Below are 51,902 nucleotides of genomic sequence, written 5' to 3' on the forward strand. Positions count from 1 at the left end.
GAACACCGCCAGGACCGCTTCCCGGTCCATCACAGTGTTCGCAAGCATGTTCGAATTCTATCGCGATCGACCGACCCCCGAACTGGTTATCCACAACCTGCACTTCATCCACAGGTCCAGCTACACAACGCAATTGGCGTTTGCGGCGTCGGTATAATGGCGGCGTTAACTAGCGGCGTCGACGGCCTCGAGGTCGCAGGCCTTTCACGTCTGGCAGCTGGGGCACCAGTACGTCACGCGATCGCCGCCGCTGTCTGACTCGATGAGCGTGCCGCACCGCCGGCACGGTGCGCCTGCGCGGCCGTACACCCACAGTTGGCGGCCGTTCCTGGTGTCGCCGGTCGTGGTCCGATTCCACCGAGACCGGTTGAGCCACAGCATGTCCCGTGCCCGCTGCACCACTCGGAGCGGGTCGTTCAGAGCGCTGACGGGGGTGGTGGGGCGACGGCCGAACACGAAGCAGAGCTCGTTGCAATAGACATTGCCCACGCCTGCCATCACCCGCTGATCGAGCAAGGTCTGAGCGAGTGCGCGGTCGGGGTCGGCCGTGAGATTGGTGGCCGCGATGCGCGGGTCCCAGTCGGTGCCCAGCAGGTCGGGGCCGAGGTGTGCGACGGCGTCCATGTCGCGGTCGCGGTCCAGCACTTCGAGAAGGCCGAGGTCGATTCCGGTGGCCCGGTTGTCGTTTGTTTCCAGCACAATTCGAATACGATGCGGTGCCCCGCTCCCGGTCCAGCCGATCCGCCAGCTGCCTTCCATCTTGAGATGTGAGTGGATGCTGGCAGTGCCGACCCGGATGAACAGATGCTTCCCCCGGCTGACGACTTCGTCGACGACGTCACCGCTCAGATCGACCGCGGCATACTGTGGCACACGGATATCGCAGCGGGTCAACGTCTTTCCGGCCAGCGCGTTGCGCAGTACCGCGGCGGTGTGAAAAACGGTGTCGCCTTCGGGCATCTCCTTATTGAACAGCTCTCCACACGCGGCATCAACATTCCGCGAGTTGATGGTTCCGCGAGTTGATGGGTGCGCGAGTGATGGGTGCGCGAGTGATGGGTGCGCGAGTTGATGGGTATGTGACGGAAATGATCCGACCCGTGCACCATCGGCGGATCGCCGTCGATTGTATTGATGTGTTCTATCGGGAAGCGGGCCGCCCGAGGCGCCCGTGGTGTTGTTGCCGCACGGCTATCCGTGTTCGTCCTATGCGTATCGCAACCTCATGGCGACGGTGGCCCACCGATGGTGGTTGGTAGCACCCGACATGCCTGGATTCGGTTACAGCGCAACCCCTTCGCCTGACGAGTTCGCTTACACTGGAAACGCACCTCGGTGAGGTCGTCCCACTCGTCGAGGATTTCCTCACCTCAGTCGAAGGCCTCGCGGGGTCCGGCTGAAACCGGCACCGGTCAGCGCGTCTTGCACGACGCTGCGTGCGTCGTCGGCGCCCGGGTCGAGCACAGCAGTCCCGTTGACCCGCTCCACAAGCAGTGACGGCACCCGGCCGGAGCCGACCAGATCGGCCAGGGCGGCCGCGGCCGCCCGTTGTGCATCGGCGTCGGAGCCGAAGCTGAGCAGCGACTTCCCGCCACGCTCCAGGAACCACACGAGCTGCCCGTCCACCAGCGCCACCAACGCGCCGGCCTTACGGCCGGGCCGATGACCGGATTCGCCGTCATCGGGCCAGCTCAGCGCGGCGCCATAGGGATTCGCGGGATCTGTGGCGGCGAGTACCACCGCGTGATACTCGGGCCGCTGCGGGTCGACACTGTCCAGATAAGACCGCAACCGGTCAACGGTCGACGCCGCGGCGAACTGCGCGCCACCGAGTGATTCGACGAAATATCCACGTTGACACCGTCCGGCGTCCTCGAATGCGCTGAGCACCTTGTAGAGGGTGGCGAAGCCGCCGGGCACGCCTTCGGCGTTGACCGCGCCCTTGGTGAGCACGCCATGTCGGCCGAGCAGCAGCTCGGCCTGGAAATGTGCGCGCACTGTCGAGTCGGGTTCTGGGCCGGGCAGTGCGGACCACCGCCCGGACACGGTCGGATCGGCGGCCCGGGCCTGCGGGCGGGCCACGCTGTAGCGGCTCAGCCGTGGCGGCCGTTGGCGCTGCCGGTGTGCGGGAGTGCCGGTGCGGCGCGGACCCGCCAGCACCGCGCGCACGGGAGCGAATGTGTCCCCGGTGACCCATCCGGCCCAGATGAGTTCCCACAGAGCGGTTTTGAGCTCATCTGCGGGCAGTCCGTCGGCGAGCTGGCGGAAGAAATAAGCTCCGCCGCCGCCCAAGGTTTCCATGATGGTGCGGTGGGTGTCGGTGAACTCGATCTCGGTGGGTGCGGCCAGCGTCAACGGCACGGTGTCGGCCTGATGGAACGCGATCCAGCCGTCACCACCACCGATCTGCCCGACGCCCGACCACGTGATCTCGCCGGAGGCCAGCAGCTCGTCGAGCATCGCAGGCTGGTAGTCGCGCACGCGCTGGCCGAACACCAGCGACTCCACGGCCGAAGCCGGTATGGGTACCCCGGCAAGCTGATCGATCACTGCGGCCAGCCCGTCGATACCGCTGCTGTGCGACGACCCGACATGCTGCCAGGACGGCAGGAACCGCGCGTAGGCCGCGGTGGACGCCGGTTCCACCTGGGCCCGCAGCGCCGCCAGCGACCGTCGGCGCAGGATCTTGAGCACCTCGGCGTCACACCACTGGTCGCCGGCCAGGTCCGCGACGAACTCGCCACGCACCATGCGGTGGTCCACCGCCATGCGGCCCAGCACATCAGCGGTGACCCGCAGGCCCAGCCCGAACCGCGCCGCCGCGTCGGCTGTGGTGAACGGCCCACGCGTGCGGGCGTAGCGACCGAGCAGATCGCCGAGCGGATCGGCGACCGATTCGGTGAACGCGGCGGGCACGCCGATCGGAACCGGCACCCCCACGCCGTCGCGCAGCAGGCCGATGTCTTCGACTGCCACCCACCACGTCTGACCGGCGAAGCTGACCGGCAGCGCCCGCTTGGCGGCGTGTAGACCGTCGAGCCAACCCCCGACGACCTCGGCCGTGCAGCGCTGGGCGATCTCTTCCTCCGTGAGCGGGCCGAGCAGCCGCAGCAGATCAGCCACGCCCTCGGCGTCGCGGGCGGCCCGCTCCGGGGTGAGGTGCTGCAGTTGGGCGGCGGTCGACGCGATCACTGCAGGGTCGAGCAGCTCCCGCAGCTCCACCCGACCCAGCAGCTCGGAGAGCAGGACCGTGTCCAGTGCCAGTGCCGCTGCCCGCCGTTCGGCCAGCGGGCTGTCGCCTTCGTACATGAATGCGCCGACGTAGCCGAACAACAACGACGCCGCGAACGGCGACGGCGTCGCGGTCTCCACATCGACCACGCGCAGCCGGCGCTGGGCGACCCTGCGCATCAGCTCGATCAACGCCGGCACATCGTAGACGTCCTGCAGGCATTCCCGGACTGCCTCGAGCACGATCGGGAAGTCCGGGTACTTGCGTGCGATGTCGAGCAATTGCGCGGCGCGCTGGCGCTGATGCCACAGCGGTGAGCGTTTCCCCGGGTGGCGCCGGGGCAGCAGCAGGGCTCGGGCGGCGCACTCCCGGAACCGGGAGGCGAACAGCGCCGAGCCGCCCACCTCGGCGGTGACGATCGATTCGATTTCGTCGGCTTCGAAGACGAAAAGGTCGGCCCCTGGCGGGTTTTCACCTCCGTCGGGCAATCGGACGATGATGCCGTCGTCCGATGCGGTGGGCTTCTCGTCGATGCCGTACCGCTCCCGCAGCCGTCGCCCGACCGCCAGTGCGAGCGGGCCGTGCACCCGCAGCCCGTACGGTGAATGCAGGATCACGCGCCAGTCGCCGAGTTCGTCGCGGAATCGCTCTACCAGCAGCGAGGTGTCGCTGGGAACGATACCGGTGGCCTCGCGCTGTTCACGCAACAGCTGGTGCAGATTGTCGGTTGCGTACCCGGCGAAACCCATTGCGAGGCAACGCTCATCGAACGTGGCGCGGTCCAGTGCGGCGAGTTCGCCGGTGAATGCACCGACTGCCGCTCCCAGTTCGGCGGGTCGGCCCACGCTGTCGCCGCGCCAGAACGGCAGCCGTGCGGGCTGTCCCGGCGCCGGGATGACCAGCACCCGGTCGTGGGTGATCTCGGTGATCCGCCAACTGGTGGCGCCCAACGAGATGACGTCGCCGGGCCGCGACTCGTAGACCATCTCCTCGTCGAGTTCGCCTACCCTGGACGGCTTTTCAGAGTCGGTGGCCAGGTACACGGTGAACAGCCCGCGGTCGGGGATGGCTCCGCCGGACGTCACCGCCAGCCGTTGCGCACCGGGGCGCGCGGTCAGTGTGCCGGTGTCGCGGTCGTAGACCAACCGCGGTCGCAGCTCAGCGAACTCGGTGGAGGGGTATTTGCCGGACAGCAGGTCCAACGTCGCCTCGAACGCGCTGCGCGGCAGCGTGGCGAACGGCGCGCTGCGACGCACCGCGTCGAACCAGCCCTCCACATCGAGCGGTTCGAGCGCCGACGCCGCCACGGTGTGCTGAGCGAGCACATCGAGCGGGTTGGCCGGCACCTTCATGGTCTCGATCTCGCCGGCCCGCATGCGCTGCACCGTCACCGCGCAGCCGATCAGGTCGGTGCGATGCTTGGGGAACAGCACGCCTTGGGAGATCTCGCCGACCTGGTGCCCGGCACGGCCGATGCGCTGCAGTCCGCTGGCCACCGAGGGGGGCGCCTCGACCTGGATGACCAGGTCCACGGCCCCCATGTCGATGCCGAGTTCCAGGCTCGAGGTGGCGACCACGGCACGCAGCCGGCCGCTCTTGAGGTCGTCTTCGACCTGGGCGCGCTGCTCCTTGCTGACCGACCCGTGGTGAGCCTTGGCCAAAAGCGCCGGTGCGCCGTTGGCCTGCCCGCTGGCCATCAGTTGGGCCGGGGCGCCGCCGCCCACTTGCGGGTTGCGGTCGAGGGTGAGCTCGATGCCGGCCCGCTCGGCGTGGATTTCGTTGAGCCGCGAGGTGAGTCGCTCGGCGAGGCGACGGGAATTGGCGAACACGATCGAGGACCGGTGCGCCTCGATGAGGTCGACGATGCGTTCCTCGACATCGGGCCAGATGCTGTTGTTGTCGAGATTGGCCATGTCGGGCACCGGGACCTGCACCGTCAGGTCGAATGTCTTGCTGGCCGGGGGAGCCACGACGGTGGTCGGTGCGGGCCCCGAGAGGAACCGGGCCACTTCCTCGGGCGGCCGAACCGTCGCCGACAGCCCGATCCGCTGCGCGGGCCTGTCCAGCAGCTGGTCGAGACGTTCCAGGGACAACGCCAGGTGTGCCCCGCGCTTGGTGGCCGCAACGGCGTGTACTTCGTCGACGATGACGGTCTGCACGGTGGCCAGCGTTTCCCGAGCGGCCGAGGTGAGCATCAGGAACAGCGACTCGGGCGTGGTGATCAGGATGTCGGGTGGTTTGGCGATCAGAGCGCGCCGCTGGTTGGGCGGGGTGTCTCCCGAGCGCAGGCCGACGCTGATGGAGGGCGCGGGGAGGCCCTGACGTTCGGCGACGCGGGTGATGCCGGTCAGCGGTGTGCGCAGGTTGCGCTCGACGTCGACGGCCAACGCCTTCAGCGGCGACACGTAGAGCACCCGCGTGCCCGTACCCGCGGCGCCCGCCTGCTGTTCGAAGGCCAACCGGTCGATCGCCCACAGAAACGCCGCCAACGTCTTGCCCGACCCCGTCGGCGCGATGACCAGGGTGTTGTCACCCTTGGCGATGGCCGCCCAGGCCTGCGCCTGCGCGGCCGTCGGCTCCGGGAACGCGGTCGCGAACCACTCCCGGGTCAGCGCGCTGAACCGGGCCAACGGATCGGGTGGAGCCATCCGTCCATACTGCCGCGTGGCACCGACAAGTGGCCGGAGCGTGATGCCGCTTCCGACGGCTAGCGACGCTCCGGAGCGGCGGCGCAGACGAGTTCGGAGGGCAGTCCGGGCACCCGGCGCACGGCGTCGAGTAGGGCGTGTGCGCACGTGTCGGCGACGAATCCGGCGTCGATCGACGGGTCGAGGAGGCGTTGGCGGCACATCTCGAACGTGAACGCCAGCCAGCCGTAGATGGTGGCCCGCAGGTCGCGCTCCAGCTTCGCGTCCAAGGGCTGAGACGCCGCCTCGGCGATGCGGCCCATGATCCGGTTGGCCTGCCGGTCATTGTCGATGTCGTCGATGCCCCGCAATACCGGATCGGCGCGTCCCATGCCCATGTAAGCGGCCCACGCTCCGTGCGGATGTTCCTCGTCGTACCGCAGATAGGCCATGACACCAGCGCGCAATTGGTCGAACAGGCTCTGGCCGGGTTCGGGCGGGGTGTCGGTGGCGGCGAACAGGCGCTCGCCCTCGGCGCGCACGACGGCGGCGAAGAACGCCCGTTTGTCGGGGAAGTAGTGATACATCAGCGCCCGCGACACGCCGGCGCGCTCGGCGATCTCGTCGATACGGACTTCGTCGTAGGGCCGCTGGCCGAACACCTCGGCTCCCAACGCCAACAGCTCACTGCGCCGATCGGCGGGGGAGAGACGTCGTCTCGCCTCGGCTCCCACCCGGCCAGCTTAACTTCACTTGCTACACCAGGGACACAAGGAAGGGGCCGGCGACGTCGCACAGCGACTGTTCACGCCGGCCCCCGGTGTGCGTGAGCGCAGGGCGCCCCACTCGGAGGCGGAGCGGGGGCGAGCGTTGGGTAGCCCACACATTCGCGGCGCGCCGTCGAGTCGGTTGCGCATTTCCCGAGTCGAATGTCAAGTCCGACAGACCCTTTCGGCGTAGAGCGGTGAGCACGCTGGGGCGAGCTTGCACGGTCTGTGCGGCGGGCAACTCCAGGTACGCCAGGGCTGAGAGTTCGTCGGTCATGAGGCGCATCCACTCGGCCTCCACAAACGCCGCCGCCTCATCGATCACGGCAGAAGGCTCGAACCCGACGGCTGTCGTCCCATTCATCTCGCACCCCCTCTCGCTCAGAAGCTCTGTGTCGCACAACGTGTTATGTGGTCACGGACTGCAACCCGACTGCGGTGCCGAGGTGGGCGCCGGTGCGCATCCCACGCGCCCACCCCGGCTCGATAACTGCCGCGCGGTCCACGTTGAACGGGCCACGATCAGTGGCGGTGCGTGCGCCTTGTGCGCGTCAGCCGCTGTCTTTTCGTCGCAATCGGTGTGGACGGCACGGCGTTACCGAAGATCTGTACTACTGCGGAACTGTCGATGTTTGATATCCGGGTATTGACGCATCACCTCCTCGCACTGACGTCGGGCATGGGATTGCAGGGCCACGGCCGGGGTCGGTGCCGGGCGACGGTGCCGCGGCCCTGGCGTTCTCAGGCGTTGATCGCCGTCTGTTGATCGTCGCGGCTGATCGCGATGCGTCGTGGCTTCGCCTTTTCGGCGACGGGAATGGTCAACCGCAGGACGCCGTCGCGGTAACCCGCCTCGATCTTGTCCACGTCGAGACTCTCGCCGAGGAACACTTGGCGGCTGAAGACGCCCCGCGGTCGCTCGGCGCTGAGCATCTCCCGGTTTTCATCAACATCGGGGCGCTCAGCGCGCACGGTCAGCACATCGCGTTCGACGTCGAGATGCAGCGAGTTCGCCTGTACCCCTGGTAGATCGAATTCGATGATGAACCGGTCGCCGTCTCGCCAGGCGTCCATCGGCATGATCGCGGGCCGGGCGGCGGTGCCCAATGCCTGCTGGGTCAGTCGATCCAGTTCGCGGAATGGATCTGTGCGCATCAACATCATGGTTCACCTCCCAGTGGTGGAAGATAATCTATGTAAGTCGATATAGCTTTGTGATACCACTCCAAGCATGTGTGCGCAAGGGTCTGCGGAGGAATTTTCTGGCGGCGCTCGTCAGATCTGGTGACAAGTCCACACATTTCGCGGCGTCACAGGCTTGGAAAACCTATAGCTGAGCGCATAGCCTTGTCGTATCGACGGTTCCGCCTTTGCTGGGAGGGACATCGGGTGAGGAGGTTTGGTGGTTGAGAACGCCAGACAGGGCGTGACCGGGGAGCACAGGGCGTCGCGGTCGGCGCGCGGCGTCTACGGCATCTCGGTTGCTGCCGAGCTGTCAGGGATCGGACCGCAGACACTGCGCCTGTACGAACGCTCCGGGCTGCTCAGCCCAGCACGCACCGCCGGGGGAACCCGCCGTTACAGCGACGACGACATCGAGCAGTTGCGGCGGATCACCGAGCTCGTCGAGCAGGGCGTCAACCTGGCAGGCATTGCCCAGATCCTGCACCTGCAGGACAAGAACAGCCAACTGAAGTCCGACAACAGCAAGCTTGAAGCGCGCAACGCGGCGCTCGAAGCAGAACAGCCATCTCGGCTGCAGCAGGACGAGACGGCGCACCACCGCAGGCGCCGCGGCCCCGGACGCAATTCCGATATCTCGAAGCACCCCGCCCGGTAGGCCGACGTCGCCGCAGGCGTCAACCGAATTGGCCTCGGCCGCACCGCGTTTCCCGGTGCTCCCGCTGTTCGGCCCTGATGCTGCGGGAGCCCGCCGCGGCGGCAGGCAGGGGCAGACATTGCCGCCGCGAGGGATGGGTGCTTAGCATGGAAACAGCTCCTCGACAGGCCCACACATGCAATGGTTCACCGCACCCGAATACTGGTTGGCCAGACAGGTGTTGCAGCGGGGGATCGCGGCGATCTACCTGATCGCGTTCGTCGCGGCCGCTCGGCAATTCCGTGCGCTCATCGGTGAGCGGGGCATGCTGCCGGTGCCCCGATACCTGGCCCGCACCCCGTTCCGCGCCGCGCCGAGCATCTTCCAACTCCATTACTCAGACCGGTTTTTCGCGCTGGCCTGCTGGGTAGGGGCGCTGTTGTCGGCAGCGCTTCTCGCCGGTGGCGGCGATCTGGCGCCGTTGTGGGCGGGCATGCTGGTGTGGTTGCTGATCTGGGTGCTCTATCTGTCGATCGTGAACGTCGGGCAGACGTGGTACTCGTTCGGCTGGGAGTCGCTCCTCCTCGAAGCCGGGTTTCTGGTGATGTTCCTGGGCAACGACGACATCGCACCTCCGGTGCTGGTGCTGTGGCTGGCGCGGTGGCTGGTGTTCCGGGTCGAGTTCGGTGCCGGCCTGATCAAGATTCGCGGTGACAGCTGCTGGCGCACACTGACCTGCCTGTACTACCACCATGAGACGCAACCCATTCCGGGTCCGCTCAGCTGGTACTTTCACCACCTGCCCAAACCGCTGCACCGCATCGAAGCCGCGGGCAACCATGTCGCGCAGCTGGTGGTGCCGTTCCTGCTTTTCGCGCCGCAGCCGGTGGCGGCGGCCGCCGGGGTCGTCGTGGTAGTGACCCAGTTATGGCTCGTGCTGTCCGGGAACTTCGCCTGGCTCAACTGGGTGACGATCGTTTTGGCGTGCAGTGCCATTCCCGATCGCTTCGTGGGGGTCGCATCGCCCTCGCTGCCCGATCCGCCGGTCTGGTTCGTCTGTGTAGTCGTCGCATTCACCGCGGCGGTGGTCGTCCTCAGTTACCGCCCGGTGCGCAATCTGCTGTCACACCGACAGCGAATGAACGCCTCCTTCAACCGATATCACTTGGTGAACACCTACGGGGCGTTCGGCGTCGTCGGCCGCACCCGCGACGAGGTGGTGATCGAAGGCACCGCTGACACCCGGCTCACCGAGCACACGGTGTGGCTGGAATACGAATTCAAGGGCAAGCCGGGCGATGTGCATCGCCGCCCACCACAGATCGCGCCGTACCATCTGCGCCTGGACTGGTTGATGTGGTTCGTCGCGATATCGCCGGCGTATGCCAGAGATTGGCTGCCCGCCTTCCTGCGGCTGCTGCTGGACAACGATGCCGAAACCGTTCGCCTGTTGCGGCGCAATCCGTTTCCCGATTCGGCACCGCAGTATGTGCGTGCCCGGCTCTACCGGTACCGCTTCAGTAGTTGGCACGAGTTGCGGCACGAGCACATCTGGTGGCATCGCACGCTGCTCGGTGAATACATCCCGCCTGTCGCGCGCCGCGCCCCACACGGCCAGACCACGGGCGGATGAGCGCGCGTCACAAGAGGCTCACGACCAGATCAGCAGGTCCTGTCCGGCGCTGTGGTAGACCACGCTGGTCGGTGGTGGGCCAGCGACATCGAAATACACCGTCCCCGTTGCCGAGCCGCCCTGACCCAGCGGGGACGGCGCCAACGCGGGCGGGCTGGGCGCCCCGTCCAGCGCAGGGTAGTCGTGCCCGTCGTCGGTGCGCGCGGAGAAGTTCGACACGACCGGGGTGGTCGCGCCATGAACCGCGGTCACCGTTGCGACCGCCTTCCACAGCTGGCCGGTCACCGGGACTGGCATCGGGTCGTCGCTCGGTGCAAGGTCGCCGACCCTCCACTGCGTGGCCACCGTCGCGTCGGTGGTGCACAGGGGTTGCTCACTGCCGAGCGTGCTCATGGTCGGGTAGGCGGACGCAGGGGCCGGGGTGAACACCCCCGCGACTGTCGTGGCCAGCGTTTCCGCTGCGGTCATGGCCGCCTTGCGTAGATCCATGAGGTTGCCTCCTCCTGCCGCTGTGGCGGCTCCCCGCTGTGGGTCGCGTGCTGCCACTTGCGCTACCCACTATCGGCGTCGGCTAACCTTCGGCGCCTACGTCTCGCGCAGTGTCCGCTGGTAGCGACGCATACCCGAGATCCACCGGTCGTAGTCACTGCCCTTGTGGCGGTACATGTCCAGCACTTCCGGGTGCGGTAGCACCAGGAACCGGTCGGCGCGAATGGCGTCCACGGTGGCGCCAGCCACCTGATCGGGCGTGATCACCGCACCGGACCGCACCACGGCTTCGGCGCTGGCGTGGGTGTCGGGATCGGATGCCGCGCGGACCGCGTTGAGCAGCGGGGTGTCCACCCCGAGCGGGCAGACACAGCTCACTCCGACGCCGTCGTCTCCGTAGGTGATGGCCAGCCATTCGGCGAACCCGACGGCCGCGTGCTTGGTGACGCTGTAGCCGGCGGCGCCGATCTGCGACAGCAGCCCGGCCGCCGAGGCCACGGAGACGAAGTAGCCCCTGCCGCGGGATACCCACTGGGGCACAACGATGTTCGCAGCCCGGATGTGCGCACGCAGATTGACGTCGAGGATGATGTCCCAATCCGCGTCGCCGCCAAGCCCTGGTGCACCCATGATTCCGGCGTTGGCGACGTAGATGTCGACCGGCCCGAACTCACTTTCGGCCAGGCTGACCAGGTTCTCGATGTCGGCGGTGGCCGCGGCGTCGGCTCGGGCCGCCCGCGCCGCACCGCCGGAACCGGTGATGAGCTCTGCGGTCTCGACGGCGCCCGGATGGTCGATGTCGGCGACCACCACGCGGGCACCTGCTGCGCTCAGCGCTTGTGCCAACGCCCGTCCGATGCCAGAGCCGGCGCCGGTGACTATCGCTACCCCGTCTTCGATGTGCATCCCATCTGCTTACCGGACTTTCTGCCGGAATGGGTTATCTGCCGGGATCTCGACCAGGTCACGCAGTGACCATCCGGCCAACACCACGACGATCACCTCGGAGACGAGGCTGATCAGCGCGTGCGGAGCCGGTTGCAGGCCGTACTCGACGAAACCGAACAGGCCCGTGGAGCGGGACAGCCCGAACGCACCGATAGCGCCGACCGCACCGACCAGGGCGGCCAGCCGCAGCCAGGCCGGTCCGCCCACCGCGATCAGGACCGCCAGCGCCCCGAAAACCGATGACAGGACGAGAAACCCGGGTCCGATGGCGGGAATGTGTTGGTACCCGTGCAAGTACAGATAGGCGTGGCTGGCCGCGCTGGCCAGCAGCGCGGCGGCGATCCCGAGGTTGACTGCAACTTTGGCGACGACATTATCCAATTTCATTGCAGCTTCTCCTCTTTGAGCGCCAGCGCGGTGTTGCCCTTGGTGTAGGTGACCTCTCGAATTCCCAGGGCGTCCTGCAGCTTGCCTGCGGGCAATGTCAGCGGTTTGGGTGCCGGGCCGTCGCCGGGATGCGGCAGCGGATACGCCGTGGTGGTCCCGCTGTAGAACGTCACGTTGCCCTCGGTCTTCGAGAACAGTTGGTGGACATGGCCGTTGAGACAGGTTACCGACGAGAACCGGCGCAGGTAGCTCAGCGCCTGGGTCGCGTCGTCGGTGCCCCAGCCCCACTCGGGGTACATCGCGAACAACGGGATGTGGCTGAACACCACGATCGGGGTATCAGCCGACAACGAGGCGACGTCCTTCTCGACGAACTCGAGCTGGTCGGGTCCGAGATGGCCGAGCTTCTTGAGGTTGAGCGTGTTGACCAGACCGATGACATGCACGCCCGCGACATCGAAGCTGTACCAGCCGTCGCCGCGAGTGCCCGCTCCGAACACCGACCGGTATTTCTGGCCGGCGTCGTCGACGGAGTCGTGCTCCCCGGGCACGGTGAAGACATGCGGCGTCTTGAGGCCCTGCATCATCTGTTTGACCTGATCGAACTGCGCAGGCGTGGCCAGATGCGTCAGGTCGCCGGTGTGGATGACGAAATCCGGTGTGTAGCCGAGCCCGTTGATCTGGTCGATGGCCCGGCCGAACGAGCCGGCGACGTCGGTGTTGGCACTGCCGGTGAACCCGATGTGGCTGTCGCTGACTTGAGCGAAGCGCAGCGTCGGCCGCGCGATGTTGGCCGTGGGCGCGGCGGCGGCATGTGAGAGCACCTCACCGCCGACGACGGCGAGCCCGACCGCGGCGCCGAACCAGGCGCCGTGCCGGATCAGCTGCCGTCGGGTCATGCCCTGCGGGTCCGTGTTCGTGTCCTGCTGGTTGTTCATGGCGTCACCACCACCGTGCCGTGCATGAACGGGTGGATGCCGCAGATGTAGTCATAATTGCCTGCGTTCGTGAAGGTGTATGTGTAGGTGCCATTGGCGTCCATGCCGGGGGAGTGGAATGAGCCATCGTTGGCGGCGATGGTGTGCGGCTCCTCGTCGTGGTTGGTCCACGTCACGCTGTCGCCGCGGTGCACCGTCAGGGTGGCCGGCACGAATGCGAAGTTGTTGATGCTCACCGCCGTACCCGACACCGGTGCTGCCGGCGTGTCTGCCGGTGTTCCCGCGGGTGCCGCGGGCGCCTGCGGATTCATCGGTGCCATGCCCTGCATCGGGGCCATCCCGACCGAGGTGCCCCCGTTGGGTCCGAAGTTCACCGTCGGCGGTGCCGACGGCTGGGGCGCCGATGGCGTATTCGAGCACGCCGCCAGTGCGGCCGCCGTCATCACCGCAGCGGCGACGACGGCGCTTGTTCGGGATCGTCGGAACATGACGGAACCTCCGGTTGGAAAGCGGTGCAGAACGGTCACCACGAGATAGCGGGCCGGGTTACACCGCGGGTGGCGCGGTTGTTTTCCGCTCGCAGAGACTGCGCCGGGTGGATGCTTGAGGGGTGTGGTGCGCGGTCGTGTGTAACCCGCCGTCCTACCTAGGTGTGCGGAGCTACCGCACGACGAAAGGCAGGAGGCCGGTGACGGCGCAGAAATCGGTGCAGGGGCACCTGGAGAAGCTCGATGTCGGCCCAACGTGACCGGCCCGAGCTGCGGCTGGTGCCGGAGGCGTGTTATCCGAGCTGGGAAGCGGTGTATGACGACAACGTGACGTGGGTGTACCGGATGCTGTACGCCCGGCTGGGCAGCCGGGCCGACGCCGAGGACCTCACCTCAGAAGTGTTCCTGGCCGCGTTGCGACCGTTGCGGTTGTCGGCGAGCGTTGCCGAAGTCCGGTCGTATCTGCGCGCCACTGCCAGGACCGTCCTGGCGGCGCATTGGCGGGCCACCATGGGCCGGGAGATCACCGTCATCGACGACATCCCTGCGCTGGAAGCGTCCCCGGACGACGAGACGGTCAGCACAGCGCCGCAACGCGTGGCCAGCGTCCTGGCCCAACTGCCCCCGCAGTATCGGAGGGTGCTGGAATTGCGGTTCCTGCAGGGGCGCTCGGTCCGGGAGTCGGCGAACGACATGGGGGTCAGTGTCGCCAATGCGAAAGTCTTGCAACACCGCGCGCTGCGGCTGGCAGCTCAGATCAACGAGGGAGGGACACCGTGACCAGGCGCGGGGTACGCAAATACGTCGACGATCTACTCGCGGGCCGTCGACCGGAATCCTTCCCTGCCGACGACTTCGAAGCCGCGCAGATCCGTACCGCGATCGAGTTGCGGGCCGCCCGGCCCGGGGCCGACGAGCCCCGGCCAGAGTTCGTGGGCGACCTCAAGAACCGTATCGCCCAACAGCTGTCCCGCGAGCAGGCGGATGAACAGGCGCCGGCTGGTCAGGGTCCGTCGGCCACGCGTCGCCAGGTCATCATCGGTACCGCCGCGGCGGCCACCGCTGCCGTCGCCGCCGTGTCCATCGACCACGTGGTGAGCGATAGGACTGCCCCGGCCGAGCCTCACGAGGCTGAGAGCTCCGAGCTCGTTCCCAACGACGGCGCTTGGCTGCCGGTGGCGAAAAGTGCAGAGCTGAACGAGGGGTCGGTTCTGCCGTTCGATCTGGGGACCGTGTCGGGATTCGTGCGCCGGGCCGCCGGGGGCCGCGTAGAGGCGGTGTCAGGGGTGTGCACGCACCAGGGATGCAAGTTGTGGTTCGACGACTCGGCCGACAGCCTGCGGTGCCCGTGCCACGTCACCTCGTTCTCGCCGGCCGGGCAGGTGCTCACCCACCAGCTGCCGATCGCTCCTAAACCGTTGCCGCACTTTGAAGTTCGTGAACACGACGGAATCATCGAAGTGCTTGCACCGCAACCGCCGGCCCAGCCTGCGTGAGAACGGTGTAACCGCCGCGCATATCGATCTGTTGAGGGACATAGGTAGGAGGTCCGGAGATGAACAGATCGATATGCGCAACGGCTGCAGCGGTATTCGCTGCCATCGAGCTGGCAGGCGCGGCCGCAGCCGCACCGACCGGAGGCATGAAAGCACCGGATGTGGTGCGGGACTTGACCGAAGCCGGCTACTCCGTGCAGGTCAACGGCGCCAACGGGGTACCGCTGTCGCAGTGCACGGTGACCGGGGTGCACGGCGTGCCCTCCGGTACCCAGGCCGCCGCGATGCAATTCACCACCGTCTACGTCGACGTGGAGTGCGAGCCCGAAGGCTGACCGCGCGTCAGCCGAAGTGCACGCCCTGAGCCAAGGGCAGTTCCGACGAGTAGTTGACGGTGTTGGTGGCGCGACGCATGTACGCCTTCCAGGCGTCCGACCCGGATTCCCGGCCGCCACCGGTCTGCTTCTCGCCTCCGAACGCGCCACCGATCTCGGCGCCCGACGTGCCGATGTTCACGTTGGCGATACCGCAGTCGGATCCGTCGGCGGCCAGGAAGCGCTCCGCCTCACGCACGTCTGTGGTGAAGATCGCCGATGAAAGGCCTTGCGGCACCTCATTGTTCAGGGCGATCGCATCGTCGAGCGAATCGTAGGTCAGCACGTAGAGGATCGGCGCGAACGTTTCGTTGTGCACCACGGCCGTCTGGGCGGGCATGCGCACCACTGCGGGCGCCACGTAGAACGCGGCTTCATGACCCATGTCGTGGCGCTCGCCACCGAACACCTCACCGCCGTCGGCGCGGGCCTGGTCCAGCGCACCCACCATGTCGCGGTAGGCGCGCGCGTGGATGAGTGGGCCCACGAGTGTGCCGTCGGCTCCCGGTGCACCGATCGGCAGACTCCGGTAGGCCGCGACGATCCGCGACACCAATTCGTCGGCGACGCTTCTGTGCGCGATCAGCCTGCGCAGGGTCGTGCAGCGCTGTCCGGCGGTGCCCGCGGCGGAGAAGACGATGGCGCGTACCGCCAGATCGAGATCGGCTGACGGCGTGACCACCGCCGCGTTGTTGCCACCGAGCTCCAGCAGCACCTTGCCGAACCGGGCCGCCACGCGCGGGCCGACCTCCTGGCCCATCCGCACCGAGCCGGTTGCGCTGAGCAGCGCCACCCGCGGGTCGTCGACGAGGCGTTCGCCGAGCTCGCGGCCGCCGAGCACCAGCCGGCTCACCGACGTCGGGGCCCCGACTTCGGCAGCGGCCCGTTCGATCAGGGCTTGGCAGGCGATGGCGGTCAGTGGGGTCAGCTCGGAAGGCTTCCACACGACGGTGTCGCCGCACACCAGCGCGACGGCGGTGTTCCATGCCCACACCGCGACGGGAAAGTTGAAGGCGGTGATGACGCCGACGACGCCGAGTGGGTGCCAGGTCTCCATGAGGCGGTGGCCCGGGCGCTCGGAGGCGATGGTGCGCCCGTAGAGCTGCCGGGACAGTCCGACGGCGAACTGGCAGATGTCGATCATCTCCTGCACTTCGCCGAGGGCTTCCGAGGTGATCTTGCCTGCTTCTATGGTGACCAGCGCCGCCAGTGCGGCTTTGTGCTCGACGAGCAGTTCGCCGAGCCGAGCCACGAGCGCGCCGCGGACCGGTGCGGGTGTGGTTCGCCACGTCGAAAAGGCCTGTGCAGCTTGAGCTATGGCTACGTCGACGTGTTCGGAGGTGTCCTCGGCGATGGTGAACAGTACATCCCCGGTGATCGGGGTACTGGCGGGCAAGCCGGCCGGATGGACTCCGGGCGGGCCCAACGTGACCGTTGCGCCGATGGATTCGAAGGCCTGACGCACCTGAAGACGCAGGTCGTCGGCGGTGGGCAATTGGGTGCGTTCGGTCGTGGTCATCGTGCGCCTTTCTGATCTGCCCGGAATTGGATCGGGGTCAAGGGGTTACAGTTCGGGCCATGGGCGAACCGGACGAACAACCTCTGGATGGGATCGACCGGATCCTGGTTCGTGAGCTCGTGGCCGACGGCCGGGCCACGCTGGCGCATCTGGCCTCGGTCGCCGGGCTGTCGGTGTCGGCGGTGCAGGCGCGGGTCCGCCGGCTGGAGGCCCGCGGTGTGGTGACCGGGTACTCGGTGCGGCTCAACCCCGAGGCGCTGGGCAACATGCTCTCAGCGTTCGTGGCCATCACCCCTCTCGATCCCTCTCAACCTGATGATGCGCCCGCCCGCTTGGAGAGCATCCCCGAAATCGAATCGTGCCACTCGGTCGCCGGTGAGGAGAGCTACATCCTGCAGGTGCGAGTCGCGTCAGCGCGGGCGCTGGAGGACTTGTTGCAGCGGATCAGGACGGCGGCCAACGTCCGCACCCGGAGTACCGTAATCCTGCAGACATTTTACACCGGCAGAAACTACATTCCGTAACTATTCCGGTTGTCAACCCGCTCAGACGTAAAAATCGCGCTAAAATGGCGCTATGACTGCCGTGTTGACATCGATCACGCCCGATCGTGTGCGCGAAGTGCTCGCTCGCAGCATCCTCACCGACGGCTACGACTTCGTGCTCGACCTTGACCGATCGGCGGGTTCGTATCTGGTGGACGCCACCACCGGCGAGCGTTACCTCGACATGTTCACGTTCTTCGCGTCGTCTGCGCTGGGGATGAACCATCCGGCTCTGGCCGGCGACGCGACGTTCCGCGCCGAGTTGCTGCAGGCTGCGTTGAACAAGCCGAGCAACTCCGACATCTACAGCATCCCGATGGCACGCTTCGTCGACACTTTCCGCCGGGTTCTCGGCGACCCGGCCCTGCCGCATCTGTTCTTCGTCGACGGTGGCGCGCTGGCCGTCGAGAACGCACTCAAGGTGGCGTTCGACTGGAAGAGCAGGCACAACGAGGCACGCGGTATCGATCCGGCATTGGGCGGCAAGGTGTTACACCTGCGCGGGGCTTTCCACGGGCGCAGTGGTTACACGTTGTCACTGACCAACACCGATCCGAACAAGGTCGCCCGCTTCCCGAAGTTCGACTGGCCGCGCATCGACGCGCCCTACCTCAGGCCGGGCGCAGACATGGACGAGCTGGAAGCCGAATCGTTGCGTCAAGCCAGGGCGGCGTTCGAGGCGGCTCCGCACGACATCGCCTGCTTCTTGGCCGAGCCGATTCAAGGCGAGGGCGGGGACCGGCACTTCCGACCGCAGTTCTTCGCCGCGATGCGAGAGCTGTGCGACGAGTTCGACGCCCTGCTGATATTCGACGAGGTGCAGACGGGGTGCGGGATCACCGGGACCGCTTGGGCCTACCAGCAATTGGGCGTGACGCCCGACGTCGTGGCGTTCGGTAAGAAGACGCAGGTGTGTGGCGTCATGGCGGGCGGCCGCGCACGTGAGGAGCGAATGAAGACCCGCGTGGACGAGGTGGCCGACAACGTGTTCGCCGTGAGTTCGCGGATCAACTCCACGTGGGGCGGCAACCTGGCCGACATGGTCCGCTCGCGGCGCATTCTTGAGGTCATCGAGGGCGACGGGCTGCTCGAGCGCGCCGCGTCGACCGGCCGGTATCTGCTGGGCCGGTTGCATGAGCTGGCACACGATTTCCCGCAGCTCGTGCTCGATCCTCGCGGGCGCGGGCTGATGTGCGCGTTCAGCCTCCCGACACCCGCAGACCGGGATGCGCTGATCGGTCGACTGTGGGACCGGCGCATCATCATGCTGCCCAGCGGCAGCCACAGTGTGCGGTTCCGGCCCGCGTTGACGGTGTCACGCAGCGACATCGACGCCGCTGTGGATGAAGTGCGCGCAGCGATCTCGTAGAGACGTCAGTTCGAGCAGAAGCCCGCGACCTGAGGACCGACCGGCTATTGCACGGTCGCCCGGCGGATCACCGATTTCAGTCTGGGAAGGTCGGCACCACCCACCAGTTCGCAGCCGTGTAGCTCGGCCAGTTTGCGTGCCGCCGGGGTGAAATCGTGATTGGTCACCACCATCGTCTTGGCGCAGTCCTGCATCGGTGCCCCCGCGACCACCTCCTGAACAGCACCCGCACCGACCGGGCGGGACTGCCGTTTGCATTGAACGGCAAGCCGATTGGGCCGGTGTCCGATGATCAGATCGACGCCCCAGTCTCCGCTGAGAGGCGTCATGATGACCGGCACACCGCAGGATCTGGCGACGCGCGCCACGTAGTCCTCGAACTCCAGTCCGCTCATCTCGGTGGTCGTGTCCTCGCGTTTGCCCGGAGTGCTCGCGCCTGCCACGGCGGCGATCACGAAGCGAGGCGCGACGGCGAGTGCGAGCGGCAGGCCCACTCCTGCCCCAATGCTCACGCCCGGGCTGACGCCGTACATATGGAGCGCGGCCGCGCACGCCAACCCTGCCGCCAGATAGAGCTTGAACCTCAGCCGCCTCACGCCACGGAACGCTAGTTGCGGGCACCGACAGATCGACGTCGTTCAGGTCGGCCGGTCAACGGGTAATTTCGTCGTATGGCGGATGACCCGGATCCGGTTGGCGTCGAGTCGCCCATCGAGCATGCGCTCGCAGGCGGCGAACCGCAGCGTGTCGGCTGGTTCCGTTTCTATTTCGCCGATGAACGCTGGGAGTGGTCGCCGCAGGTCGAGCGGATGCACGGTTACACACCTGGCACGGCACAGCCGACGACCGAGCTGGTGCTGTCGCACAAGCATCCCGAGGACTACGGGCAGGTGGCTGCAACGCTCGACCAGATCCGCCGGACCGGGGGCGCGTTCAGCACGCGGCACCGGATCGTCGATACCGAAGGCAACGTCCACTTCGTCGTCGTCGTGGGAGATCAATTGTTCGACGACGAGGGCTCTGTCGTCGGCACTCACGGCTTCTACGTCGACGTCACCAAGTCGATCGCGGCGGCGCAGGAACGGCTGGTCACCGAGACGGTGGCCGAGCTCGCCGAAGCCCGCGGCGCCATCGAGCAGGCCAAGGGCATGTTGATGGTGTTGTACCGGATCGACGCCGATGCCGCGTTCGAGCTGTTGAAATGGCGATCGCAGGAGACCAACACCAAGCTGCGCGTGTTGTCCGAACAGATCGCGTACGACTTTCTCCATCTCGACTACAGCGAGACGTTTCCCAACCGCATCATCTTCGACCGGCTTCTGCTCACCGCGCACCTACGGGTCGATCGCGAGGTTTAGCCCGGCACTTTTCCGGGAAGTAGCTTCGGCGACATGTGCGCGGGCATCGCGCGGACATCCGGGAGGCGATATGGCGATTTGCGCCACCTGCGGCAACGACTACGACAAGGCGTTCACCGTCAGCTGGAACGGCCTGACCGAGACGTTTGACAGCCTCGAATGCGCGGCCGTCCGGGTGGCGCCGGAGTGCGCGGCGTGCGGATGCCGAATCCTGGGCCACGGCGTCGAGGCGTCGGGAATCATGTACTGCTGCGCGCACTGTGCGCGGCAGTCGGGGCATCCGACAATGGTGGACCGGCAGAGCGCGATCGGCGACTGAGATGCTCAACGATTCGGCTCATTTCCCGCCGCGCGGTCTCCGTAACGACACCGACGCGCACGCCGCCGTGCGGTTCGGCCTTGCGGCAGCGGGCGCCGGGGCGGCGTTGCTGATCGCAGCGGCCGCATGGATCAGTACGTGTGCCGGCGCGACGGCCGGCGGTCTGGCATGTGGCGCACCTGAGCGTTCCGTGGTGGCTTTGGCCGCACCCGCAGTGCTGGTGGCCGCAGGCATGCGGGCGTTCGCGCGGGCTTACCAGTCGTCGCGACGCGGCGAGAATTGGCGCAGTTGGCAGTGCGCCGCCTTGACGTTGATGGCACTGACGTTGCTGGCGCTCACCCTGGCGCTGTCCATGCTGGCCAGGGCTGCGTGACTCGCGCATCACACGAAAAATGGCTTGCCCCAATGACGATGGCCCAGCCGTACCGGCTGGGCCATCGTCGCACTGCTCGCACAGCTAGGGCCGCTGGTGGGCCTGCTCACGCTCTTCGGCTGCCTTGGCGCCTGCGCGGGCGGACTCGGCCTGTGCCTCCTTCTTGGCGGCATCCTGCTGGGCATCGGCCTTGTCCTGCTGGGCCTTACCCTCGCGGACCATGTCGTCACGACCAGTTACTGTGCCGATCGCTTCCTTTGCCTTGCCCTTGGCGTCTTCGACGACACCCTTGACTGCTTCCTCGGGACCTGAATTCTTCTCGGTCATACTTACCTTTCCGCTACTGGAGTGGATTGGTCACTGCACGCGCCGTTGCGTGCACGGCCCGTATTCCCGGTTGCCCCCGCGATCAAACGTGCGCGGCTGCGGCGGTCACAGTGTTTATCACCCGGTCTATCTGGGTCATCGGCGTTTGCGGTGGGCTGCGCGCGGGTACCGGAGGGAGGGCCACGCGAAAGGAATGTGATGACAGCTTTTGCCCTCGACGGTGTGTATCCACCCCAGGAGGATTCCCAGCTGCTGATCGACGTGCTCGCCGGTGGCACTTCGCTCGAGGGGTGCAGCGTCGTTGATCTCGGCACAGGCAGCGGAGTGGTAGCGGTGGCGGCAGCCCAGCTGGGCGCGCGGTCGGTCACCGCATTCGACATCTGTCCGAACGCCGTACGCTGCGCCCGCGGGAATGCGTTGGCCGCGGGCGTGAATATCCATGTCCGGCTGGGCTCTTGGACTCAGGCCCTGGAATGCGAACCGTTCGATCTTGTCGTGTGCAATCCGCCCTACGTCCCGTCCGGAGCCGAGGCCGACACCGGTTCGATTCCGCCGTGGGCCGGCCCGATGGCCGCGTGGGATGGCGGAGAGGACGGCCGCCTGGTCTTGGATCCACTGTGCGCGACAGTGCCGCAGATGCTGAGCGACGACGGGTCCCTGCTGCTGGTCCAATCCGAGTTCTCGGACATCGGCAAGTCGGTGACGCTGCTGCGTGAAGCCGGTCTCAAAACGAAAATAGTTGCAGTGCAGTCTATTCCGTTTGGACCAGTGCTGTCGGCGCATGCGGCGGAGTTGGAAGCATCCGGCCGGCTCACCGCGGGCCGCCGCCACGAACTGTTGGCGGTCATCAGAGCGGACAAGCGATGAGCGAGTTACGGACAGTGCGGGTGGTCGCAGGCGGACCGATCTTGGTCGAGGGGCCGGTCAAGATCGAGACGCCTGACGGCCGCACCGTCGAGTCCTCCCGGTTCATGGTCGCGATCTGCGCGTGCCGACGGTCGAAGAACTATCCGCTGTGTGACACCAGCCACCGCAAGGCGCGACGCTCAGTCGAGCGGCCGAAGTAGCGAAGTGCTCCCGCACGTCCAGGTTTTCATCATCCAGTAGGCGAGGCGGTCCTCGACGACTTCCCAGGCGCGGATCCCGAACACCACGTCATCGGCCAGTTCCGGTTCACTGCACAGAAGGTTGTTGATCACGTCGGTGCGCACCACCTGCTCGTGGACAGCGTCGGCTTCCACATGCTCGCGGTAGAACTTGATGCATGCCTCGGGTGCCTTCATCCGCTTCAACGCGGACACCATTCGCTGTGAGCCCGGCGACGAAGTGATCTCTGTCGCCGCGAAATGTCCGACTGCCGCACCCCGCAACCGCCGGTGCAGGCCGAACAGTGACATGAGGTTCACCGCTGTCAAGGCCTCGGCAGGCACGGCGCCCAGATAGAACAGATAGCTGCTGTCCAAGTCCGCGGCCGCCATCAGATCGGCGAACAACTGTTGGTGCACTTGGCTTCCCGAACCGGCTCCGAACTCATCGAATTCGACGGCCACGAATGAGGCCTTTGCCTGCCCGCCCAGTCGCGGGATCAACCAGGCGTGCGGGTCACCCTCCTTGAGGTGGTACACCGACCGGTGCACGAAGTACTCGCGCATCTGCTGCCAGGTCCCGTGATCACGCAGATAGAAGCTGGGGCCGGTGCCGTCCGCCGGTTCGGTCGACAGTCGGTCCATCTCGGTCGCCGGCGTGGCGTCCGCCTCGATCATGCCGACCTCGCGGCGAATCGCCCCGAGGAAGGCGTGCTCCATACGCGAACGAAGATGCAGCAGACCGGCGTTCCACTCCCAGGCCGGGTCGACACCGGCGAAATCTCGATAGTGCAGTTCGTAGCACACGTAGAGCGCCAGTTGAAGATCCAGCCCCAATGGGTCGGAGTCGTGCAGCCGTGCTTCGACCGGTTGGAGGTGGGTATGCGGTGCGCACTCAGCGAGCAGTTCGATGACCGCGGCCGAAACGGGTCCGCGAGCGTCGGGCAGCTTGGGCTTTGCGCCAATGGGCAGTGTTGTCATATCGCCGGGTGTATTCCCTGCAGGGGTCGCGTCAAAACGTCGGTGGGATAGCCGAGCCCGCGACGGGGTATCACTGAGGTGCCAGACGCCGTCAGACCTGTCGGTCGTCCCGGAACCACGATCGACAGGCCTGACGCTCATTCGACTACTCCGATCACCGAAAGGCCTTGGGGTTCATGCTCGTCAGGCGTGGCGCAGTCCGTCCAGCTGCGGTCTGCCGCCCAGGTGCCCGACCGTGGCGGTCGCGGCGGCGGTGGCGAGACGGCCGGCCTGCACGGGATCCGCGTCACGGCGCAGCGCCGCGATCAGCCCCGCCATGAACGCGTCGCCCGCGCCGGTGCGGTCGACCACCGGTGCATCCGACAGCGGGAACAACCGGCTCCCGCCACGCCACACCAACAGGTCGCCGACGCCGGATATCGCGAGCGCGACGAGCACCGGGCCTTTGCGCAGGATCCGGTTCGCCAGCTCCGCGGCTGCGACGGGAGTCTTCACAGGTTCGCCTGCGAGCAGTTCGGCTTCGTCGGCGTCCGCGCGAAACACGTGGATGAGCTCGAACAGCTCGTCGGAATGGTCCGGGTCGACCGCCCCATCGGCGAGCACGAGGGCACCCGCTTGCCTGCCTTGGCGGGCGGCGCGCAGGGTCGACTCGATCGGCTGCTGCAGCTGCACAGAGACAGTGTCGGCGGCCAGCAGGCTCGCGTGGGCGCGGTCGACGTCGTCCGGGGTGAGCAGCGCGTGCTGCGGGACATGTTCGAGCAAGAGCCGATTGGCCGCGTCGTCGATGACGCTTACCAGGAGCGCGGTCGTGCCGCGCCGGACCACATGGGCGGTGTCGATGCCGTCGGTCGACGCCTGCTGTAATGCTGCGCTACCCGGTTCGTCGGCACCGGCGACACCGATCAGGCTGACCGGAACGCCGAGCTGAGCCAACCCCACGGCCTGGTTGGCACCTTTACCGCCGAGCGTCTCCCTGCGCTCACGGACGGGGTGGGCGCCGCCGGTGCCCGACAGTTCCGGTGTCTGCAGCACCACGTCACGGCCGATCTGGCCGACCACCACCACGCTCACCGCACTACCTCCTGCGTGCCCCTAGCGCTACCCGGCGGCCGAGAGGCACAAACCGCTGAAGTGCGGGGTTTGGATGTGGCGGATCCCGGGAAATCGCATCGTGAACGAACGGAGTTCGCGATGACGGCTGATGCGCTGGTACCACCGAAACTCGCGCCCCGCCGCCCATTCCCGGCGCGCCTCGGGCCACGGGGCAACCTCGTCTACAAGCTGATCACGACCACCGATCACAAGCTGATCGGCATCATGTACTGCGTCGCGTGCTTCGCCTTCTTCTTCATCGGCGGGCTCATGGCGCTGCTGATGCGGACGGAGCTCGCCGAGCCCGGTCTGCAGTTCCTGTCCAACGAGCAGTACAACCAGCTGTTCACCATGCACGGCACGGTGATGCTGCTGTTCTATGCGACGCCGATCGTGTTCGGCTTCGCCAACCTGGTGCTGCCCCTGCAGATCGGCGCCCCCGACGTGGCGTTCCCGCGCCTGAACGCATTGTCGTTCTGGTTGTTCGTGTTCGGCGCGCTGATCGCCATGGGCGGCTTCATCACCCCCGGCGGCGCAGCAGACTTCGGCTGGACCGCGTATTCACCGCTGACCGATGCCATCCACTCACCGGGCCCTGGCGGAGATCTGTGGATTCTCGGGCTGGCCGTGGGTGGCCTCGGCACCATTCTCGGTGGGGTCAACATGATCACCACGGTGGTGTGTATGCGGGCTCCCGGCATGACGATGTTCCGGATGCCGATTTTCACCTGGAACGTCTTCGCGACGTCCATCCTGGTGCTGTTGGCGTTCCCGATCCTGACCGCGGCGTTATTCGGGTTGGCGGCCGACCGGCACCTTGGCGCCCACGTCTACGACCCGGCCAACGGGGGACCGATCCTGTGGCAGCACCTGTTCTGGTTCTTCGGCCACCCCGAGGTCTACATCGTCGCGCTGCCGTTCTTCGGCATCGTCACCGAGATCATCCCGGTGTTCAGCCGTAAGCCGATTTTCGGCTACACCACTTTGGTGTACGCCACCATCTCGATCGCGGCGCTTTCCGTCGCGGTCTGGGCGCATCACATGTTCGCCACCGGAGCCGTCCTCCTGCCGTTCTTCTCGTTCATGACGTATCTGATCGCGGTCCCGACCGGCATCAAGTTCTTCAACTGGATCGGCACCATGTGGAAGGGACAGCTGACCTTCGAGACCCCGATGCTGTTCTCGGTCGGCTTCCTGATCACCTTCACCCTGGGCGGCCTGTCCGGTGTGCTGCTGGCCAGCCCGCCGCTGGACTTCCACGTCACCGACAGCTATTTCGTGGTGGCGCACTTCCACTATGTGCTGTTCGGCACCATCGTGTTTGCGACGTTTGCCGGGGTGTACTTCTGGTTCCCCAAGATGACCGGCCGGCTGCTCGACGAACGCCTGGGCAAGCTGCATTTCTGGCTGACCTTCATCGGGTTCCACACCACATTCCTGGTGCAGCACTGGCTCGGAAACCAGGGCATGCCGCGCCGTTACGCGGACTATCTGCCGTCCGACGGGTTCACCACGCTCAACGTGGTCTCGACCATCGGCGCGTTCATCCTGGGCGTCTCGATGCTGCCGTTCGTCTGGAACGTCTTCAAGAGCTGGCGCTACGGCGAACCGGTCACCGTCGACGATCCGTGGGGTTACGGCAACTCCCTGGAGTGGGCGACGAGTTGCCCACCGCCACGGCACAACTTCACCGAGCTGCCCCGCATCCGATCGGAGCGTCCCGCGTTCGAACTGCATTACCCGCACATGGTCAAGCGGATGCGCAGCGAATCTCACGTCGGGCGCGATCATCAGGCCGTATTAGAACAGGCAGACGTTTCCCGCTGACCCGTCCACCAGCGCATCGTTTCGGAACGACGCCAGGGGGGTAGCTCTATGCCAACGACCGACCCGAGAGGAGCAGTGATGGGGGACACCGCCAAGGACCCAGTGGATCACGCCCGAACCACCCGACCGCACGCCGGCGAGACGATGAAAGACACCAAGAACATGCCGGCGATCGGTCTTCTTTTCGTCGCTGTCGTGTCGTTCGTCGCGTGCCTGGCGGCCTTCGCCACCTCCCACAGCGATGTCGGCACGTGGTTGGCGGTGCTCACCGCCGTGCTGTTCGTGGCCTGCGCAGTGTGGTTCGGCGTCGAGCACCGGCGGGTGCGCCGCAATGAAGTTCAATGGCACGGAGATCACCGCGCCCACGATGGGGGATCCGCGGACCACTAGGGCCGTCAGTCTTCGCGGTCGACGCCGTCGAGTTCGGGGTCGAGATCCACTTCAACTCGTTGTTCCTGCCAGTCGCTCTCGTTGCTCTCCAAGGGCGGGCTGCAGTTCGGTTGGATCGCATCATCGTCGCCCGGCGGTGGCTTGACATCGCGGTGCTGCTCGGCGGCGTCCGCGACCGGCACTTCGTCATCCTCGGGTTGCATGGCAACGGGAGTACCCCGCGCCGCTTCGCGCCAAAACTCTTCGTGCGTTTAAGAGTGGGGTGCCAGGGTACTTCCGCCCCATGGATGCAGGCCTCCCGCGCACGGTGCTCGCCTGGCATGTGCACGGCTCATGGATGGAGTCGTTCGTCGCCGGGCGGCATCGCTATCTGATACCCGTCAACGAGGCGGGCGATGCGGACGGGAAGGGTCTACTCGGCCGCGATTGGCCACGCGCACAAGAAATGTCGACAGACGAGCTCAGGGATCAGGACATCGACCTGATCGTGCTGCAGCGGCCGCGCGAGATCGAGTTGGCTGCAGAGCTGCTGGGCCGGCGTCCCGGCATCGACATTCCCGCGGTCTACGTCGAGCACAACGCCCCGCGGCCGGATGCCGTGGACAGTCACCATGCGCTGGCCGAGCGCATGGACATCCCGCTGATCCACGTGACCGAATTCAACAGGCTCATGTGGGACAGCGGTATTGCCCCCACCAAGGTGATCACTCACGGCATCGCCGACCCCGGCAACCTCTACACGGGCGACGTGGCGGCAGCGGCGACCATGATCAACGAACCACTGCGCCGGTGGCGCACCGTGGGCGCCGACCTGCTGGCCGAGCTCAGCAGCCAGGTTCCGATCGACGTGTGGGGCATCGGATCCCACGAACTCAATCGCAAAGGCGCTCTCGCCGGGGTGCGGGGTAAAGGCGACGTACCGCACCCCCGCGTGTTGTACCAAATCGCCCGCCGGCGAGTGTATCTGCACACCGCACGATGGACGTCGCTGGGATTGTCCTTGATCGAGGCGATGTTCCTCGGCATGCCGATCGTTGCCGTCGGCTCGACGATGGCGCCCATGACGGTGCTCGCCGAGGCGGGCGTGGTGAGCGCGGACGTGAAGACACTCGCCTACGCACTGCAGGGATTCGTGGCTGATGCATCCGCGGCTGCGATCGCCGGCAAGGCGGCGCGCGCGTACGCGCTGGCGCACTTCGGCCTCGACCGGTTCCTCAAGGACTGGGACCGGGTGATCGCCGAATGCTGCCGATGAACTCCGGAAGGAATTGCGAATGAAGATTGCAATGGTCTCTGAGCATGGCAGCCCGCTGGCCGCACTCGGGGGCGTCGATGCAGCCGGCCAGAACGTCCATGTGGCAGCGCTTTCCGCCGCTTTGGCCCGCCGCGGCCATGAAGTCGTCGTCTATACCCGACGCGACGACCGGGGCCTTCCGGACCGGATGACCACCGCGGACGGATACACCGTCGTCCACGTCCCGGCCGGTCCTGCCGAACACATTCCGAAGGACGAACTGCTGCAATACATGGGGGAGTTCGCCCGGTTCCTCGACAGCGATTGGACAGCCCACCGTCCGGATGTGGTGCACGCGCACTTCTGGATGTCGGGAGTGGCCAGCCAGCTGGCCGCACGACACCTGAATCTCCCTGCGGTCCAAACCTTTCACGCGCTCGGTGTGGTCAAGCGCAGGCATCAGGGGACCGATGACACGAGCCCACCGGAGCGGCTCAAGCTGGAGAGCATGGTGGCGCGTTGTGCCACCTGGGTGGCCGCGACCTGCACCGACGAGGTGTTCGAACTCATGCGCCTTGGCCGGTCGCGCAGCCGGACGTCGGTGGTGCCGTGCGGCGTCGATCTGGACCTGTTCACACCGGAAGGCCCCAAGTCGCGCCGTGGCGCGGCGCACCGCATCGTCAGTGTCGGTCGGTTCGTGCCCCGCAAAGGTTTTGATCTCGCCATCCGCGCATTGGCCGGCATCCCCGACACGGAATTGGTGATCGTGGGTGGGCCCGACCGAGCCGCGCTCAGGCGCGATCCCGAGGCGCGCCGGTTGAAGGCGCTGGCCCGGGAACTCGGCGTGGACGACCGGGTCAAGCTGTGCGGATCGGTGGCCCGCGCGAACATGCCTGCTGTCCTGCGGTCGGCCGATATCGTCGCGTGCACACCGTGGTACGAGCCCTTCGGCATGGTGCCACTGGAGGCGATGGCGTGCGGGGTGCCCGTCGTGGCATCGGCGGTCGGCGGCATGCTCGACACGGTTGTGCACGATGTGACGGGTCGACTCGTTCCGCCGAAGCGGTCGGACCTCTTGGCTGACACGTTGAACAGTCTTCTGCGCGACGACTTCCTGCGGCGCAGCCTCGGAGCAGCGGGCCGGGACCGCGCTCGGTCACGGTATTCGTGGGACCGGATCGCAGCTGACACCTTGCGGGTTTACGACCGCGTCGGTCCTGCCGCGTACGTACCGCCGGTAGTATCCGCTGACGCCTCCGAGAGTGCTGTTCAATGATGGGATTTCGCACCGTCCAGCAGCGCGACCGCATGTTCGACCGCGGCAGGCAGCCGCCGGATTCTGACGGGGCCCCACTGACTTTCGGCCGATCCGACGGGTCGGCGACGGTCACTTCGTTGGTGCCCAAGAGTTAGCGCGACACCTTGCGGATCAGTCGTGCCGTGCCGCGCCCCAGGATGGCCTGTCGTTTGTCGGCGTCCCTGGTGCGCGCTGACCGCCGTACGCTCGTCGCGATCGTGAGGCCTTCCCGGTAGGCCTTCGGCACTCGCGGATCGATATAGGCGCTGCGCGCGACAGCTGGGGTGTTGCCGAGTTCTTCGGCGACCTCCCGTACCACCGCCGCCTCGACCCTCTTGATCACTTTGTCGTCGACTGGAGGATCCGCGTCGGCGAATGCCGCAGCCGCCAGCACCGTGCCGTGCCAGGTGCGCAGGTCCTTGACGGTGTATTCGTCGCCGACCATCTGCTTGAACCGAGCGTTGAGATCGTCGGCATGAATTGCGCTGAACCCGTCACCGTTTCGGTACGACAGCAGGCGGTGGTCGGATCCGGCGGCGCGTCGCAGACTGCGGACGGCGCGGACCGTGTCCGGGTCTTCGATATCGAGGACCCGACGCACACCGCTTTTCGCGGGATAGTCGAATTCGACCGAGCCGGAATGCACGGTGACGTGTTCGCCCATCAGCGTGGCGATGCCAAAGGAGTTGTTCTCTTCCGCGTATTGATCACCGCCGGCGCGGAAGTAGCCAAGATCCAGCAGCCGTAGGCCGACTGCGAGCACCCGCTGCCTCGACAGTCCCGGCCGCCGCAGGTCGGCGGCCACAGCGCCGCGCCAATCCGGTAGCAGCGCAGACATTTCCAACACGCGATCGAACTTCTCTTCGCTCCGGTCCTCATGCCACTGCGGGTGGTAGAGATACTGGCGGCGGCCTGCCGCGTCGGTCCCGACGGCCTGGATGTGACCGTCGGGACGCGGACAGATCCATACGTTCTTCCAGGCCGGCGGGATCACCAGCTCCTCAATACGTTGCAGCACTCTCGGCGAGGTCACCCGTTCGCCGTCGTCGGTGTGGTAGCTGAAACCACGACCGCGACGTACCCGGTGTAGACCTGGACCGCCGACTACGCTGCGGCGCAGGCGCATCGCGACCGACGCCGGCCTGGATGCGGACGATCACACAGCAAAGATGGAATCCGTTGCGACGCCCCTGTGGGAGAAGCCGCTGCGCAGCCTCGACAAGGCGGCTTTGACCGTTGGGGCGGCGGGTAATTGTCCATCGGGGTCGCAGATTCGGAGCACTCGCAACACTGCCGCGCTCGGTACGAGCGCCCAGCCCACACCCTCGCGGGCGCAGCGCATGTTCAGGTTGTGAAGCACGGGAACGGACGACACCGAGAAGAACTGTACGGATTGCAGGTCGAGGATGAGCCCTTTGCTGCGGCTGATGTGCCCCATCGCATACTCGGCGAATTGCCGCGAGTTGGCGGCATCCAGTTCACCGCGGACAGTCACCAGTGCCGTCGATGGCCGCACCCAGCCGGTGCTGAAGCCTGCCATCTGATCGCCACGGAGGTCGGACTGCTTACCCGCAAGAGGGGGCGCCACGTTAAGTATGGACACGTTGCCTCCATCAATCGAAAAATGTCGATTCATACATGGCACGCAAACGAGCTCTGGTTTTTCAAAGCAATGGGCGTAGGGGAGTCAATCAGCTCTACGCACCAACGCGCGTGTTCGGCTGTTAACTCAACCTGGTCATGACTCTACGTCGCGGCAGCGCTATGGACAATCGGCATAAGGGACTTCTCATGGTTGCTTGCGCAAATTGGAACGGTAAAACCCCAGGTGACCCCTAATTGACGGGGATGTTTCCAGAATTGTCACAGACAAGCGCGATGACGATTCTCAGGCGGGAATCATGTCGGTCACCCGGTCCCATGCCCGGTGTCGTTCGAGGGCTCCGACGAGCGCATCGGTGAACGCGTCGTCGAGGTCATCGCCGCTCGTACTCGACGTGATAACTCCGGCATCAGAGGCGTCTCCGGACCCGTTGACCGGTCGGGTTCTCACACCGGCCACCTGCAAGACGTCGATGCCTGCACCGAACGCGGCGATGGGCTTCAGGTGCTTGTACGCCTCGCGTACGAAATGAACCATCGCTCCGTCTTGTGCGAGCTGTTCGGCGGATTCCGCTCCGCCCGGTACCAGGACCGCGTCGTAGAGCGCCGACGAGGTTGTATTGATGCCCAGGTCCACCGCGAGTTCGTGGCCGGTGTCGCACCACAGCGTGCCGCCGCCGACCGTGCTGATGATGTCGACCGTAGCGCCGAGGTTGCGCAGCGCCGCGGCTGCGCGCTCGATCCCACGAACATCGACCCCACCTGCCGCAAGGACGGCGATGCGTCGCGTGTCGATCGTGTCGGGGACCGCATTGAGCTGCGACAAGGCGGGTGACGGTGCGTGACGGACATCGATGGATACTTCTGCCGGTGCGGTGAGGCCCAGCTTCGCGGCTACGCGTGTGGCGAGATCGTGGTCGATCAGATTGAGTTGTTCGACCACCCGCGGCCGTATGCCGGTCTCGGGCCCGACTTTGCCCAGTTCGAATGCGAACGCGGCGACAATGTGTTCGGCCTCGACGGGAGACATGCTGTCCCAGAACATGCGTGGTTGGCTGTAGTAGTCCTTGAAGCTCTCCGCGCGTTGGCGGATCTTGTGGCCGTCCACGCGTTCGGTGTAATGCCGGAAGACGTCCTCATCGGCAAGTGCGGGACAGCCGCCGCCGAGGGTGTTCTTGTAGTAGCTCGTCGCCCCCTGGGCGATCGTGTGCTGGCCGTAGCCATCGCGCTGGTTGTTGCGAACATCGGCAATGGGACGGTTTACGGGGAGGTGGGCGAAGTTCGGACCGCCCAACCGGATGAGCTGCGTATCGAGGTAGGAAAAGTTGCGGAACTGCAGCAGCGGATCGTTGGTGAAATCGATTCCGGGCACAAGGTTGGCCGTGTGGAACGCCACCTGTTCGGTCTCGGCGAAAAAGTTGTCCGGGTTGCGATCCAGCACCATCCGTCCCACCGGAAGCACCGGCACCCGTTCCTCCGGAACGAACTTGGTGGCATCGAGCAGGTCGAAGGGGAACTCGAATTCGTCGGACTCGGGGATTAGTTGGACCCCGAGCTCCCATTCCGGATAGTGGCCCGCCTCGATCGACTCCCACAGATCGCGTCGGTTGAAATCCGGGTCCTTGCCTGCGATCTGCTGGCATTCCTCCCAGATGAGCGAGTGCACGCCGAGCTGCGGCTTCCAGTGGAACTTGACGAAAACCCCTTGGCCGGAGGCGTTCACGAGACGGAACGTGTGCACGCCGAACCCCTGCATCATCCGGTAGCTACGCGGCAGCGCTCGGTCGGACATCAACCACATGATCGCGTGCAGTGTTTCCGGCTGCAGTGACACGAAGTCCCACAGGGTGTTGTGCGCCGACGCGGCTTGCGGGATCTCGTTGTTCGGCTCGGGTTTGACGGCGTGGACGAAGTCGGGGAACTTGATGCCGTCCTGGATGAAGAAGACGGGGAAATTGTTTCCCACAAGGTCGTAATTGCCCTGTTCGGTGTAGAACTTCGTGGCGAACCCGCGAACGTCACGGACGGTGTCGGCCGAGCCACGCGAGCCGGCCACGGTGGAGAACCGGACGAACACGGGCGTTCGCAGGCCTGGTGTGGTGAGGAATTTGGCCGCGGTGAACTCAGCCAGACCGTCGTCATATGACTCGAAATAGCCATACGCGCCAGCCCCTCTGGCGTGCACGACCCGTTCCGGAATGCGCTCGTGGTCGAAGTGGGTCACCTTCTCCCTGGCGTGGAAGTCCTCCAGCAGCGTTGGGCCACGTTCACCGGCGGTCAGGGCGTCATCGGTGTGGTCGATCCGCACGCCCTGCTGGGTGGTCAAATACCCCTTGCCATTGTCGACTCGGGCGTCGTCGAGTTGTTGTTGCTTCGGGTTTGGGGTGTTGTTCACGCGATTCCTCTCATGGTGGGACCTCCGCGCTGAGTACCCGAGGCGGACGAAGGCAAACCAGGTGGAATCGCGGTCAGAGAGAGGCGGCCCTCGCGTAATCGCGGGCGACCGCGTCCTCGACTGACGCGGGCGTCACTCGCTTGACGAAATCACCGAGGTACCGAAGTGCGCGCCGTCCTTCCGGAAGGATGTCGGCGGCCAGCGGGAAGTCGTGGATCTGGCCGTCCCACAGGTGCAGGTCGCACTGTGCGCCCGCATCGATCATCCGCCGATACATCAATTCTGCGTCGGACAACAGGAATTCATCTGTGCTGACGTGAATCGCCACGGGCGGCATGTTTTCCAGTTCCGCGTCGACCGGCGAGACGATCCGCCGGTTGAAACGGCCTCGAGCTTGCGCGGTGAGGTAGCGGGAGAACGCCGTCATGGCGCGGGCAGTGAACATCGAGCATCGTGACTGAGGCTGTGCCAGACGGTGCGCGGAATCGAGATCGGTCAAAGGCGAGATCGCCGCGACGCCCGCCGTTGGCGTGCGCCCCCGGCGCAGGAGTTCGAGCGCGGTCGCCAGCGCGAGATATCCGCCGGCAGAGTCTCCCGCCAGGACGATCTCGTGGTCGCGGTAGCCCCGGCGCAGGAGCCAGCGCAGTCCGTCCAGAGCGTCGGCGACGGCGGCCGACGGTCCGTACGACGGGAGCATCCGGTAGCCGACGTTGAGAACCTCCGCGTCCGCGGCACGCGACAACCGTGCCACCAGTGATCGGTGTGTGTTGAGGCCACAGGTCAGAAACGCGCCACCATGCAGGTACAGCACGGCGCGCCGGGCGGAAGTTCCCGGCGCACAAACCAACTCAGCGGGACATGTGGGCAGCTCGACGCGCCGTATCGACACGGCAGGCGGGTGGGGCGCCCAGCCTGCGATGCGATCGACGGAGTCGAGCGGCCAGTGCAGGTTCGGTTGCAGTGCCCACAGCCGTACGGCGTTCTTGACGAGAAGTCGGCAGCCGGCTGCCAGTGCCATCGACTGCGGGCTGCGGCCGCGATGGTGGTGGCGACTTCCCGAGTGCACGGCGCTCGATTTGCCCTGCGCTTTCCCCATGGCGTTCAACTCCTGTCCTCTGGATGGATACCCGCAGGTGAGGGGTTGAAACGCGAGTTCCGCCAATCATGTTCCGCACGTGATCATCTCGCCCAGGGGCAGTCGTCGTCGCTGATGTCCGCTGCTGAAGTCCGTACCTGCGACGGTGTTTCAGTCAACCGCGCCGTCAGCAGTCATATCGGTCGATTACCCAGCGGTCCCGCGGTTACTCCTACAGGCGGGCGGGTACTCGGCGAGCGGAGCTGGACACACGCGAGGGAGGCGGCATGACGACGAGCGTCGGCGACTACTTGATCGAACGACTGCGGGACTGGGGAGTCAAGCACGTCTTTGCCTATCCGGGTGACGGGATCAACGGGATCGTGGCGGCGTTCGGCCGGGCCAAGGACGCCCCGCAGTTCGTCCAGGCTCGGCACGAAGAGATGGCGGCGTTCGAGGCAACGGGCTACGCGAAGTTCACCGGCGACGTCGGCGTGTGCATGGCGACCTCGGGGCCCGGTGCGATCCACCTGCTCAACGGGCTCTACGACGCCAAGCTGGATCGGGTTCCCGTCGTTGCCATCGTCGGGCAGACCGCCCGCAGCGCCATGGGTGGTAGCTATCAGCAGGAAGTCGACCTGCAGAGTCTGTACAAAGACGTGGCCAGCGATTATCTGGTTGAGGTCAACGTCGCCAGTCAGCTGCCGAATGCCCTGGACCGGGCCATCCGTACAGCGCTGGCGCGGCGCGCACCCACCGCGCTCGTGATCCCGTCTGATCTGCAGGAGCAGCCGTACTCGGCGCCCGGTCATGAGTTCAAGCAGGTCCCGTCGAGCGACGCGATGTACGTCCGTCCCGTGGTGGATCCACAGAGCGACCAGATCCGCAGGGCCGCAGATATATTGAACGCTGGTTCGCGGGTTGCGATCCTGATCGGTCAGGGCGCGCGTTCGGCGGCGGCGCAGGTACGCAAGCTCGCGGAGCTCACCGGCGCGGGGGTGGCCAAGGCGCTGCTCGGCAAGGACGTGCTGTCCGATGACCTGCCCTACGTCACCGGATCGATCGGCTTGCTCGGCACCCGGCCCAGCTACGAGCTGATGCGCGAGTGCGACACGCTTCTGATCGTCGGCTCCAATTTCCCTTACAGCCAGTTCCTTCCAGATTTCGGACAGGCTAGAGCCATCCAGATCGACATCGACGGCGCCGCGATCGGCATGCGCTATCCCACCGAGGTGAACATCGTCGCCGATGCCGAAAGTGCGCTCAGGGCACTGCTTCCGCTGGTGGAACCGAAGAAGGACCGGTCGTGGCGCGAGGGCATCGAACGCGGGGTGGCCCGGTGGTGGGAAACCTTGGAGCGCCAAAGCATGCTCTCGGCCAAGCCGGTGAACCCCATGCGCATCGCCTGGGAACTCTCAGAGCGGCTGCCGGACAACGCCATCGTGACCGCCGACTCGGGCTCGTCGACCAACTGGTATGCCCGCTGCCTGAAGTTCCGGGACGGAATGCGGGGATCGTTGTCGGGGACGTTGGCGACGATGGGGCCGGGTGTGCCCTATGCGATCGGGGCGAAGTTCGCGCATCCGGACCGGCCGGTGATCGCCTTGGTCGGTGACGGTGCCATGCAGATGAACGGTATGGCCGAACTCCTCACGATCCTGCGGTACCGGTCGCAGTGGTCCGACCCGCGGCTGGTGGTCTGCGTGTTCCACAACAACGACCTCAACCAGGTCACCTGGGAGTTGCGCGCCATGGGTGGGTCTCCGAAATTCGTTGATTCACAATCTCTTCCCGATGTGTCGTATGCCGACATCGCGTGCACCATGGGTTTGAACGGTATCTCGGTGACAGAGGGGGACGCGGTCGGGAAAGCCTGGGACGAGGCGTTGTCGAGCGACGTGCCGACCGTGCTCGACATCCGCTGCGATCCCGAGGTGCCGCCGATCCCGCCGCATGCCACCTACGAGCAGATCAAGGACATGGTCTCCGCTGTGCTCAAGGGCGACCCCAACGGCTGGCACCTGGTGTACCAGGGCGCCAAAACCAAGGCCCAGGAGCTGATTCCACACTTGGGCGCAACGAGATGAACAGCAACGCACCTACAGAAGGGAAATTCGGTGCCGACCAAAACCAGCAGGACGAACAACCAGTTCGAGATCGACGTCACCGCCATCCGTGACGACGCCCGTAAACACATGGACGCCGGAGCGGTCACCAGTGGCAACACCATCGACGTCAAGAGACTGATCGATGTGCTCAACGAGGTCGTGGCCACGGAGGTGGTGTGCTACCTGCGCTACACCCAACATGCGATCGCAGCCACCGGTATCGATCGCGCACAGGTGGCCGCGGAGTTCACCGAGCATGCCGCTGAGGAACTGCAGCACGGAAAGTGGGCCGCAGAGCGGGTCAGCCAACTCGGCGGCGATCCGGACTTCGACCCGACCACCCTGGCCCAACGCAGTCACACCGAATACGTGACCGTCGAAGATGCCGACCTCAACCGGATGTTGCAGGAGAATCTGGTCGCGGAGCGGATCGTCATCACCAGCTATCAGGAGATCATCCGGTGGATCGGAGATGCCGACCCCACCACCCGACGCCTGATGGAGAGAATTCTGGAACAAGAAGAGGAGCACGCCGACGACCTCAACGATCTGCTGGGCAACTAGCGGACGAGGGCGGCGGCGCACGGTGAGATCATGGACGTCGATCACCCCGAGCAGGACCAGCGGTGGGACACCCGGCAGCGAGACGAGACGGAAACCGAACGGCTGGACCGTAATTGGGCCAGCCTGCTGCAGGAACTGAGGGTCACTCAGACCGGTGTGCAGCTGTTGACGGGGTTCTTGCTGACCCTGCCTTTCCAGCAACGATTCGGAGTGCTCGACGAGCGGATGCGGATTGTCTATCTGGCAACGGTGGGCGCGTCGGTCGCGGCCACGGTGCTGTTGATCGCGCCGGTCGGGATGCACCGGTTGTTGTTCCGGCGGCATCGGCTGGCGATTCTGGTGGCCGCGGCGCACCGGTGCGCGTATACGGGATTGATCCTGCTCGGGGTGGCGCTCGTGGGTGTCACGGTGATCGTCTTCGATTCGGTCGCAGGCACCACGGTCGCCGTGATCGCAGGCGCCGTCGCGTTGGTGATGTTCGCGTTGTTCTGGCTTGCGGTACCGCTTTTCATGAGGACGGGCGAAACGCAGCCGCCGACGCCGTGACTGCCGCTCGCACGGTCAGGCCGAGTCTTTCGGTCAGTACCAGAAATGCGACGGCGTAGTCGTTGTCCGCGGTCTCTTTGCGAATGCGATCCCAGTCCAACACCTCTCGAGTGGCCCGTACGGCCGGCAGCAGCGAGGTGAAATCGCAGTAGTGTTCCTCGAGCGCCCGCAGCTTCTGAATCATGACGGTGCTGGGCGGCAGCACCGGCATGCGCACCGCCAGCACGTCCCGGTACTCGGCAGCCTGCAGCATCGCCGAGTCGACGGCTGCTCCGTTGACGTGGTGCAGGACATCCACCACCACATCGCCTGTGCGGGCTTTGAACAGCCAATCCTCGGGTGGCTGTTCGATGATGAATCCCGCGGCGGCCAGCGTGAGCGCTGCGGATTGCGCGTCGGCTTCGGCGACCACGAAATCAACGTCATGGTCCGGTTCCGGGGCGCCGTACACCCACAACGCGTAGCTGCCCGCGAGCGCGAACGACGGGCTGTGGTCCCGCAACGCGGCCGCCGACGTCTTCATCGCCGTCCGCAGTCGCTCGCGCCGGCCGACTTGGTCGATCGCATCCATGAAGGCGTGATACCCAGGACCTCGGCACGTGAACCACGACCCCACAATGGGTACGCCCAGATCATGCGACTGGCTACGTTCAACATCCTGCACGGCCGGACCGTCGACGACGGTGTGCATATGGACCGACTGCGGTCGTGTGTGACCACACTGGAGCCCGATGTGCTGGCATTGCAAGAGGTGGACCGCGACCAGGAGCGGTCCGGACGGGCCGATCTCACCGCCGTGGCGGCCGAGGCGATGGGAGCCGCCGAACACCGCTTCGTGGCAGCCATCTCCGGCACACCCGGCGCGACGTGGATGGCCGCGACAGGGCGAGAACAGCCGGGTACTGCGGCATACGGCATCGCACTGTTGTCCCGGTACCCGGTGAGCAGTTGGCAGGTGCTGCGGCTGCCGCGTATTCCGATGCGGTTCCCGATGTACCTGCCGGGGCCCAGGCGCGTGCTCATGGTCCACGAGGAGCCGCGCACGGCCGTCGTCGCCCGGATCGAGACTCCGCTTGGTGCGATCACTGTCGCGTCGACCCACTTGTCCTTCGTCCCACTGTGGAACCGGCTCCAACTACGTCGTATCGTCCACGACCTCGCGGGCTTCCCGGGCCCACGGATCCTGGCCGGTGACCTCAACCTGCCGGCTCCTGCCGCGCACCGCTGGTCCGGCATGCGACCGTTGGCCCACGGCTCCACGTTCCCCGCTGCCGAGCCGACGCGCCAGCTCGACCACATCCTCACCGACGATCGACGTCTGTATGCCCGCGCGTCCGACACGCCTATGATGCCGATTTCGGATCATCGCGCGCTGGTGGCAGAGATCGCCCGCCGGTGAGTTCAGTGTTCGGCGCGTTGAGGAACTCGGCAAACGGGGTAACCGGCAGGTATGGCTGCCGATCACGAGCCCGGACACCTTGGCCTGCCCGAAGGCGTGCGCGCGTGCCTGTTCGACCTGGACGGTGTGCTGACCGAGACCGCGAGTATTCACGAGCGGGCGTGGAAATCGATGTTCGACGAATATCTGCGTCGGCATGGCGACGCCCGCGCGTTCAGTGAACACGATTACCTCCGGTACGTCGACGGCCGTACCCGCGAAGACGGCGTACGTGATTTTCTGGCCAGCCGGGGCATCGAACTGCCCGAAGGCAATCCGGACGACAGCGCCGACGCGGACACCGTGCACGGGTTGGCCGCGCGGAAGAACGCGCTGTTCCGGCAATTCCTGCACAGCGGCGGGGTCACCGCTTTCGAAGGCTCCCGGCGTTATCTGCAGGCTGTGCAGAAGGCCGGGCTCGGGATCGCGGTGGTGTCGTCGAGCATGAACACCCGCGAGGTGCTCGACATCACCGGGATGAGCACCTACGTCGCCTGCCGGGTAGATGGCATCACGGTGGGCGAGCAGCATCTGGCGGGCAAGCCGGCACCGGATTCCTATCTGTACGCGGCACGGCAACTCGGTGTGACACCGGCCCAGGCCGCGGTATTCGAGGACGCGGTGGCCGGTGTACAGGCAGGCCGGGCGGGAAACTTCGGGTGCGTGGTCGGAGTGGACCGGACCGGCTCAGCAGATGAATTGCGCAGCAACGGTGCCGATGTCGTCGTCAATGATCTGGCCGAGTTGCTGGTGGCGCCATGATCACCGACACCGCGTTTCCGGTCGAGCCCTGGCAGCTGCGGGAGACCCAACTCCAGTTGAATCTCATCGCGCAGACCGAATCGGTGTTCGCCCTGTCCAACGGGCACATCGGATTTCGCGGCAACCTCGACGAGGGCGAGCCGCACGGGATACCCGGCACCTATCTGAATTCGTTCTTCGAGCTGCGCCCGTTGCCGTATGCCGAAGCCGGCTACGGCTATCCGGAAGAAGGCCAGTCACTGATCAACGTGACCAACGGAAAGGTGCTGCGGCTGTTGGTCGACGATGAACCGTTCGACGTCCGTTATGGCGAACTGCTCGAGCACGAAAGAACCTTGGATTTCCGGGCGGGTACGTTGACGCGCCGGGCACGCTGGCGTTCGCCGGCAGGCACGCAGGTTCGCATGCAGTGGACCAGGCTAGTGTCCCTGCGGCACCGCAGCGTTGCCGCGATCGAGTTCTGCATCGATCCGGTCGATGAATTCGCCCGTATCACAGTACAATCCGAACTCGTCGCCAATGAGGACCAGCCGGTCACATCACCGGATCCGCGGGCTGCGGCAGTGCTCAGCCATCCCCTGAAGTCGGTCACCCACGAAGGCCGTGGCCAGCAGGCGCTGTTGATGCACCGCACCCGCTCAAGCGAATTGACCATAGCTGCGGCCATGGATCACGTCATCGAAGTACCCGGCAGGGTCGACGTCTCGACCGAGACCACCGCGGACCTGGCGCGCACTACGGTGATCTGCGGGCTGCGGGCGGGTCAACGGCTGCGCATCGTCAAGTTTCTCGCCTACGGCTGGTCCAGTCTGCGTTCGCGCCCGGCCCTGCACGACCAGGTCGCGGGTGCCATCGCAGGCGCTCGTTATTCCGGGTGGCAGGGTCTGCTCGACTCGCAACGGGCCCACCTCGACGACTTCTGGGACAGCGCCGACGTGGAGATCGACGGTAATCCGCGCTGTCAGCAAGCCGTGCGCTTCGGGCTCTTCCACGTGTTGCAGGCCGGGGCCCGCGCAGAGCGACGGGCGATACCCTCAAAAGGACTGACGGGCCCGGGGTATGACGGGCACGCGTTCTGGGACACCGAGGGTTTCGTGCTGCCGGTGCTGACGTATACCTGGCCGCAGGCGGCCGCCGACGCGCTGCGGTGGCGGGCCTCGACCCTCAACCGCGCCCGCGACCGCGCCAAGGAGCTGGACCTGGCGGGGGCGACCTTCCCGTGGCGGACCATCGGCGGCGAGGAATGCTCGGCATACTGGCCGGCCGGCACCGCGGCGTGGCATGTGAACGCCGACATCGCCATGGCTTTCGAGCGGTACCGGGTGGTCACCGGCGACGGATCGCTCGAATCGGAATGCGGGGTGTCCGTTCTGGTGGAGACGGCCCGGCTCTGGTACTCCCTCGGGCACTACGACCGCCACGGGGTATGGCATATCGACGGTGTCACCGGTCCCGACGAGTACACGGCCGTGGTGCGCGACAACCTCTTCACCAATCTGATGGCCGCGGAGAATCTGCGGATTGCCGCGGCCGCTTGCGAGCGCCATCCCGACCTGGCCGCGGCGCTGGAGGTGACCGCCGAAGAGATGGCGATGTGGCGGGAGGCCGCGGACACCGTCCATGTGCCCTACGACAAGGAGCTGGAGGTGCATCAACAGTGCGAAGGGTTTACGCGGCTGCGCGAATGGCAGTTCAGCGATGACACCACCTACCCGCTGCTGCTGAGCCAGCCCTATGTGCGGCTCTATCCGTCGCAGGTGATCAAGCAGGCCGACCTGGTGCTGGCCATGCATTGGTTGGGACACCGCTTCACCGACGAGCAGAAGGCGCGCAACGTCGACTACTACGAGCCCCGCACCACGCGTGACTCATCGTTGTCGGCGTGTACCCAGGCAGTGCTGTGTGCCGAAGTCGGGCATCTCGAACTCGCTCATGACTATGCCGCTGAGGCCGCACTGATAGACCTGCGCGACCTCGAGCACAACACGCGCGACGGCCTGCACATGGCGTCGCTCGCCGGTGCGTGGACCGCCCTGCTCGCGGGGTTCGGCGGTCTACGCGACGGGGAAGGGATTCTCGCGCTGGACCCACAGCTGCCCGATGACATCACGCGGTTGAGATTTCGCCTGCGCTGGCGCGATTGCCGGGTCACCGTCGACATCACCCATGAGACCGCGACGTACACCTTGCGCGGCGACACGAACAGTCGGCTGTGGCTTCGCCACGCCGATCGCGATGTCGAATTGACCACGGACTCACCGATTTCCGTGCCGCTGCGGCGGCGCACTCCGTTACTGGCGCGGCCACACCAGCCACCGGGACGCGAACCCGCCCGGTGGGACAGCCTGCCGAAGTGAACCCGCGGTTCCACAAACACAGGACATCCCCAGATTGAGATGTGGCCAGATGGGTAACTCTGTCTGAATCCGTGATGACCTGCGGGGGAACTTGAGATGTGGAGCTGACATGAACGTCCTGAATACCGCGGCAGACGTTGTGGCCCGCACGGCGGAGGCTACCGTTGCGGGTGCCGGGGCGCTGAGTGGCGCTGTCGTCAACGGCGTCGTCGGTGGCGTCCGGGGCGCTGCGTCCGGCGTCGTGGACGGTTTGGGTAAGGGCAGCCATTCGGTCCCGGCGGCCGCACTGACCATGGCGGCCGTCGGCGCCACCGGGCTCGTCGACTGGCCCGTCGTGCTCCTGGTCGGCGGAACCGCGCTCGCGGTCCGCCAGCTCCACGGGCACCCTGATGACGCACAGCGTGACGCGGGCCCTCGATCGGGCACGGAATCTGCCCCCCGGCCGACGGCCAGGCGCAGGCCTCGCACCGCAGCCACGACACGGAAAGCTAAAGCGCCAGCCGGAAAGTAAGGCCACCTGTGCATCTTCCGCGAACATTGCAGGGCGCGGCGCTGCTCCCTTTTCGCATGGCGAACGCAGGCATAGGCACCGCGATGTCGTTGACCGTGGCCGGTGCGGCGCTGCTCGAGCGGCCGGTCCGGGCCGGAGACGGGGTGCTCAGGTCCGTCACCGGCGCCGTGTCAGAAGTATTCGGCGCCAACGCCTCCCGCCGCTGCCGACAGGCCGGCGACCGGTGCTGGATCGAGGTTCGCGGGCTCAGTGAGACCGAACCCGGGGGTGATCTCGGCGCCGTGGTCACTCGGCTCCTTGAGCGCAGGCCCGGCGTACTGGCGGTGAAACTGAACTACCCGTTGTCCCGGGCCATCGTCCGGGTGGATCCAGATGCAGCTGTGCTGAGCGACCTCTGCGCTGCGGTGGCGACAGCGGAGCGTCAGGCCGGATCGCCTGATGCGCACCGGGTACCCGCCGATCTGCCCGGCGACGGCGCGGCCTACGCGGGTGCTCTCGCCGTGACCGCCCTCAACGCGTGTGGGCTCGCCGTGGCGTTGGCCGGGCGGGTGCTGCCCCTGCCACGGGTGCCCAGTGCACTCAATGCCGTGGTCAACGTGGTCGATTACCAGCCCCGCATCCGCCGCGCCCTGGAAGACAGGTTCGGTGCCACGGTCACAGACACCGGGCTCGGGCTGGCTACTGCCTTCAGTTATGCCCTCACCCAGGCGCCCGGGTCGCTCGCGGTCGATTTACTGGTAAAGGCGCTGCGGGCGGCCGAAATTCGTGCCGCGGCGCAAGGCTGGTCGCGGCGTGAGCCGCTGCTGGCCGACCGTGCCGAGTGCGTCGACGGCGTGCGACCGGCGCCTCGGCCGTGTCCGCGGCCACCAGGTCCGGTCGAGCGCTACAGCGACCGGGCGGCAGCCGCCCAAGTGTCCGGCGGCCTCGCGGCCGGAGTGATCGCCAGAGATCTCGGCGCCATGGCCACCGCAGCGGTCATCGCTGCGCCGAAAGCCGCCCGCAACTGTCGCGAGTCGTTCGCGGCTACTCTCGGCCGCGGGCTCACCGACCGCGGTGTGCTGACGCTGCGGTCCGCCGCGCTGCGCAGCCTCGACCGCATCGACGCCGTCGTGCTCGACCCGCGCGCACTGGAAACCGACGAACTGCGGATTGGCCGCATCCGCGATGTCGAGGAGGACGACCGCGGTGCGGTATGGCGTTGGGCTCAAGAAGAATTGGGCCGCGGTGCCCTCCGGCCCGGATGGCAGCCGGTACGTGGTGGTGCCACACCGGGGGCAGTCCTTGTGCGCCCGGCCCACCATCCGCTGGCCGGCGCGCTCATCGGCGAACTGCAGGGCGACGAGACGCTTGCGGTCTCCCTTGATGTCGAGAGCCTCGACGAGTTGCGCGCCGGGTTCGACGACCTCGCTGACTGCGCATCGTCTTTCGACGAGACACTGGCCGCGACAGTGACAGCACTGCAGCGCGACGGACGCACGGTCGCTGTGGTGTCGACATCCGCCGCGCAAGCTCTCGCCGACGCCGACGTGGCCATCGGTATCGCAAACGGGGAAGCAGGCGCATGGCATGCCGATCTGCTGTGCGACGACCTGGCAGGCGTCTGGCACATATTGCACGCGCTGCCCGCCGCGCGCCGGGCCAGTCATCGCGGCGTCGAGCTGGCCGTCGGCGGATCGCTGCTGGGCGCGCTGTTGATGATTCCCGGTGTGCGCGGGCGCGGGCCCGGCCCGGTGACCGCAGGCGCAGGTGCCGGAGCGTGGACCGGCCTGATGCTCGCGCGCAACGCGATGAAATGCGAAACTCCGTCTGCAGCACCGATATACGAGTGGCACGCGATGACGCCCCGGGAGGTGCGGGCACTGCTGCCCGCTCCGCCCGAGCCCCGTCGAAAACCGCACGCACGGATGAGCGGAGGCGCAGTGGCGCTGCTGCGCGGCACGCGCGCGGCGGCGGGCCCGGTGGCACGGGCGGTCAGCGACTTCGCCGACGCGGTCCGCGACGAGTTGTCCGACCCATTGACGCCGGTCCTCGCGGTCGGGGCCGCGGCCAGCGCGGTGCTCGGGTCGCCCGTCGACGCAGTCCTGGTCGGGTCGGTTCTCGGCGGCAATGCGGTGCTGGCCGCCGCCCAGCGCGTTCGTGCCGAACGGCTGCTCAGAAGGCTGATCACCGGGCAAGATCCGGTGGCGCGCAAGAGGTCTTCCGATGGGCGGGTACACAACGTCCGCAGCGTCGAGCTGCGTCCGGGAGATGCGATCTTGGTCGCAGCGGGCGAAGTGGTTCCCGCCGATGCCCGGCTCACCGACGCCGTCGACCTCGAGGTCGACGAGTCCGCGTTGACCGGTGAATCGCTGCCTGTGGTCAAACACGTGCATGAGACACCGGCCGCCCCGCTGGCCGAACGGGCATGCATGCTGCACGCCACCACGACCGTGGTCGCTGGATCCGCAGTCGCCATCGTCACCGCGGTGGGCGCCGACACCCAGGCGCACCGCGCGGTGCACGGCATTCGCACGCGGGCGCCCGATGTCGGGCTGCAGAGCCAGCTGCGCACTCTGACCAACAAAGCCTGGCCGTTCAGCCTCTTCGGCGGGGCGTTGGTCAGCGGGCTCGGATTGTTGCGGCGCACCGGCCTGCGCGAGGCCGTCAGCAGCGGGGTTGCCGTGGGAGTGGCGGCTGTGCCCGAAGGTCTGCCACTGGTCGCGACCCTCGCGCAGCAGGCCTCGGCGCGGCGGCTCACCCGGTCCGGCGTGCTGGTCCGCGCGCCGCGCTCCGTCGAAGCTCTCGGCCGCGTCGATGTGGTCTGCTTCGACAAGACCGGAACGCTGAGCGAAAACCGGTTGCGCGTCGTGCAGGTCCACCGGGCAACCGGAGCCTCCGCCGAACACGTTCTCGTGCAAGCTGGTTCGGCCACGCCGCCGCCGAACGGCGACCGGCATGAACACGCCACCGACCTCGCGGTCGCCGAGGCGGCGCATGGCGCGGGGATGGCCGAAATCGACACCGATGCAACACATCTGCCGTTTCGTTCGGGTCGGCCGTTCTCGGCGTCCATCAGCGGTATGCGGCTGTGCGTGAAGGGCGCCCCCGAGGTGGTGCTCGCCGGGTGCGACGCCACCGAAACGACCGACGTGTGGCAGCAGGTACAGACCATGGCTGCCGACGGGTTGCGCGTCATCGCGGTCGCCCATCGGGATCTCTCTGAGCGCCAGGCGGCGGCAGCCCGCGAGGACTCCGAGTTGTTCGCCGCGTTGTGCGTCGAGGACCTGCGCTACAGCGGACTGCTTGGGTTGTCCGACACCCCGCGGCCGGATGCGGAGGAGGTCCTGGCGAGCCTCACCGATCGCGGTATCGGGATCCGGTTGATCACCGGTGACCATCCGGTCACTGCAGCCGCCATCGCCACGCGGCTGGGGTTGCCCGTATCCGTCAGCGATGTGATCAGCGGCTCGCAGTGGGAGTCGATGCCGCGCCGGCTGCGTGAACGGGCGGTGCGCGATGGAGTCGTCTTCGCGCGCATGTCTCCCGAGCACAAGGTGCAGGTGGTGGAGACGCTCGAGAAATCCGGTCTGGTGTGCGCAATGGTCGGTGACGGTGCCAACGATGCCGCCGCGATCAGGACCGCGACGGTCGGCATCGGAGTCGCCTCGCGGGGCAGCGATCCGGCCCGTACGGCGGCCGATGTGATGCTGCTCGACGGTCGCATCTGCTCGTTGCTGGACGCGCTGGACGAAGGGCGTCAGCTGTGGGATCGGGTTCAGGCCGCAGTGTCGATCCTGTTGGGCGGCAACGCCGGTGAGGTGGCTTTCGCGGTGGCAGGAACCGCGCTCACCGGGCGGGCGCCGCTCAATACCCGGCAACTGCTCCTGGTGAACATGTTGACCGACGCGTTGCCTGCAGCGGCGCTGGCGGTGGCTCCGCCCGACGCCAATTCGCAGTCCGGGGGACGGGGACCCGATCAGGCTGCGCTGTGGCGCACAGTGGGGATACGCGGTGCGACCACAGCCAGCGCCGCGACCGCGGCGTGGATCCTCGGCCGGCTGACCGGGCGCCCCAGCCGGGCCTCCACGATCGCGCTGATCGCGTTGGTGGCTGCGCAGCTGGGCCAGACGCTGATCGACTCCCGCAGCGCGCTGGTGATCGGTACGGCCGCCGGATCACTGGTCGCGCTCGGCGTCGTCATCAGCACGCCCGGAGTGAGCCACCTCCTGGGCAACACGCCGTTGGGCCCGGTGGGTTGGGCACAAGCTCTGAGCTGTGCGGCCATCGCGACCGGTATCGCCGCGCTCGCGACGCGGTCCATGCGGGCTCACGACACGAGAGGGGAATGAGATGGAGCAGAAGGCCTCGACGAAACCCCACCGGACGGTCACCGAGAGGGTGCGTGAAATCGACACCGTCGAGGTAAGGCTGCCGGTACTGGGCAAGGTGCGCGTACAGCCCGAGCGGCTGGTCTACTACGGCGCCGTCGCCGTGCTGGCCGCCGCCGAGATCATCGAGTGGCCGGTCGCCCTGCTGCTCGGGGTCGGCCATGCGCTGGCCGACAACCACCACAGCAAGGTCGCCCAAGAACTCGGCTCGGCCCTCGAAGAGGCCTGATGTGCGCCGTCATTCGACAACGTCGTAGAACGAATCACCGTCCTCCGGCGTGCCGTCGATCTGGCCTTTGGTGCGCGCCTGCTCGTTCCGGGTGAGCGCATCCGGCTCGGACTCGGATCCGCGCAGCGACGTTTCGGCGTCCGGATCGATCGCCGCATCGTCGGGTGAGGTGTCGGGGGCTTCCTCGGCAAGCCGATCATCCAGCGACTCGTTGTCCTTCGGTTCGATCCATTGCTCGGGCGGATCCACGGTCTCGTCGCCGTCGTCGTTGCGGACCTCGTCGGAGTCGAGGCTCTCCTGCTGGTCGAGCATGTTGTCGTCTTCTCGTGCCATCACCGCAGATTGCCCGTCGCCGTGGTCGGCCAAACCGGACGACCCCGGCTCGCGCGTTACCGGTTTCGAGTGGGCCTCTCCCGGCAATCCCACGGGCATGCCGTTGTCGGGGCCTCGTGGAGATGATGCGGCGGTGACACCGGTTGTGCGGCGGACCGCTGCGTGGGCGTGGCGGCTGCTGGTGATCGCTGGCGCCGTGGTGGTTTTGTTCGAGGTCTTGCGTCGCCTGGGCGTGGTGGTGGTGCCGGTGGCGCTGGCGTTGCTCATCACGGCATTGCTGCTGCCGGTCGTGGACCTCCTCGACCGGGTCGGCGCTCCACGCGGAGTGGCGGTCGCGTTGGTGATGGTGGCCGGGCTGGCCGTGCTGAGCGGAGTGCTGGCGTTTGTCATCACCCAATTCATCGACGGTGCCCCCGGCCTGGTCGACCAGGTCACCCACAGCATCGATTCGACCCGCGACTGGCTGATCAAGGGGCCCGTCCATCTCAGCCCCGAGCAGATCAATCACGCCGGCGACACGGCGATCCAGTCTTTGCGCAACCACCAGGAACAGCTCACCAGCGGAGCGTTGTCCACCGCCGGAACGTTGTCGGAGATCCTCACGGGCGCGCTGCTGGGGCTCTTCACCGTGATCTTCTTTCTGCTCGACGGCCGGAACATCTGGCGATTCGTCACGCTGATCGTGCCGTTGAACGTGCGCGACCGGATTCGCAAGGCCGGTAACGCCGGATTCCACTCCCTGATCGGCTACATCCGTGCGACGTCACTTGTCGCACTCGTCGACGCGGCGGGTATCGGCACCGCGCTGGCCATCATGGGCATACCACTGGCGTTGCCGTTGGCATCGGTGGTGTTCCTCGGTGCCTTCATCCCGTTGATCGGGGCACTGATCTCCGGATTTCTGGCGATCGTGGTGGCACTGTTGGCCAAAGGACTGCTGTACGCACTCATCACGCTCGGGGTCATCGTTGCCGTCATGCAGATCGAGGCGCACGTCCTGCAGCCTCTGGTGATGGGCCGGGCGGTATCCATCCATCCACTGGCCGTGGTAATCGGTATCACCGCAGGCGGGGTGTTGGCCGGGGTCGTGGGAGCGCTGGTCGCAGTGCCGACCATTGCGTTCGTCAACAGCGCCGTGCGGGCGCTGATGAGGGAACAGCCTGTGGCGCAAGACAGTTCCGTCGACGGCGACACGGCCGACCATTCGGTGGCCAAGCTCGGACGTTCGGCCGGAGGAGCCAGATCATGACGGCAAGACATGTCGAAGGCGCAGCCGCCTACGTCCCCGAGACGACAGATCTCGGTCGCCTCGCCGACGCAGTGCAGGACTGTCGCGGTTGCGACCTGTTCCGCGACACGACACAGGCCGTGTTCGGCGCCGGGCCCGCGGCGGCCACCATGATGCTGGTCGGCGAGCAGCCCGGTGATCGGGAGGATCTCGATGGGCGGCCCTTCGTCGGACCGGCCGGTCGGATCCTCGACGACGCCCTGCTCGCCGCCGACATCACCAGAAAACAGGTCTATCTGACCAACGCCGTCAAACACTTCAAGTTCACCCGGGCGGCCGGGCAGAAGCGGCGCATCCACAAGACGCCGAGCCGCACCGAAGTCGTCGCCTGCCGGCCGTGGTTGTTCGCCGAACTGGGCGCCGTAGCGCCCGACGTGCTGGTACTGCTCGGTGCCACGGCGGCAAAAGCTTTGATGGGAAACGACTTTCGTCTTTCTTCCCATCGCGGCGAGGTGTTGCGACCACCCGAGACGGTCGTGCCCGACAACGATCTGCAGATCGTGGTGAGCATCCACCCGTCTGCGGTACTGCGCACCCCGCGCGAGGAGCGGGACGCGGCCTATGACGGGCTGGTGGCCGACCTGCGCTTTGCCGCGTCGCTGCTCGCGTGACCGCCCGTGCTCATGTCGCAAGCGGTTACGGCGTCACGCGTCATGACCGGGGTCCAGATCCGCGACGTCAGCCAGAGTGACCAGTTGACCGAGTGAGGCCGGTGCCTGTCCCGCCACCGGCTCCAGCAGGTGGGCCACATGATCGCCGGTGTCGACGCGGGTGAGCACCTTGCCGACGAACCACGCCGCCGCGTCATCGAGGATCGGCATGTTCTGCGCCCCGACGTGCCACTTGCACCGAGCGAACTTGTCACACGTGTCTCCGGTCTGGCTCCCGAACAGCCGGGCCAGCTCAGCGTGTCGACGGCTCAATACGTGCACTGCCAAATGATCCGCATCGCGAGCGACGCGGTAGGTGTAGTTGCGCTTGGACAACCCGATCAGAAACCGCGGTGGCTCGATGCTGCATTGACTCGCAAAGCCCACGAGGCAACCCGCGCGGCGACCTTGGATCGCGGTCGTTACGACGAACATCGGGTAATCCAGCTGGCCGACGAGCCGCTCAAACGCATCCGATTCCGACACGGCACTGCCCCTTTCCGCGCCGCATCGCCAAGCAGGGCGATGGGCTCCTCGAACCTCGACGTGCGGGTACCCGAATTCTGCTAAGGCCTCACCGCCGCGGGCGCACCGCTGGCATCCGGAGTTCGTTACCGTGATCGACGGGGCTCGCCGCGCGGGATGAGGATGTGACCAATCTTTCCGGCTGACGGTTGTCCTTGGCAGGTTTGGCGGGGTCGGCCCGCGGGTAAGTCAAGCCGTCATGTGGTTGAGCAGATCTGTGACGACAGCACTGGATTTTTTGCGCGCTGACAACCCGTATCCGCACGGCCATATCGCGGCGGTGGTGTTACTGCGCCACAGCGCCGCACGCGCGTCGACCGGTACCGTCAGGAAAGGTGGGCCGTAGCCTCGGAACCCCGATGCGACGGATTGAGCAGTGCCTGCGGCGAGCACCCATAGTGTTCGCGGTGATACGCGGCGAATCGGCCGGCGTGCCCGAAGCCCCACCGGCGGGCGACTTCGCCGACCATCGTTGTCTCATCAGCTGCGAGCAGGTCGAGATGAGCGTGGTACAGGCGTACGCGGCGCAGGTATTCCATGGGCGTGCAGTCTCGGTGGCGGCGGAACAGGTACTGCAGAGCCCTGGGAGTCACGTAGACCGCCGCAGCGATATCGGACAGTGAGATGTCGGTGTGGGCGTTGTCGTCGATGAACGCGATGGCACGGCGCAACAGGACCGGGGTGCTGTCCCTACGGTCCTGGGCACTCGGTTCCACGACCGAGTCATTGGGCAACGTCGCCAGCAGTACGGCGGCGACATGCTGCTCCAACATTCCCGCCAACAGCGGGTTGCCGTGTAGCTGCGGGTTCGCGGTACACCGGCGCAGATACCCGATCAGATTGGCCAACTGTTGGTTGGCTGCAGCCGAGACCGGGGCGGAGCCGGTGATGTGCACGGCATCGTGTACGCCGGTGACGCGGGTCAGGCTGCTTGGGTCGATGACGAGTACGTGGTAGCGGCCGCGCAGCACCCGTCCCTCGAACGGCGGCGCTTCGCGCGGTCCGAATACGGTGACCTCGCCGGGACGGCAACGTGTGCTCCCTGAGTAGGTCGAACGTTGCTCGACGCCACCGCTGACCACATGACACACAAGAATCTGGGCCGGCGGATCCATCTCGTAACCGAAGGCGCAACCGTAATCGGCGGTGTCGACGCCGACGGACCCGATGACCGAGCGTTCGATACGCATCGGGGCGGGGGCACCGCGATGCGGCGTCAGAATGCGAATCTTCGAAAACACGGTGCTCAACGTGGCCTCGGCAGCGCCGATGTCATCGGTATCGAGCAGAACGGCGGACATCGCACTCACCCCTGGACAGCACAAAACGACCAACGGCATCGTTCTGAGCCGACCTACGCTGCCCAGATTATCCGACGATCGCGACAAGCCTGGTCACGGCGTCCAGCGAGGCCACCGAACGAACGCTGATGTCCGAAAAACGAACGACCGTCGTGCCATCGCCGGGGAGCGGGCCACCCGCGCCGGTCAGGTCGGTCGGGGCACAAGGTCACGATTCATTAAGAAGTCGCCCAAATTTCTGTGGGGCGATCGAGTTTTCTGGCGAATATCGCGCGAAATGCGGTCAATGTCACGGCAACCGGGTGTAACGGCGCGCTGTTGTTCGCTCCTTGCGAACTGGCTACCGGGCGTATTCGCCGCACCTACCGCAAATCGCGTCTCGGGTAAGCGGTTTCAACCCGCGCTACCGTGGATTTCGGGGTTGGGGAAATCGCCGACAATTCGCAGTCAAAGAAAGAATGATCATGAAAATTCGCAGCAGAACTGCGCGCCGGGGTTTCGCCGGTATTGGCGTGGGGTTTCTGTTCGGCGGGGTATGTGCGGCCACCATTGCCATGCCCGTCGCCGCAGCCGCGCCCGACCAGTGCAGCGCCCAAGCGCTCTCGGGCACCGTCAGCTCGGTGACCGGTGCGGCACACCAGTACCTCGCCGCACATCCAGGAGCCAACAACGCGGTGACGGCCGCCTACGGCAAGCCGCATGATCAGGCGGCGGCGGACCTGCGGGGATACTTCACCGCCAACCCGGGGGAGTACTACGACCTGCGCAACATCCTGGCGCCGATCGGCGACGTGCAGCGCCAGTGCAACGTCACGGTGCTCCCGGCCGAGCTGGCCTCCGCCTACGAACAGTTCATGGCCGGCTGAGTGGTGAGGCTCCGGTGCGCCGAGCCCTGGCGGGCCGGGGCCGCCCCCCCGGGCGGCGGGGGGCGGGCGGG

At 66.4% G+C, this 51,902-nt stretch carries 53 protein-coding genes; 29 read left to right on the forward strand and 24 right to left on the reverse strand.

Features of this window, described 5'->3' with window-relative positions; translation table 11 throughout:
* Positions 1-204: 204 nt before the first annotated feature.
* Positions 205-960, reverse strand: a complete 756-nt coding sequence (gene nei2, locus A5784_RS14965) for an endonuclease VIII Nei2 (RefSeq protein WP_064945700.1) — start codon at positions 958-960, stop codon at positions 205-207.
* 265 nt (positions 961-1,225) lie between these two features.
* On the opposite strand from nei2, the gene A5784_RS39185 reads away from it, so the two are divergent.
* Positions 1,226-1,339, forward strand: coding sequence for a hypothetical protein (locus tag A5784_RS39185; RefSeq protein ID WP_232006048.1), 114 nt, complete (start codon positions 1,226-1,228; stop codon positions 1,337-1,339).
* 26 nt (positions 1,340-1,365) lie between these two features.
* Here the strand turns inward: A5784_RS39185 and A5784_RS14970 are convergent, their stop codons facing one another.
* From A5784_RS14970 to A5784_RS14985, 4 genes are all read right to left on the reverse strand, one after another.
* Positions 1,366-5,880, reverse strand: coding sequence for an ATP-dependent helicase (locus A5784_RS14970; protein WP_064945701.1), 4,515 nt, complete (start codon positions 5,878-5,880; stop codon positions 1,366-1,368).
* Between the two features lie 59 nt (positions 5,881-5,939).
* Positions 5,940-6,593: a TetR/AcrR family transcriptional regulator gene (locus A5784_RS14975; RefSeq protein ID WP_064945702.1), complete on the reverse strand. Its 654-nt coding sequence runs from the start codon at positions 6,591-6,593 to the stop codon at positions 5,940-5,942.
* Positions 6,594-6,615: 22 nt separating this feature from the next.
* On the reverse strand, positions 6,616-6,990 hold the full coding sequence (locus tag A5784_RS14980) for a hypothetical protein (protein ID WP_064945703.1): 375 nt from the start codon (positions 6,988-6,990) through the stop codon (positions 6,616-6,618).
* Positions 6,991-7,367: 377 nt separating this feature from the next.
* The gene (locus tag A5784_RS14985) at positions 7,368-7,790 is read right to left on the reverse strand and encodes an Hsp20/alpha crystallin family protein (protein ID WP_286159432.1); all 423 of its coding nucleotides are present in this window, start codon (positions 7,788-7,790) and stop codon (positions 7,368-7,370) included.
* A gap of 262 nt (positions 7,791-8,052) precedes the next feature.
* Here A5784_RS14985 and A5784_RS14990 point away from each other — a divergent pair, with 262 nt between their 5' ends.
* Positions 8,053-8,466, forward strand: a complete 414-nt coding sequence (locus A5784_RS14990; RefSeq protein WP_064945704.1) for a heat shock protein transcriptional repressor HspR — start codon at positions 8,053-8,055, stop codon at positions 8,464-8,466.
* A 175-nt stretch (positions 8,467-8,641) separates the two neighbouring features.
* Positions 8,642-10,078 (forward strand): lipase maturation factor family protein, encoded by a 1,437-nt coding sequence (locus tag A5784_RS14995; protein WP_064945705.1) that lies wholly within the window; start codon positions 8,642-8,644, stop codon positions 10,076-10,078.
* Positions 10,079-10,096: 18 nt separating this feature from the next.
* On the opposite strand, the gene A5784_RS15000 is transcribed toward A5784_RS14995, so the two are convergent.
* The 5 genes from A5784_RS15000 to A5784_RS15020 all read right to left on the reverse strand — a co-directional run bounded on the left by A5784_RS15000 (position 10,097) and on the right by A5784_RS15020 (position 13,328).
* Positions 10,097-10,567, reverse strand: a complete 471-nt coding sequence (locus tag A5784_RS15000) for a DUF1942 domain-containing protein (RefSeq protein ID WP_064945706.1) — start codon at positions 10,565-10,567, stop codon at positions 10,097-10,099.
* Between the two features lie 96 nt (positions 10,568-10,663).
* Complete coding sequence (locus A5784_RS15005; RefSeq protein ID WP_064945707.1) at positions 10,664-11,473, reverse strand: SDR family oxidoreductase; 810 nt, start codon at positions 11,471-11,473, stop codon at positions 10,664-10,666.
* A 9-nt stretch (positions 11,474-11,482) separates the two neighbouring features.
* Positions 11,483-11,902, reverse strand: coding sequence for a hypothetical protein (locus A5784_RS15010; RefSeq protein WP_064945708.1), 420 nt, complete (start codon positions 11,900-11,902; stop codon positions 11,483-11,485).
* Positions 11,899-12,840 (reverse strand): metallophosphoesterase family protein, encoded by a 942-nt coding sequence (locus tag A5784_RS15015; protein ID WP_064945709.1) that lies wholly within the window; start codon positions 12,838-12,840, stop codon positions 11,899-11,901. Before A5784_RS15015 ends, A5784_RS15010 begins: the two co-directional genes overlap by 4 nt.
* Entirely contained in the window at positions 12,837-13,328 is a 492-nt protein-coding gene (locus A5784_RS15020; protein ID WP_064945710.1) for a cupredoxin domain-containing protein, read from the reverse strand. The genes A5784_RS15015 and A5784_RS15020 overlap by 4 nt, the downstream gene beginning before the upstream one ends.
* Positions 13,329-13,571: 243 nt before the next feature.
* On the opposite strand from A5784_RS15020, the gene A5784_RS15025 reads away from it, so the two are divergent.
* From A5784_RS15025 to A5784_RS15035, 3 genes are read left to right on the forward strand one after another with little or no spacing between them, the layout of a single operon-like run.
* Complete coding sequence (locus tag A5784_RS15025) at positions 13,572-14,108, forward strand: RNA polymerase sigma factor (RefSeq protein WP_064945711.1); 537 nt, start codon at positions 13,572-13,574, stop codon at positions 14,106-14,108.
* On the forward strand, positions 14,105-14,824 hold the full coding sequence (locus tag A5784_RS15030; protein WP_064945712.1) for a QcrA and Rieske domain-containing protein: 720 nt from the start codon (positions 14,105-14,107) through the stop codon (positions 14,822-14,824). Before A5784_RS15025 ends, A5784_RS15030 begins: the two co-directional genes overlap by 4 nt.
* 59 nt (positions 14,825-14,883) lie before the next feature.
* On the forward strand, positions 14,884-15,159 hold the full coding sequence (locus tag A5784_RS15035) for a hypothetical protein (RefSeq protein ID WP_064945713.1): 276 nt from the start codon (positions 14,884-14,886) through the stop codon (positions 15,157-15,159).
* A gap of 7 nt (positions 15,160-15,166) precedes the next feature.
* Here the strand turns inward: A5784_RS15035 and amaB are convergent, their stop codons facing one another.
* On the reverse strand, positions 15,167-16,717 hold the full coding sequence (gene amaB, locus A5784_RS15040) for an L-piperidine-6-carboxylate dehydrogenase (RefSeq protein ID WP_064945714.1): 1,551 nt from the start codon (positions 16,715-16,717) through the stop codon (positions 15,167-15,169).
* A gap of 59 nt (positions 16,718-16,776) precedes the next feature.
* Here amaB and A5784_RS15045 point away from each other — a divergent pair, with 59 nt between their 5' ends.
* Positions 16,777-17,241, forward strand: coding sequence for an Lrp/AsnC family transcriptional regulator (locus tag A5784_RS15045; protein WP_064945715.1), 465 nt, complete (start codon positions 16,777-16,779; stop codon positions 17,239-17,241).
* 52 nt (positions 17,242-17,293) lie between these two features.
* Positions 17,294-18,631 carry an L-lysine 6-transaminase gene (gene lat, locus A5784_RS15050; protein ID WP_064945716.1) on the forward strand — a complete coding sequence of 446 codons (1,338 nt, stop codon included), beginning with the start codon at positions 17,294-17,296 and terminating at the stop codon, positions 18,629-18,631.
* A gap of 44 nt (positions 18,632-18,675) precedes the next feature.
* Here the strand turns inward: lat and A5784_RS15055 are convergent, their stop codons facing one another.
* Entirely contained in the window at positions 18,676-19,227 is a 552-nt protein-coding gene (locus A5784_RS15055; protein ID WP_197514755.1) for a restriction endonuclease, read from the reverse strand.
* 75 nt (positions 19,228-19,302) lie between these two features.
* Between A5784_RS15055 and A5784_RS15060 the strand changes: the two genes are divergently transcribed.
* From A5784_RS15060 to A5784_RS15070, 3 genes are all read left to right on the forward strand, one after another.
* Positions 19,303-19,989 carry a PAS and ANTAR domain-containing protein gene (locus tag A5784_RS15060; RefSeq protein WP_064945717.1) on the forward strand — a complete coding sequence of 229 codons (687 nt, stop codon included), beginning with the start codon at positions 19,303-19,305 and terminating at the stop codon, positions 19,987-19,989.
* 70 nt (positions 19,990-20,059) lie between these two features.
* Entirely contained in the window at positions 20,060-20,308 is a 249-nt protein-coding gene (locus A5784_RS15065) for a metallothionein (protein ID WP_064945718.1), read from the forward strand.
* 1 nt (position 20,309) lies between these two features.
* Positions 20,310-20,681 (forward strand): hypothetical protein, encoded by a 372-nt coding sequence (locus A5784_RS15070; protein ID WP_064945719.1) that lies wholly within the window; start codon positions 20,310-20,312, stop codon positions 20,679-20,681.
* Between the two features lie 84 nt (positions 20,682-20,765).
* On the opposite strand, the gene mbp1 is transcribed toward A5784_RS15070, so the two are convergent.
* Positions 20,766-21,008 (reverse strand): microaggregate-binding protein 1, encoded by a 243-nt coding sequence (mbp1, locus tag A5784_RS15075; RefSeq protein ID WP_064945720.1) that lies wholly within the window; start codon positions 21,006-21,008, stop codon positions 20,766-20,768.
* A gap of 198 nt (positions 21,009-21,206) precedes the next feature.
* Here mbp1 and A5784_RS15080 point away from each other — a divergent pair, with 198 nt between their 5' ends.
* Together A5784_RS15080 and A5784_RS15085 are read left to right on the forward strand one after the other, a co-directional pair.
* Complete coding sequence (locus A5784_RS15080) at positions 21,207-21,875, forward strand: HemK2/MTQ2 family protein methyltransferase (protein WP_064945721.1); 669 nt, start codon at positions 21,207-21,209, stop codon at positions 21,873-21,875.
* Positions 21,872-22,075 carry a CDGSH iron-sulfur domain-containing protein gene (locus A5784_RS15085; RefSeq protein WP_064945722.1) on the forward strand — a complete coding sequence of 68 codons (204 nt, stop codon included), beginning with the start codon at positions 21,872-21,874 and terminating at the stop codon, positions 22,073-22,075. Before A5784_RS15080 ends, A5784_RS15085 begins: the two co-directional genes overlap by 4 nt.
* Here the strand turns inward: A5784_RS15085 and A5784_RS15090 are convergent.
* On the reverse strand, positions 22,055-23,074 hold the full coding sequence (locus A5784_RS15090) for an iron-containing redox enzyme family protein (protein WP_064945723.1): 1,020 nt from the start codon (positions 23,072-23,074) through the stop codon (positions 22,055-22,057). The genes A5784_RS15085 and A5784_RS15090 overlap by 21 nt on opposite strands.
* 183 nt (positions 23,075-23,257) lie before the next feature.
* Positions 23,258-24,145, reverse strand: a complete 888-nt coding sequence (locus A5784_RS15095; protein ID WP_064945724.1) for a PfkB family carbohydrate kinase — start codon at positions 24,143-24,145, stop codon at positions 23,258-23,260.
* Between the two features lie 120 nt (positions 24,146-24,265).
* Between A5784_RS15095 and ctaD the strand changes: the two genes are divergently transcribed.
* Together ctaD and usfY are read left to right on the forward strand one after the other, a co-directional pair.
* Complete coding sequence (gene ctaD, locus A5784_RS15100) at positions 24,266-25,993, forward strand: aa3-type cytochrome oxidase subunit I (RefSeq protein ID WP_064945747.1); 1,728 nt, start codon at positions 24,266-24,268, stop codon at positions 25,991-25,993.
* Positions 25,994-26,071: 78 nt separating this feature from the next.
* Complete coding sequence (usfY, locus tag A5784_RS15105; RefSeq protein WP_064945725.1) at positions 26,072-26,383, forward strand: protein UsfY; 312 nt, start codon at positions 26,072-26,074, stop codon at positions 26,381-26,383.
* A 5-nt stretch (positions 26,384-26,388) separates the two neighbouring features.
* Here usfY and A5784_RS15110 read toward each other — a convergent pair whose 3' ends face one another.
* A complete protein-coding gene (locus A5784_RS15110) occupies positions 26,389-26,586 on the reverse strand; it encodes a hypothetical protein (RefSeq protein ID WP_064945726.1) in 198 nt (65 codons plus the stop codon).
* A gap of 80 nt (positions 26,587-26,666) precedes the next feature.
* On the opposite strand from A5784_RS15110, the gene A5784_RS15115 reads away from it, so the two are divergent.
* On the forward strand, positions 26,667-27,638 hold the full coding sequence (locus A5784_RS15115) for a glycosyltransferase (RefSeq protein ID WP_064945727.1): 972 nt from the start codon (positions 26,667-26,669) through the stop codon (positions 27,636-27,638).
* A gap of 19 nt (positions 27,639-27,657) precedes the next feature.
* Positions 27,658-28,893: a glycosyltransferase gene (locus tag A5784_RS15120; protein WP_064945728.1), complete on the forward strand. Its 1,236-nt coding sequence runs from the start codon at positions 27,658-27,660 to the stop codon at positions 28,891-28,893.
* 133 nt (positions 28,894-29,026) lie between these two features.
* Here A5784_RS15120 and A5784_RS15125 read toward each other — a convergent pair whose 3' ends face one another.
* The 4 genes from A5784_RS15125 to A5784_RS15140 all read right to left on the reverse strand — a co-directional run bounded on the left by A5784_RS15125 (position 29,027) and on the right by A5784_RS15140 (position 34,007).
* Positions 29,027-30,040, reverse strand: a complete 1,014-nt coding sequence (locus A5784_RS15125; RefSeq protein ID WP_064945729.1) for a DNA topoisomerase IB — start codon at positions 30,038-30,040, stop codon at positions 29,027-29,029.
* A gap of 30 nt (positions 30,041-30,070) precedes the next feature.
* A complete protein-coding gene (locus A5784_RS15130; RefSeq protein ID WP_082944860.1) occupies positions 30,071-30,517 on the reverse strand; it encodes an STAS domain-containing protein in 447 nt (148 codons plus the stop codon).
* 285 nt (positions 30,518-30,802) lie between these two features.
* Entirely contained in the window at positions 30,803-32,911 is a 2,109-nt protein-coding gene (locus tag A5784_RS15135; protein ID WP_064945731.1) for a catalase, read from the reverse strand.
* A 73-nt stretch (positions 32,912-32,984) separates the two neighbouring features.
* Complete coding sequence (locus tag A5784_RS15140) at positions 32,985-34,007, reverse strand: alpha/beta hydrolase (protein ID WP_156750577.1); 1,023 nt, start codon at positions 34,005-34,007, stop codon at positions 32,985-32,987.
* Positions 34,008-34,273: 266 nt separating this feature from the next.
* Between A5784_RS15140 and A5784_RS15145 the strand changes: the two genes are divergently transcribed.
* Genes A5784_RS15145 through A5784_RS15155 form a run of 3 tightly spaced genes read left to right on the forward strand, consistent with a single transcriptional unit; the run spans position 34,274 to position 37,204 of the window.
* A complete protein-coding gene (locus A5784_RS15145; RefSeq protein WP_064945733.1) occupies positions 34,274-36,073 on the forward strand; it encodes a thiamine pyrophosphate-requiring protein in 1,800 nt (599 codons plus the stop codon).
* 30 nt (positions 36,074-36,103) lie between these two features.
* The gene (locus A5784_RS15150; RefSeq protein WP_197514756.1) at positions 36,104-36,658 is read left to right on the forward strand and encodes a ferritin-like domain-containing protein; all 555 of its coding nucleotides are present in this window, start codon (positions 36,104-36,106) and stop codon (positions 36,656-36,658) included.
* A gap of 30 nt (positions 36,659-36,688) precedes the next feature.
* Positions 36,689-37,204 (forward strand): DUF6328 family protein, encoded by a 516-nt coding sequence (locus A5784_RS15155; protein ID WP_064945734.1) that lies wholly within the window; start codon positions 36,689-36,691, stop codon positions 37,202-37,204.
* Here the strand turns inward: A5784_RS15155 and A5784_RS15160 are convergent.
* Entirely contained in the window at positions 37,167-37,775 is a 609-nt protein-coding gene (locus A5784_RS15160; protein ID WP_064945735.1) for a hypothetical protein, read from the reverse strand. The genes A5784_RS15155 and A5784_RS15160 overlap by 38 nt on opposite strands.
* 63 nt (positions 37,776-37,838) lie before the next feature.
* Between A5784_RS15160 and A5784_RS15165 the strand changes: the two genes are divergently transcribed.
* The 6 genes from A5784_RS15165 to A5784_RS15190 all read left to right on the forward strand — a co-directional run bounded on the left by A5784_RS15165 (position 37,839) and on the right by A5784_RS15190 (position 46,868).
* Positions 37,839-38,603: an endonuclease/exonuclease/phosphatase family protein gene (locus A5784_RS15165; RefSeq protein WP_064945736.1), complete on the forward strand. Its 765-nt coding sequence runs from the start codon at positions 37,839-37,841 to the stop codon at positions 38,601-38,603.
* Between the two features lie 51 nt (positions 38,604-38,654).
* Entirely contained in the window at positions 38,655-39,404 is a 750-nt protein-coding gene (locus A5784_RS15170; protein ID WP_064945737.1) for an HAD family hydrolase, read from the forward strand.
* Complete coding sequence (locus A5784_RS15175; RefSeq protein ID WP_064945738.1) at positions 39,401-41,761, forward strand: glycoside hydrolase family 65 protein; 2,361 nt, start codon at positions 39,401-39,403, stop codon at positions 41,759-41,761. The genes A5784_RS15170 and A5784_RS15175 overlap by 4 nt, the downstream gene beginning before the upstream one ends.
* A 109-nt stretch (positions 41,762-41,870) precedes the next feature.
* Entirely contained in the window at positions 41,871-42,272 is a 402-nt protein-coding gene (locus A5784_RS15180) for a hypothetical protein (RefSeq protein WP_064945739.1), read from the forward strand.
* Between the two features lie 56 nt (positions 42,273-42,328).
* Entirely contained in the window at positions 42,329-46,600 is a 4,272-nt protein-coding gene (locus A5784_RS15185) for an HAD-IC family P-type ATPase (protein ID WP_064945740.1), read from the forward strand.
* Position 46,601: 1 nt separating this feature from the next.
* A complete protein-coding gene (locus A5784_RS15190) occupies positions 46,602-46,868 on the forward strand; it encodes a hypothetical protein (protein ID WP_064945741.1) in 267 nt (88 codons plus the stop codon).
* A 9-nt stretch (positions 46,869-46,877) separates the two neighbouring features.
* On the opposite strand, the gene A5784_RS15195 is transcribed toward A5784_RS15190, so the two are convergent.
* Positions 46,878-47,201, reverse strand: a complete 324-nt coding sequence (locus A5784_RS15195; protein WP_064945749.1) for a hypothetical protein — start codon at positions 47,199-47,201, stop codon at positions 46,878-46,880.
* Between the two features lie 97 nt (positions 47,202-47,298).
* Between A5784_RS15195 and A5784_RS15200 the strand changes: the two genes are divergently transcribed.
* Positions 47,299-48,450 carry an AI-2E family transporter gene (locus tag A5784_RS15200; RefSeq protein ID WP_064945742.1) on the forward strand — a complete coding sequence of 384 codons (1,152 nt, stop codon included), beginning with the start codon at positions 47,299-47,301 and terminating at the stop codon, positions 48,448-48,450.
* The gene (locus A5784_RS15205) at positions 48,447-49,100 is read left to right on the forward strand and encodes a UdgX family uracil-DNA binding protein (protein WP_064945743.1); all 654 of its coding nucleotides are present in this window, start codon (positions 48,447-48,449) and stop codon (positions 49,098-49,100) included. The genes A5784_RS15200 and A5784_RS15205 overlap by 4 nt, the downstream gene beginning before the upstream one ends.
* A 33-nt stretch (positions 49,101-49,133) precedes the next feature.
* Here A5784_RS15205 and A5784_RS15210 read toward each other — a convergent pair whose 3' ends face one another.
* The gene (locus tag A5784_RS15210) at positions 49,134-49,625 is read right to left on the reverse strand and encodes a flavin reductase family protein (RefSeq protein ID WP_353651911.1); all 492 of its coding nucleotides are present in this window, start codon (positions 49,623-49,625) and stop codon (positions 49,134-49,136) included.
* Between the two features lie 365 nt (positions 49,626-49,990).
* Entirely contained in the window at positions 49,991-50,965 is a 975-nt protein-coding gene (locus A5784_RS15215) for a helix-turn-helix transcriptional regulator (protein ID WP_064945744.1), read from the reverse strand.
* Positions 50,966-51,429: 464 nt separating this feature from the next.
* Between A5784_RS15215 and A5784_RS15220 the strand changes: the two genes are divergently transcribed.
* Positions 51,430-51,831, forward strand: a complete 402-nt coding sequence (locus A5784_RS15220; protein WP_064945751.1) for a heme-binding protein — start codon at positions 51,430-51,432, stop codon at positions 51,829-51,831.
* Positions 51,832-51,902: the final 71 nt, after the last annotated feature.

It is taken from the genome of Mycobacterium sp. 852013-50091_SCH5140682, from assembly GCF_001665685.1.
Classification (GTDB): Bacteria; Actinomycetota; Actinomycetes; order Mycobacteriales; family Mycobacteriaceae; genus Mycobacterium.

Excerpts from the sequence above, each read along its gene's own strand:
- A5784_RS14985 (WP_286159432.1), bottom strand. The coding sequence starts at position 7,790 with ATGATGTTGATGCGCACAGATCCATTCCGCGAACTGGATCGACTGACC.
- A5784_RS15170 (WP_064945737.1), top strand. The coding sequence starts at position 38,655 with ATGGCTGCCGATCACGAGCCCGGACACCTTGGCCTGCCCGAAGGCGTG.
- A5784_RS15185 (WP_064945740.1), top strand. The coding sequence starts at position 42,329 with ATGGCGAACGCAGGCATAGGCACCGCGATGTCGTTGACCGTGGCCGGT.
- usfY (WP_064945725.1), top strand. The coding sequence starts at position 26,072 with ATGGGGGACACCGCCAAGGACCCAGTGGATCACGCCCGAACCACCCGA.
- A5784_RS15065 (WP_064945718.1), top strand. The coding sequence starts at position 20,060 with ATGGCGATTTGCGCCACCTGCGGCAACGACTACGACAAGGCGTTCACC.
- A5784_RS15005 (WP_064945707.1), bottom strand. The coding sequence starts at position 11,473 with ATGCACATCGAAGACGGGGTAGCGATAGTCACCGGCGCCGGCTCTGGC.
- A5784_RS14970 (WP_064945701.1), bottom strand. The coding sequence starts at position 5,880 with ATGGCTCCACCCGATCCGTTGGCCCGGTTCAGCGCGCTGACCCGGGAG.
- A5784_RS15190 (WP_064945741.1), top strand. The coding sequence starts at position 46,602 with ATGGAGCAGAAGGCCTCGACGAAACCCCACCGGACGGTCACCGAGAGG.
- A5784_RS15145 (WP_064945733.1), top strand. The coding sequence starts at position 34,274 with ATGACGACGAGCGTCGGCGACTACTTGATCGAACGACTGCGGGACTGG.
- A5784_RS15000 (WP_064945706.1), bottom strand. The coding sequence starts at position 10,567 with ATGGATCTACGCAAGGCGGCCATGACCGCAGCGGAAACGCTGGCCACG.
- A5784_RS15200 (WP_064945742.1), top strand. The coding sequence starts at position 47,299 with ATGCCGTTGTCGGGGCCTCGTGGAGATGATGCGGCGGTGACACCGGTT.
- lat (WP_064945716.1), top strand. The coding sequence starts at position 17,294 with ATGACTGCCGTGTTGACATCGATCACGCCCGATCGTGTGCGCGAAGTG.
- A5784_RS15025 (WP_064945711.1), top strand. The coding sequence starts at position 13,572 with ATGTCGGCCCAACGTGACCGGCCCGAGCTGCGGCTGGTGCCGGAGGCG.
- A5784_RS14980 (WP_064945703.1), bottom strand. The coding sequence starts at position 6,990 with ATGAATGGGACGACAGCCGTCGGGTTCGAGCCTTCTGCCGTGATCGAT.
- ctaD (WP_064945747.1), top strand. The coding sequence starts at position 24,266 with ATGACGGCTGATGCGCTGGTACCACCGAAACTCGCGCCCCGCCGCCCA.
- A5784_RS15120 (WP_064945728.1), top strand. The coding sequence starts at position 27,658 with ATGAAGATTGCAATGGTCTCTGAGCATGGCAGCCCGCTGGCCGCACTC.
- A5784_RS15215 (WP_064945744.1), bottom strand. The coding sequence starts at position 50,965 with ATGTCCGCCGTTCTGCTCGATACCGATGACATCGGCGCTGCCGAGGCC.
- A5784_RS15020 (WP_064945710.1), bottom strand. The coding sequence starts at position 13,328 with ATGTTCCGACGATCCCGAACAAGCGCCGTCGTCGCCGCTGCGGTGATG.
- A5784_RS15205 (WP_064945743.1), top strand. The coding sequence starts at position 48,447 with ATGACGGCAAGACATGTCGAAGGCGCAGCCGCCTACGTCCCCGAGACG.
- A5784_RS15125 (WP_064945729.1), bottom strand. The coding sequence starts at position 30,040 with ATGCGCCTGCGCCGCAGCGTAGTCGGCGGTCCAGGTCTACACCGGGTA.
- A5784_RS14995 (WP_064945705.1), top strand. The coding sequence starts at position 8,642 with ATGCAATGGTTCACCGCACCCGAATACTGGTTGGCCAGACAGGTGTTG.
- A5784_RS15010 (WP_064945708.1), bottom strand. The coding sequence starts at position 11,902 with ATGAAATTGGATAATGTCGTCGCCAAAGTTGCAGTCAACCTCGGGATC.
- A5784_RS15080 (WP_064945721.1), top strand. The coding sequence starts at position 21,207 with ATGACAGCTTTTGCCCTCGACGGTGTGTATCCACCCCAGGAGGATTCC.
- A5784_RS15060 (WP_064945717.1), top strand. The coding sequence starts at position 19,303 with ATGGCGGATGACCCGGATCCGGTTGGCGTCGAGTCGCCCATCGAGCAT.
- A5784_RS15165 (WP_064945736.1), top strand. The coding sequence starts at position 37,839 with ATGCGACTGGCTACGTTCAACATCCTGCACGGCCGGACCGTCGACGAC.
- A5784_RS15110 (WP_064945726.1), bottom strand. The coding sequence starts at position 26,586 with ATGCAACCCGAGGATGACGAAGTGCCGGTCGCGGACGCCGCCGAGCAG.
- A5784_RS15045 (WP_064945715.1), top strand. The coding sequence starts at position 16,777 with ATGGGCGAACCGGACGAACAACCTCTGGATGGGATCGACCGGATCCTG.
- A5784_RS15180 (WP_064945739.1), top strand. The coding sequence starts at position 41,871 with ATGAACGTCCTGAATACCGCGGCAGACGTTGTGGCCCGCACGGCGGAG.
- A5784_RS15035 (WP_064945713.1), top strand. The coding sequence starts at position 14,884 with ATGAACAGATCGATATGCGCAACGGCTGCAGCGGTATTCGCTGCCATC.
- A5784_RS15140 (WP_156750577.1), bottom strand. The coding sequence starts at position 34,007 with ATGGGGAAAGCGCAGGGCAAATCGAGCGCCGTGCACTCGGGAAGTCGC.
- A5784_RS39185 (WP_232006048.1), top strand. The coding sequence starts at position 1,226 with ATGGCGACGGTGGCCCACCGATGGTGGTTGGTAGCACCCGACATGCCT.
- A5784_RS15015 (WP_064945709.1), bottom strand. The coding sequence starts at position 12,840 with ATGAACAACCAGCAGGACACGAACACGGACCCGCAGGGCATGACCCGA.
- nei2 (WP_064945700.1), bottom strand. The coding sequence starts at position 960 with ATGCCCGAAGGCGACACCGTTTTTCACACCGCCGCGGTACTGCGCAAC.
- A5784_RS15160 (WP_064945735.1), bottom strand. The coding sequence starts at position 37,775 with ATGGATGCGATCGACCAAGTCGGCCGGCGCGAGCGACTGCGGACGGCG.
- A5784_RS15085 (WP_064945722.1), top strand. The coding sequence starts at position 21,872 with ATGAGCGAGTTACGGACAGTGCGGGTGGTCGCAGGCGGACCGATCTTG.
- A5784_RS15090 (WP_064945723.1), bottom strand. The coding sequence starts at position 23,074 with ATGACAACACTGCCCATTGGCGCAAAGCCCAAGCTGCCCGACGCTCGC.
- amaB (WP_064945714.1), bottom strand. The coding sequence starts at position 16,717 with ATGACCACGACCGAACGCACCCAATTGCCCACCGCCGACGACCTGCGT.
- A5784_RS15195 (WP_064945749.1), bottom strand. The coding sequence starts at position 47,201 with ATGGCACGAGAAGACGACAACATGCTCGACCAGCAGGAGAGCCTCGAC.
- A5784_RS15115 (WP_064945727.1), top strand. The coding sequence starts at position 26,667 with ATGGATGCAGGCCTCCCGCGCACGGTGCTCGCCTGGCATGTGCACGGC.
- A5784_RS15155 (WP_064945734.1), top strand. The coding sequence starts at position 36,689 with ATGGACGTCGATCACCCCGAGCAGGACCAGCGGTGGGACACCCGGCAG.
- A5784_RS15070 (WP_064945719.1), top strand. The coding sequence starts at position 20,310 with ATGCTCAACGATTCGGCTCATTTCCCGCCGCGCGGTCTCCGTAACGAC.
- mbp1 (WP_064945720.1), bottom strand. The coding sequence starts at position 21,008 with ATGACCGAGAAGAATTCAGGTCCCGAGGAAGCAGTCAAGGGTGTCGTC.
- A5784_RS15220 (WP_064945751.1), top strand. The coding sequence starts at position 51,430 with ATGAAAATTCGCAGCAGAACTGCGCGCCGGGGTTTCGCCGGTATTGGC.
- A5784_RS15175 (WP_064945738.1), top strand. The coding sequence starts at position 39,401 with ATGATCACCGACACCGCGTTTCCGGTCGAGCCCTGGCAGCTGCGGGAG.